The sequence below is a fragment of the uncultured Desulfovibrio sp. genome (genome assembly GCF_949282365.1).
Taxonomy (GTDB): Bacteria; Desulfobacterota; Desulfovibrionia; order Desulfovibrionales; family Desulfovibrionaceae; genus Desulfovibrio.
The window spans coordinates 1-46,838 of the sequence record NZ_CASDOY010000012.1 but is presented as its reverse complement, the minus strand read 5'-3'; the positions used below and the strand labels follow the sequence as shown (position 1 = coordinate 46,838).

The 46,838-nt window shown below is 65.7% G+C and carries 52 protein-coding genes and 1 tRNA gene; 29 read left to right on the top strand and 24 right to left on the bottom strand.

The window, feature by feature from the left end; translation table 11 throughout:
• Positions 1-516: 516 nt before the first annotated feature.
• From Q1X76_RS04675 to rpmE, 7 genes are all read right to left on the bottom strand, one after another.
• Positions 517-1,497: a hypothetical protein gene (locus tag Q1X76_RS04675; protein WP_300718365.1), complete on the bottom strand. Its 981-nt coding sequence runs from the start codon at positions 1,495-1,497 to the stop codon at positions 517-519.
• 15 nt (positions 1,498-1,512) lie between these two features.
• Positions 1,513-3,753: a polyribonucleotide nucleotidyltransferase gene (gene pnp, locus Q1X76_RS04670; protein ID WP_300718367.1), complete on the bottom strand. Its 2,241-nt coding sequence runs from the start codon at positions 3,751-3,753 to the stop codon at positions 1,513-1,515.
• Positions 3,754-3,923: 170 nt separating this feature from the next.
• Positions 3,924-4,172: a 30S ribosomal protein S15 gene (rpsO, locus tag Q1X76_RS04665; RefSeq protein ID WP_300718364.1), complete on the bottom strand. Its 249-nt coding sequence runs from the start codon at positions 4,170-4,172 to the stop codon at positions 3,924-3,926.
• A gap of 25 nt (positions 4,173-4,197) precedes the next feature.
• The gene (gene truB / locus Q1X76_RS04660; protein WP_300718363.1) at positions 4,198-5,121 is read right to left on the bottom strand and encodes a tRNA pseudouridine(55) synthase TruB; all 924 of its coding nucleotides are present in this window, start codon (positions 5,119-5,121) and stop codon (positions 4,198-4,200) included.
• 163 nt (positions 5,122-5,284) lie between these two features.
• Positions 5,285-6,358, bottom strand: coding sequence for a peptide chain release factor 1 (gene prfA, locus Q1X76_RS04655; protein WP_300718362.1), 1,074 nt, complete (start codon positions 6,356-6,358; stop codon positions 5,285-5,287).
• A gap of 38 nt (positions 6,359-6,396) precedes the next feature.
• A complete protein-coding gene (locus Q1X76_RS04650; protein WP_300718361.1) occupies positions 6,397-7,383 on the bottom strand; it encodes a DUF1385 domain-containing protein in 987 nt (328 codons plus the stop codon).
• Between the two features lie 129 nt (positions 7,384-7,512).
• Positions 7,513-7,725, bottom strand: a complete 213-nt coding sequence (rpmE, locus tag Q1X76_RS04645; protein WP_300718360.1) for a 50S ribosomal protein L31 — start codon at positions 7,723-7,725, stop codon at positions 7,513-7,515.
• Positions 7,726-8,070: 345 nt separating this feature from the next.
• Between rpmE and Q1X76_RS04640 the strand changes: the two genes are divergently transcribed.
• A complete protein-coding gene (locus tag Q1X76_RS04640) occupies positions 8,071-8,841 on the top strand; it encodes a TlyA family RNA methyltransferase (RefSeq protein WP_300718359.1) in 771 nt (256 codons plus the stop codon).
• 15 nt (positions 8,842-8,856) lie between these two features.
• Here Q1X76_RS04640 and Q1X76_RS04635 read toward each other — a convergent pair whose 3' ends face one another.
• The 12 genes from Q1X76_RS04635 to Q1X76_RS04580 form a co-directional block, all read right to left on the bottom strand.
• The gene (locus Q1X76_RS04635) at positions 8,857-10,281 is read right to left on the bottom strand and encodes an FAD:protein FMN transferase (RefSeq protein WP_300718358.1); all 1,425 of its coding nucleotides are present in this window, start codon (positions 10,279-10,281) and stop codon (positions 8,857-8,859) included.
• The gene (gene rnfB, locus Q1X76_RS04630) at positions 10,274-11,212 is read right to left on the bottom strand and encodes an RnfABCDGE type electron transport complex subunit B (protein ID WP_300718357.1); all 939 of its coding nucleotides are present in this window, start codon (positions 11,210-11,212) and stop codon (positions 10,274-10,276) included. The genes Q1X76_RS04635 and rnfB overlap by 8 nt, the downstream gene beginning before the upstream one ends.
• A gap of 49 nt (positions 11,213-11,261) precedes the next feature.
• Positions 11,262-11,837: an electron transport complex protein RnfA gene (locus Q1X76_RS04625; protein ID WP_300718356.1), complete on the bottom strand. Its 576-nt coding sequence runs from the start codon at positions 11,835-11,837 to the stop codon at positions 11,262-11,264.
• Between the two features lie 27 nt (positions 11,838-11,864).
• Complete coding sequence (locus Q1X76_RS04620) at positions 11,865-12,545, bottom strand: electron transport complex subunit E (RefSeq protein ID WP_300718355.1); 681 nt, start codon at positions 12,543-12,545, stop codon at positions 11,865-11,867.
• 10 nt (positions 12,546-12,555) lie between these two features.
• A complete protein-coding gene (gene rnfG, locus Q1X76_RS04615) occupies positions 12,556-13,134 on the bottom strand; it encodes an RnfABCDGE type electron transport complex subunit G (RefSeq protein WP_300718354.1) in 579 nt (192 codons plus the stop codon).
• Between the two features lie 2 nt (positions 13,135-13,136).
• Positions 13,137-14,096 (bottom strand): RnfABCDGE type electron transport complex subunit D, encoded by a 960-nt coding sequence (locus Q1X76_RS04610; protein ID WP_300718353.1) that lies wholly within the window; start codon positions 14,094-14,096, stop codon positions 13,137-13,139.
• Complete coding sequence (locus Q1X76_RS04605; RefSeq protein WP_300718352.1) at positions 14,096-15,370, bottom strand: electron transporter RnfC; 1,275 nt, start codon at positions 15,368-15,370, stop codon at positions 14,096-14,098. The genes Q1X76_RS04610 and Q1X76_RS04605 overlap by 1 nt, the downstream gene beginning before the upstream one ends.
• 10 nt (positions 15,371-15,380) lie before the next feature.
• On the bottom strand, positions 15,381-16,193 hold the full coding sequence (locus Q1X76_RS04600; RefSeq protein WP_300718351.1) for a cytochrome c3 family protein: 813 nt from the start codon (positions 16,191-16,193) through the stop codon (positions 15,381-15,383).
• Between the two features lie 290 nt (positions 16,194-16,483).
• Positions 16,484-17,842 carry a sodium:alanine symporter family protein gene (locus tag Q1X76_RS04595; RefSeq protein WP_300718350.1) on the bottom strand — a complete coding sequence of 453 codons (1,359 nt, stop codon included), beginning with the start codon at positions 17,840-17,842 and terminating at the stop codon, positions 16,484-16,486.
• Positions 17,843-18,515: 673 nt separating this feature from the next.
• Positions 18,516-19,076: an orotate phosphoribosyltransferase gene (pyrE, locus tag Q1X76_RS04590; RefSeq protein ID WP_300718366.1), complete on the bottom strand. Its 561-nt coding sequence runs from the start codon at positions 19,074-19,076 to the stop codon at positions 18,516-18,518.
• A 21-nt stretch (positions 19,077-19,097) separates the two neighbouring features.
• Entirely contained in the window at positions 19,098-20,393 is a 1,296-nt protein-coding gene (gene purB / locus Q1X76_RS04585; protein ID WP_300718349.1) for an adenylosuccinate lyase, read from the bottom strand.
• An 8-nt stretch (positions 20,394-20,401) separates the two neighbouring features.
• Positions 20,402-20,743 (bottom strand): zinc ribbon domain-containing protein, encoded by a 342-nt coding sequence (locus Q1X76_RS04580; RefSeq protein WP_300718348.1) that lies wholly within the window; start codon positions 20,741-20,743, stop codon positions 20,402-20,404.
• Between the two features lie 411 nt (positions 20,744-21,154).
• On the opposite strand from Q1X76_RS04580, the gene Q1X76_RS04575 reads away from it, so the two are divergent.
• The 10 genes from Q1X76_RS04575 to Q1X76_RS04530 all read left to right on the top strand — a co-directional run bounded on the left by Q1X76_RS04575 (position 21,155) and on the right by Q1X76_RS04530 (position 27,741).
• Complete coding sequence (locus tag Q1X76_RS04575) at positions 21,155-21,655, top strand: YbjN domain-containing protein (protein WP_300718347.1); 501 nt, start codon at positions 21,155-21,157, stop codon at positions 21,653-21,655.
• 129 nt (positions 21,656-21,784) lie between these two features.
• Complete coding sequence (gene rnhA / locus Q1X76_RS04570; protein ID WP_300718346.1) at positions 21,785-22,264, top strand: ribonuclease HI; 480 nt, start codon at positions 21,785-21,787, stop codon at positions 22,262-22,264.
• Positions 22,265-22,279: 15 nt separating this feature from the next.
• Positions 22,280-23,266, top strand: coding sequence for a hypothetical protein (locus Q1X76_RS04565; protein WP_300718345.1), 987 nt, complete (start codon positions 22,280-22,282; stop codon positions 23,264-23,266).
• Positions 23,267-23,552: 286 nt separating this feature from the next.
• A complete protein-coding gene (locus Q1X76_RS04560) occupies positions 23,553-23,804 on the top strand; it encodes a hypothetical protein (protein ID WP_300718344.1) in 252 nt (83 codons plus the stop codon).
• A 24-nt stretch (positions 23,805-23,828) separates the two neighbouring features.
• Positions 23,829-24,230, top strand: a complete 402-nt coding sequence (locus Q1X76_RS04555) for an MmcQ/YjbR family DNA-binding protein (protein ID WP_300718343.1) — start codon at positions 23,829-23,831, stop codon at positions 24,228-24,230.
• A gap of 90 nt (positions 24,231-24,320) precedes the next feature.
• Entirely contained in the window at positions 24,321-24,983 is a 663-nt protein-coding gene (locus Q1X76_RS04550; protein WP_300718342.1) for a site-2 protease family protein, read from the top strand.
• 28 nt (positions 24,984-25,011) lie between these two features.
• Positions 25,012-26,004 carry a tryptophan--tRNA ligase gene (trpS, locus tag Q1X76_RS04545; protein ID WP_300718341.1) on the top strand — a complete coding sequence of 331 codons (993 nt, stop codon included), beginning with the start codon at positions 25,012-25,014 and terminating at the stop codon, positions 26,002-26,004.
• A gap of 5 nt (positions 26,005-26,009) precedes the next feature.
• Complete coding sequence (gene ruvX / locus Q1X76_RS04540) at positions 26,010-26,447, top strand: Holliday junction resolvase RuvX (protein WP_300718340.1); 438 nt, start codon at positions 26,010-26,012, stop codon at positions 26,445-26,447.
• Entirely contained in the window at positions 26,444-27,490 is a 1,047-nt protein-coding gene (mltG, locus tag Q1X76_RS04535; RefSeq protein WP_300718339.1) for an endolytic transglycosylase MltG, read from the top strand. Before ruvX ends, mltG begins: the two co-directional genes overlap by 4 nt.
• 14 nt (positions 27,491-27,504) lie before the next feature.
• Complete coding sequence (locus Q1X76_RS04530; protein WP_300718338.1) at positions 27,505-27,741, top strand: hypothetical protein; 237 nt, start codon at positions 27,505-27,507, stop codon at positions 27,739-27,741.
• A gap of 509 nt (positions 27,742-28,250) precedes the next feature.
• On the opposite strand, the gene Q1X76_RS04525 is transcribed toward Q1X76_RS04530, so the two are convergent.
• From Q1X76_RS04525 to hisH, 3 genes are read right to left on the bottom strand one after another with little or no spacing between them, the layout of a single operon-like run.
• Positions 28,251-29,033 carry a PP-loop family protein gene (locus Q1X76_RS04525; protein ID WP_300718337.1) on the bottom strand — a complete coding sequence of 261 codons (783 nt, stop codon included), beginning with the start codon at positions 29,031-29,033 and terminating at the stop codon, positions 28,251-28,253.
• Positions 29,027-29,806: an imidazole glycerol phosphate synthase subunit HisF gene (gene hisF, locus Q1X76_RS04520; protein ID WP_300718336.1), complete on the bottom strand. Its 780-nt coding sequence runs from the start codon at positions 29,804-29,806 to the stop codon at positions 29,027-29,029. The genes Q1X76_RS04525 and hisF overlap by 7 nt, the downstream gene beginning before the upstream one ends.
• The gene (gene hisH, locus Q1X76_RS04515) at positions 29,799-30,437 is read right to left on the bottom strand and encodes an imidazole glycerol phosphate synthase subunit HisH (protein WP_300718335.1); all 639 of its coding nucleotides are present in this window, start codon (positions 30,435-30,437) and stop codon (positions 29,799-29,801) included. The genes hisF and hisH overlap by 8 nt, the downstream gene beginning before the upstream one ends.
• A 431-nt stretch (positions 30,438-30,868) precedes the next feature.
• Between hisH and Q1X76_RS04510 the strand changes: the two genes are divergently transcribed.
• The 18 genes from Q1X76_RS04510 to Q1X76_RS04430 all read left to right on the top strand — a co-directional run bounded on the left by Q1X76_RS04510 (position 30,869) and on the right by Q1X76_RS04430 (position 45,132).
• Positions 30,869-31,747, top strand: coding sequence for a sulfite exporter TauE/SafE family protein (locus Q1X76_RS04510; protein ID WP_300718334.1), 879 nt, complete (start codon positions 30,869-30,871; stop codon positions 31,745-31,747).
• A 149-nt stretch (positions 31,748-31,896) separates the two neighbouring features.
• Positions 31,897-32,727, top strand: coding sequence for a glutamate racemase (gene murI / locus Q1X76_RS04505; protein WP_300718333.1), 831 nt, complete (start codon positions 31,897-31,899; stop codon positions 32,725-32,727).
• Positions 32,728-32,935: 208 nt separating this feature from the next.
• On the top strand, positions 32,936-33,211 hold the full coding sequence (locus Q1X76_RS04500; RefSeq protein ID WP_006007160.1) for an HU family DNA-binding protein: 276 nt from the start codon (positions 32,936-32,938) through the stop codon (positions 33,209-33,211).
• 222 nt (positions 33,212-33,433) lie between these two features.
• Positions 33,434-33,523, top strand: a tRNA-Ser gene (locus Q1X76_RS04495).
• 174 nt (positions 33,524-33,697) lie between these two features.
• The gene (locus Q1X76_RS04490) at positions 33,698-34,894 is read left to right on the top strand and encodes an integrase arm-type DNA-binding domain-containing protein (RefSeq protein ID WP_300718332.1); all 1,197 of its coding nucleotides are present in this window, start codon (positions 33,698-33,700) and stop codon (positions 34,892-34,894) included.
• A gap of 254 nt (positions 34,895-35,148) precedes the next feature.
• Positions 35,149-35,484 (top strand): type II toxin-antitoxin system RelE/ParE family toxin, encoded by a 336-nt coding sequence (locus Q1X76_RS04485; protein ID WP_300718331.1) that lies wholly within the window; start codon positions 35,149-35,151, stop codon positions 35,482-35,484.
• The gene (locus tag Q1X76_RS04480; RefSeq protein WP_300718330.1) at positions 35,481-35,795 is read left to right on the top strand and encodes a helix-turn-helix domain-containing protein; all 315 of its coding nucleotides are present in this window, start codon (positions 35,481-35,483) and stop codon (positions 35,793-35,795) included. Before Q1X76_RS04485 ends, Q1X76_RS04480 begins: the two co-directional genes overlap by 4 nt.
• Positions 35,796-36,056: 261 nt before the next feature.
• Positions 36,057-37,019 carry a hypothetical protein gene (locus Q1X76_RS04475; protein WP_300718329.1) on the top strand — a complete coding sequence of 321 codons (963 nt, stop codon included), beginning with the start codon at positions 36,057-36,059 and terminating at the stop codon, positions 37,017-37,019.
• A gap of 133 nt (positions 37,020-37,152) precedes the next feature.
• Positions 37,153-37,389, top strand: a complete 237-nt coding sequence (locus Q1X76_RS04470; RefSeq protein ID WP_300718328.1) for an AlpA family phage regulatory protein — start codon at positions 37,153-37,155, stop codon at positions 37,387-37,389.
• A 428-nt stretch (positions 37,390-37,817) separates the two neighbouring features.
• On the top strand, positions 37,818-38,315 hold the full coding sequence (locus tag Q1X76_RS04465; RefSeq protein ID WP_300718327.1) for a hypothetical protein: 498 nt from the start codon (positions 37,818-37,820) through the stop codon (positions 38,313-38,315).
• Positions 38,308-38,844 (top strand): hypothetical protein, encoded by a 537-nt coding sequence (locus Q1X76_RS04460; RefSeq protein WP_300718326.1) that lies wholly within the window; start codon positions 38,308-38,310, stop codon positions 38,842-38,844. The genes Q1X76_RS04465 and Q1X76_RS04460 overlap by 8 nt, the downstream gene beginning before the upstream one ends.
• Positions 38,837-39,148, top strand: a complete 312-nt coding sequence (locus tag Q1X76_RS04455; protein WP_300718325.1) for a hypothetical protein — start codon at positions 38,837-38,839, stop codon at positions 39,146-39,148. The genes Q1X76_RS04460 and Q1X76_RS04455 overlap by 8 nt, the downstream gene beginning before the upstream one ends.
• Complete coding sequence (locus tag Q1X76_RS04450; RefSeq protein ID WP_300718324.1) at positions 39,141-41,768, top strand: DUF927 domain-containing protein; 2,628 nt, start codon at positions 39,141-39,143, stop codon at positions 41,766-41,768. The genes Q1X76_RS04455 and Q1X76_RS04450 overlap by 8 nt, the downstream gene beginning before the upstream one ends.
• Before the next feature lie 274 nt (positions 41,769-42,042).
• Positions 42,043-42,348: a hypothetical protein gene (locus Q1X76_RS04445; RefSeq protein ID WP_300718323.1), complete on the top strand. Its 306-nt coding sequence runs from the start codon at positions 42,043-42,045 to the stop codon at positions 42,346-42,348.
• On the top strand, positions 42,335-42,799 hold the full coding sequence (locus Q1X76_RS04440) for an ERCC4 domain-containing protein (RefSeq protein ID WP_300718322.1): 465 nt from the start codon (positions 42,335-42,337) through the stop codon (positions 42,797-42,799). Before Q1X76_RS04445 ends, Q1X76_RS04440 begins: the two co-directional genes overlap by 14 nt.
• 19 nt (positions 42,800-42,818) lie before the next feature.
• Positions 42,819-43,088, top strand: a complete 270-nt coding sequence (locus Q1X76_RS04435; protein ID WP_300718321.1) for a hypothetical protein — start codon at positions 42,819-42,821, stop codon at positions 43,086-43,088.
• Positions 43,089-43,335: 247 nt separating this feature from the next.
• The gene (locus Q1X76_RS10090; protein WP_366140981.1) at positions 43,336-43,506 is read left to right on the top strand and encodes an HGGxSTG domain-containing protein; all 171 of its coding nucleotides are present in this window, start codon (positions 43,336-43,338) and stop codon (positions 43,504-43,506) included.
• Positions 43,507-44,481: 975 nt separating this feature from the next.
• Entirely contained in the window at positions 44,482-45,132 is a 651-nt protein-coding gene (locus Q1X76_RS04430; protein ID WP_300718320.1) for a DUF4125 family protein, read from the top strand.
• Positions 45,133-45,630: 498 nt separating this feature from the next.
• Here the strand turns inward: Q1X76_RS04430 and Q1X76_RS04425 are convergent, their stop codons facing one another.
• Both Q1X76_RS04425 and Q1X76_RS04420 read right to left on the bottom strand, forming a co-directional pair.
• Positions 45,631-46,002, bottom strand: a complete 372-nt coding sequence (locus Q1X76_RS04425) for a hypothetical protein (RefSeq protein ID WP_300718319.1) — start codon at positions 46,000-46,002, stop codon at positions 45,631-45,633.
• 120 nt (positions 46,003-46,122) lie between these two features.
• A partial coding sequence (locus Q1X76_RS04420) for a DUF721 domain-containing protein (protein ID WP_300718318.1) occupies positions 46,123-46,838 on the bottom strand: 716 nt, incomplete at its 5' end.

The following is a 46,838-nucleotide window of genomic DNA, read 5'->3' as shown; positions in this document are numbered from 1 at the left end:
GTCATCTGGCCCCCGTCGCTCTCCCGCGTCGTCTCCGTGCCTTCTCCGCACCTGTCCGCGCTGCCCTCCTCCCTGTTCCGCCCTTCCTGCGCGCCCTTCCTGGCCGGCCTCCTTCACAGCCCCGCCTGCCGGCCGACGGCTGCCGCCGGACCCTTGCGCGCGGCAGCCCCCGCTGACGGCCCCGCTCGCGCCGCACGGCACCGGCCACAAGCTGACCGCTCTGCAATGGCCTATCTTCTTCCTCCGGTGCCGACACGGCGACGGAACGCCTTTCCCCTGCCATGCACATGGACGGTGGCCTGCCGCCTGTACATGCAGCCCGCCCGGCGGGACCGGCGGGGTCTGGTCAGCGCCCGGACCTTCCGCTTGCGCCTGCGGACCGCACCGGCGGGGAGGCGCGAACAGGGCGCGGGGCACAAGGGGGAGAGGCCGCGGACAAAGGAAAAGGCGCCCCGCCGCAGCGGAGCGCCTTGCAAGTACAGGAGCATGGCCCGGGCGGGCCTGCCGGAGCGCAGCCTACTGGGCCGGGCTCTCATCCATGTCGATGATCCGTCCCTGCAGCCAGATGTAGGCATCCACCTCGTCGCCCACCTGGGGCTCGTAATCGCGCAGGACCATCTTGCTGGCATAGAGCGGCAGCACCATGTCCGGGCGCTGGTCGAAGGGGAAGCGCACATAGAGGACCTTGATGTCCATCTTTTCCAGCTTCACGTCGTCCACGCGCTCCACCTTGGTGCGCACCTGGTATTCGGCGAAGCGGCGGCCGGGCATGATGAGCTGGCGGCCGGTCATGGAGAGCTTGAGCGGCGGCACGTCCAGGCGGGTCTTGCCGGGATTCTCGGCCAGCCACTGGGCGGCCCAAGCCTCGTACTGGGGCCCCTGGGTGATGTTCACATCATCCAGCAGGGCCTTGCGCAGGGCGATGGCCAGACCGGCCAGCAGGAAGGACTGGGTGACGCCGGGGGTCAGGTCGTCCTTGTCGCGCAGGTACAGGGGGTCGTAGAACCACATGGGTTTCTTGCCCTCGATCATGCTCACGGCCACATTGGCACCGCCGCCCTGGCTCCAGGGGTGGACGTCCTCCACGGTCAGGTCGTTGGGCAGCCCTTCCAGGAAGGGCACGGCGGACAGGGGCTTGAACTTTTCCCCTTCGTCGGCGTGCATGAGCACGGCGGCGCGCGAAGGCTGGTCCTTGGGCCAGGCCATGAGGACATATTCCTTGCCGCCGCGCGTCCACTGCCAGGCAGGGCGCGTGCCGCCGTCGTGCAGCACGGTGCCCACCACCTGGGGCATGACGGCCATGGGATCCTGCCCCAGCAGCACGGCCCAGGCATCGCCCAGGGCTTCATCATGCTGGCGGTTCTCGCCGCGCAGCATGGCCTTGAGCTCTTCCTCGGAGGGCTTGCGGGCAGCGTCGGCGTTGTCGGCAGCTTCCGCCACGGGGACGGTTTCCTGCACGTTTTCCTCGGCCTGTGGGGCCTTGCTCTTCTTGGTCATGGCTTGTGCCTCCGGTTAACGGCGCTCGCCCCTGCCGCCGCGATCGCCACGTTCGCCGCGATCACGACGCCCGCCGCGATCGCCGCGCTCGCCACGGCTGCCGCGGTCACGCTGGGGACGGGCGGTCTCTTCGGGGTTCCAGGGATGGCCCTGTTCTTCCAGCAGCACGGCCTTGCGGCTGGCGCGGATGCGGTCACCATTGATCTCGATGACCTTGACCACCATGTCTTCGCCCAGATGGGCCACGTCGCCGGGCTGTTCCACGCGGTTCACGTCCAGCTGGGAGACGTGCACCAGGGCTTCCACATTGGGCAGCACTTCCACGATGGCGCCGATCTCCATGATCTTCTTGACCTTGGCCGTGTAGTTCTTGCCCAGTTCGGGGCGCTGGTCATAGTAGGTGACCATCTCGCGGGCCTTTTCCAGGGCGTCGGCCGTGGGCGCGAAGATGGACACGCGGCCGGAATCCTCGATGTCCACGGAAGCGCCGGTGGCGGTGGTGATGGCCTTGATGTTCTTGCCGCCGGGGCCGATGATCAGGCGGATGATGTCGGGGTTGACGAAGATCTCGGCATGCTGGGGCGCGTAGCGCGACAGCTCCTTGCGCGGTTCGGGCAGGGCCCTGGCCATCTCGCCCAGGATGTGCAGGCGGCCTTCGCGGGCCTGCTGCATGGCCTGGCGCATGATATCGGTGGTCAGGCCGGTGATCTTGATGTCCATCTGCACGCCGGTGACGCCTTCCGCGGTGCCGGCGATCTTGAAGTCCATGTCGCCCAGGGCGTCTTCATCGCCCAGGATGTCGGTGAGCACGATGAACTTGTCGCCTTCCTTGATCAGACCCATGGCCACGCCGGCCACCGGGGCGCTGATGGGGATGCCCGCGTCCATGAGGGAGAGGCAGCCGCCGCACACGGCGGCCATGGACGAGGAACCGTTGGATTCCACGGTCTCGGAGACCACGCGCACGGTGAAGGGGAAGTCGGCGTCGGCGGGCATGACCGGACGCAGGGATTTCTCGGCCAGGGCGCCGTGGCCGATCTCGCGGCGGGAGACGCGCACGGGCTTGACTTCGCCCACGCTGAAGGGCGGGAAGTTGTAGTGCAGCATGAAGCGCTTGGTCACGTCGCCGGTGAGGCTGTCCATGCGCTGTTCGTCCGTGGAGGAGCCCAGGGTGGTCACCACCAGGGACTTGGTCTCGCCGCGGCGGAAGATGGCCGAACCGTGGGCGCGGGGCAGCACGCTGGTCTGGATCTGGATGGGGCGCACGGTCCTGGTGTCGCGGCCGTCGATGCGCGTGCCTTCGTTGACGATGCGGGCGCGCACCAGCTTCTTTTCCAGATCGCCGATGATCTCGCCCACTTCCTTGAGGGCCTCGCTCTCGGCCCAGGCGGGGTCATTGAGCAGGGCTTCCATGACCTTGTCCTTGACGGCCTTGCGGGCGTCCTTGCGGGCCAGCTTTTCCGGCACGCGCATGGCCTCTTCAAGACCGGCCTCGCGGGCCAGTTCCTGCACGCGGGCCACCAGCACCGGATCGTCCTGATGGGGGGTGAAGGGCATCTTTTCCTTGCCGGCCAGCTCGCGCAGCTTGAGCTGGGCGTCGATGAGCGGCTGGATCTCCTTGCGGCCCCATTCCAGGGCGTCGATGATCACGTCCTCGGGCACGAAGGTGGCTTCGCCTTCCACCATGGTCAGGGCATCGCGGGAAGCGGCGAAGACGATGTTCAGGTCGCTGCGCGACTGTTCCTCAAAGGTGGGGTTGAGCACGAACTGGCCGTCGATGCGGCCGATGCGGCCGCCGGCCACCGGGCCTTCGAAGGGCAGGGGCGAGAGCATGACGGCGGCGGAAGCGCCGGTCAGGGCCAGCACGTCGGATTCGTTCTCCTGGTCGGCGGAAATGACGCTGGCCAGCACCTGCACGTCTTCGTTGAGGCCCTTGGGGAACAGGGGACGGATGGGGCGGTCGATGAGGCGGGAGACCAGGGTCTCACGCTCGGAGGGACGGCCGATCTCGCGGCGGAAGAAGCTGCCGGGGATGCGCCCGGCGGCGTACATCTTTTCGGAATATTCCACGGTCAGGGGGAAGAATCCCTTGTCGAACTCCAGAGGCTGGGAGCAGACGGTCACCAGCACCACGGTGCCGCCGCACTGCACCCAGACGGCGCCGTGGGCCTGATTGGCCAGCCGGCCGGTCTCGAAGATGATTTCCTTGCCGCCCACGGTGGCCGTGACGCGGGTAGGGTTGAAGATGTCCTGGATCATGTTGACCTCGTGTCGAAGGGGATTCCGGCAAAAGCGGGCAACAGCGCCCCGGCGCGGCTGCGGCCGCAGGTGCTGCCCGGTCTTCCCGGACCCCCCTTCCTGCTTGATGGTTATGAGGTGAAAAAGGCAAAAGGGGGGCCGTGGCCCCCCTTTTCAATCCATGATGATTACTTGCGCAGGCCGAGCTTGGCGATCAGCGCACGATAACGCTGAATGTCCTTCTTCTTCAGGTAGTTCAGCAGCTTGCGGCGCTGGCCGACCAGCTTCAGCAGACCCTTGTGCACCTTGAAGTGACCGGTCAGGCCTTCGATGCGGGCGGTCAGCAGGGCCACCTGCACTTCCGGGGAGCCGGTGTCGCCTTCGTGTTTGGCGTGAGCGTCGATAACCACTTTCTTCTGTTCAGCGTCCATAGCCACAGCAGTTCTCCTTTACGGATGTAAGTTAATTCCAGAGGCCCCGCAGCACGGTCCAGCAGGGACCTTCGGGCGTTTCGGAACGACGGGCCAGGGCCAGGGGCAGGCCCCGGCGCTGCAGGAGGGCCTTCCCGCCCACATCTTCCCGGCAGGGTATGGCCATGCCGTTGCGGATGCGGGCCTCGGCAGCCTCGTCCAGCTCCAGCACCGGCCAGTGGGGCAGCGCCTCGGCAAGGGGGCGCAGGTGCTTCACCAGCAGGCCCGGATCGGCCGTCAGTTCGTCCAGTCCGCAGGCCCCTTCGAGACCGAAGGGGTGACTGTACTCCCGGGTCAGTTCCGTGAGCACGGCTCCGCATCCCAGTCGCATCCCCAAGCTGTGGGCCAGGGAGCGTATATAGGTGCCGGAACTGCAAGCGACCCGAAAGCGTACAAACGGCAGCTCCATCTGGAGCACGTCCGCTTGCGAAATCTCCATGCGTTTGACCTTGTGGGGCACGTCCTTGCCCTTGCGCGCCAGCTTGTACAGGGACTGGCCCTCGTGCTTGGCCGCGGAATAGGCGGGCACCTCCTGCTCGTGCAGGGTCAGCCAGCGGGCCACCTCGGCGCGCACCTCGGCTTCGCCCACCTGCTGCCAGGGCGCTTCTGCCAGCACCCGGCCCTGGATGTCCCAGGTATCGGTGGTGAGGCCCAGACGCAGCTGCCCGCTGTAGACCTTGCCGCCGTCGGCCAGCAGGTGCGAGGCGATCTTGGTGCCCTGCCCCAGCAGTACCAGCAGCACGCCGGACGCCATGGGATCCAGGGTGCCGGCATGGCCGATCTTGCGCTGGCCCAGGCGCTTGAGCGCCGCAAGGCAGCGGGCCGACGTGGGGCCAGAGGGTTTGTTGAGCACCAGGACGCCGTCCAGCTGGGGCAACGGCGCCGCTTTGCGTGCGGGGGGAGTCTGCTCGGTCATACGCAACAAATAATAATAACAGGCCTGCGGCATGAAGTCAAAACCGCAGGCCTATGGCGGCAGGCAATAGCCTGTTGCCGGGCAAAGGTCAAGCCCTTTGTGGCCCGAAGGGAAGGCGCCGCAGCGCTGCCGGCCCCGGAAGGAGCGGCGGCCGCGCGCCCGCCTAGGCCTTGTCGGCCTCGGCCTTGAGGGCCTCGGCCTGGGCCGCGGTGGCCAGGGCCTCGAACAGGGGCTCCACTTCGCCTTCCATGATGCGGTCCAGGGAGTACAGGGTCAGGTTGATGCGATGGTCCGTGCAGCGGCCCTGCGGGAAGTTGTAGGTGCGGATGCGCTCGGAACGGTCGCCGGAGCCCACCTGGGCCTTGCGGTCGGCCGAAAGCTCGCTGTTCTGGCGCTCGCGCTCGGCGGCCAGGATGCGCGAAGCCAGCACCTTCATGGCGCGGGCCTTGTTCTTGTGCTGCGAGCGTTCGTCCTGGCAGGTGACCACGGTGCCGGTGGGGATGTGGGTGATACGCACGGCCGATTCGGTCTTGTTGACGTGCTGGCCGCCCGCGCCGGAAGCGCGGTAGATGTCGATGCGCAGGTCTTCGGGGCGGATCTCCACGTCCACTTCCTCGGCTTCGGGCATCACGGCCACGGTGGCGGCGGAAGTGTGGATGCGGCCCTGGGTCTCGGTGGCGGGCACGCGCTGCACGCGGTGGGTACCGGCCTCGAACTTGAGGTGGCTGTACACGCGGTCACCGGAGATGAGGCAGATGATTTCCTTGTAGCCGCCGCTGTCGGAAGGGGATTCGCTCATGATCTCCACCTTCCAGCCCTTGATCTCGGCATAGCGGGTGTACATGCGGAAGAGGTCGGCGGCGAACAGGGCCGCTTCCTCGCCGCCGGTACCGGCGCGGATCTCCAGGATGGTGTTCTTTTCGTCCAGCGGGTCCTTGGGCAGCAGCAGGACCTTGATCTTGTGTTCCAGCTCGGGCAGCTCGGCCTCGGCCGCGGCGATCTCCTCCTGGGCCATGGCCTTGATGTCCGGGTCGCTGTCGTGCAGGAGCTGCTTGTTGTCTTCCATCTCCTGCCGCAGGGTACGGTGGCGGCGGAAGAGTTCCACCACGTCGCGCAGATCCGCATGCGCCTTGGTCAGCTTGCGGTACTGTTCCTGATCGTTGTAGACGTCAGGCTGGGCCAGCGCCTGTTCAAGCTCCATGTATTTTTTTTCAAGACCTTCCAGCTTGGCAAACATGCGAACTCCAGAAAAAGCTGTGCACCCGCCCGGAGCGACTAGGCGTCGCGCCGGTAGGGCGCCGTGATGATGTTGTCCCCGGCCTGCTCGCCCAGAGCTTCGCGCAGGGCCACCACGGCCACGTCGAGCTGGCGCTCGTCGGGTTCGGCGGTGGTCATGCGCTGCAGGGTCAGGCCCGGGGCCCGCAGCAGCGTGGCCAGGAGGCCGTCGGGCATGCGGGCGGCGTAACGGATCAGCTCATAGGCCAGCGCGCTGATGGGCACCATGAGCAGCAGTTTGAAAACAATGGTCAACACCTGCTTGGCCACCGCGCCTTCCGGGCAGTGGATGAACAGCAGCAGCGGCACCAGCACCGCATGCAGCAGGATGGCGATGCAGATGACGAAGAGCAGGAAGGTGGTGCCGCAGCGGGGATGCAGGCGGCTCATGCGGGCCGCCGTGGCGGCGTCCACGTCGCCCCCGGCCTCGAAGGCATGGATGACCTTGTGCTCCGCGCCGTGATACTGGAACACGCGCCGGATATCGGGCACGAAGGAGATGGCCCAGATATAGCCCATGAAGATCAGGCACTTGAACAGGCCGTCCCAGAGGTGGAAGCTGAGCCCCTCCACCCCGCCGCCCAGCTCCAGCCACTGCATGACCAGGGACAGCAGATGCGGCACGATGACGAACAGGACCACGGCCAGGGCCAGGGAAAGCACCAGGGTCAGCACCAGATGCCAGCCCTTGAGCTCTTCTTCCTGGCTGTCGGCCTGATGTTCCGCAGAGCGGTTGAGCGCCTTGATGCCGTTGACCAGGGTCTCGATGAGCACGGGGAAGCCGCGCACGAAAGGCTTTTTCAGCCAGGGATGCCGTGTCAGCGAGAACCAGGGCATGCGCCGGGCCACGATCTCGCCGTCGGCACGGCGCAGGGCCAGGGCATAGGCGTCACCATTGCGCATCATGACGCCTTCCAGAACGGCCTGCCCGCCCACCGTGGGGCAGGAGGACGTGAGCATCAGGGAAACAAGACGGGACAGGCGCATAAACTCCCTCAAAAAAACGCCAAGCCTCCGGCGGGAGCGTGAAACCGAAGATTCCATCGCCTCCGCCAGAGGTGGGATAACGTGCGCGTTCAGAAAACGCGGGGCAGCACACCGCTTGCGCGGCAGCGCCTACTTCTTTTCAAATTTGGCGTACTTCTTGCGGAAGCGGTCGATGCGGCCGGCCGTATCCAGGAAGCGCTGCTTGCCGGTGAAGAAGGGATGGCAAGCGGAGCAGACTTCCACATGCACCTGTTCGCCCTTCGTGGAGAGCACCTGTTCCTGATTACCGCAAGCGCAGGTAATGGTGGCGTTGAACACCTTGGGATGGATATCTTTCTTCATGTCCTTACCTCGTATGGCAACGGCATACGCCGTCAATGATCGTCTTCTGCGCGGCTTTTGCGCATCAGGGCCAAAACCAATAGCCCATAAATGCAGCTTTGGCAAGCCCCCTGCCCCGCAGGGCGGCCTGTTTTCCCGACTTTTTTTGCGCCCTGGCCCCCAAAAGCCGCGGGGAGCGTCGCCCTCCTTCCGGCAGGCGGCCGCGCATCATACCCCGGCACGGCGGGCACGGCGAGGGGACGGCAGGCAGGACGCGGGAAGACCTGCCGCGGTCCGGCAGACGCCCCGATGCCGCAGGCCCGCGCGCCGGTTGCCAGCGCCGGGCCGACAGGCTACAGTGCGGCCATGTGTGCAAAAATCGCCCGCCAGCGCGCGGATCAACTGGTCTTCATGCAGGGCCTGGCCGAAAGCCGCGAACAGGCCCGCCGTCTCATCATGGCCGGCAAGGTGGCGCTCTCGTCCGCGGGGCTGCCCCCCGGCGCGCCGCCGCAAAAGGTGGACAAGCCCGGCCACCCCTACCCAGAGGGCACGCTCTTCGAGCTGCTGGGGCAGGAGCGCTTCGTCAGCCGCGGGGCCTACAAGCTGCTGACCATCCTGGACAATTTCAGGCTCGACGTGAGCGGCATGGTCTGCCTGGACGCGGGCGCCTCCACCGGCGGCTTCACGGACTGCCTGCTCCAGCACGGCGCGGCCCGCGTCTATGCCGTGGACGTGGGCAGGAACCAGCTGCACGAGAAGCTGCGCGCCGACACGCGCGTGGTCAATCTGGAGGGCGTCAACCTGCGCGCCGCCGCCCCCGGCCTCATCCCCGAGCCCGTGGATCTGGTGGTGGCGGACGTCTCCTTCATCTCCCTGACCCTCATCCTGCCGCCCTGCATGACCTGGCTCAAGCCCGGCGGACTGGCCGCCGTGCTCATCAAGCCGCAGTTCGAGCTGGGCCCCGGCGAGACCGTCAAGGGCGTGGTGCGCGACGAGGCCGCCCGCCAGCGCGCCGTGGACAAGATCGTGCGTTTCTGCACGGAAACCCTGCATCTGGAGAGCCGGGGCGTGCTGCCCGCGGCCATCAAGGGCCCCAAGGGCAATCAGGAATACATGGCCCTGTTCGCACGGCCCTGAGCCGTCACAGGCTTTTCAGCGCGGGCGGATGCATGGCGCCGCCCGTGAGGCCCGGCAACGTGGCCGCCAGCGGCGCCCCGCAGCAGTCCGCGTGCACCGTCGCGCAGCCACGCGACCGGCCGTCTGCCGGCGCCCGCCCGCCGCAGCAAAGGCCATGCGGCATGGGCTGCCCCCTTCGCCCGCATGCGCCGCAGCCTGTTCGACAAGCTGGCGCAGCCCGTGTGCGCAGCGGCCGGGAAGGGCCCCGGTCTGCCGCGGATGTCGTGAGCACGCTGCCGGCGATGTCCTGCCACAGCGGCCGGCCAGCCCGGCCATGCGCCTGTCCGTCTGCCCTGCGGCATCCCCACGATCATGGAAAAAGCCCGCTCCCTCGAGGGAGCGGGATTTTTTGCGATCAGGGTCCCTGCGGCGTCCGGCCCGCGCGGGCCAGCGGCGGGAGACCTGCAGACGGCCGTCCCGGCGCAGCAGGCCGCAGGCGCAGCCCGAAAGGCTGTCGGCCAGCGGCAGGGATTCCTGCGCGGGCAGGACAGCCAGGGCCGTGGCCAGGGCGTCGGCCTGCATGCAGGTGGGCGCCAGCACGCTCATGCTGCCCAGTTCCGGGCTCTTGCCGGTGCCGGGATCCAGCAGGTGGTGATGCCGCCCCCGGGCGTCATAGGTCATCTCATAGCCGCCGGAGGTGGCGATGGCCTGATTGTAGAGCTCCAGCACCTGCGGATAATGGCCGCGCTTCTGCGGGTCTTCCACGGCCACGCGCCAGGCCAGGCCCGGGGCCTTGTGGCCGCGCGCCAGGATGTCGCCGCCGGCATTGATGAGATGGTTCTCGCAGCCCGCGCGCAGCAGCACGGCGGACATGGCGTCCACGATATGGCCCTTGGCGATGCCGTCCAGGGTCAGGCCCATGCCCTGTTTGCCCAGGCGCAGGCCGCTGCCGTCCAGATGCACGGCACGGGCGTCCACCAGGGACAGCGCGTCGCGCAGCTCGCCGGCGGAAAGGACCAGCTCGCCCTGGGGATCGCTGCGGCTTTCCAGCAGGCGCACCAGGGGCAGCACCGTGGCGTCGAAGGCCCCGCCGGTCAGGCGGCTGACGCCGCCGGCCCGCTGGAGCACGGCGCGCAGTTCGGGCGGCACGTCGCGCAGGCTGCCCTGGCTGTTGAGCACGCCCAAGGGGGCCGCGCCGTCGTGACGGGTCAGCAGGCCTTCCAGACGGCGGCCCTCGGCAAAGGCCAGGTCCATGGCGTCATGGGCCTGGGTGGCCGGTGCGCCGGCCACGGTGATGCTCACCATGGTGCCCATGAACAGGGCCGTCTGCTGCACGGGAGCGGCGGCGCGCGTCATGGCGCGGGCGGGGACGGAGGGCAGGACGGAAGCGGCGCCCGTCAGCAGCAGACCGCTGCCGGCCAGCGTCCAACGCAGGAAATCTCGGCGGGAAGTCTTAGGCATTGCAGTTCTCCTGTGCAGGGGTACGGGCGTTCTTGGCGGACGCGGCCACCACATCGCCGCCGGAAGCGCCGCCGTCACCGTCGGCATCGTCCTTCACCTTGGCCACGCTGGCGGCTTCGATGCCCGTGGGGCAGGTACGCCGCAGGATATGGCGCGCACAGGCTTCCACGCAGGCCTCGCCGCAGTCGGGACCGTAGGAAAGGCACTTGATCTGGTCCACCACCATGCGGCCGTCCACGTTGCTCACGGCCTTGGCCGGACAGGCCTTGACGCAGCGGCCGCAGTTGATGCAGCCCGCGTCGCAGACTTCGGTCACGGCGCGCAGCTTTTCGCGCGTGTTGCAGAACACGGCCACACGATGGCGGCGCGGGGCCAGTTCCAGCACGCCGCGCGGACAGGCCGTCACGCACATGCCGCAGCCCGTGCAGCGGGTCATGTCCACGCGCACCACGCCGTCCCTGACCTGCATGGCGTCGAAGGGACAGACCTGGACGCAGTCGCCAAAGCCCATGCAGGACCAGTGGCAGGTATCGGTGCCGCCGCGCAGCATGGCCGCCGCCGCGCAGGAGGGCATGCCCTGGTACTGGTAACGCAGGGCCACATTGCCGGCCAGCTTGTCGCAGCGGCGCAGCGAGAACAGGGGCTCCGCCTCGGCCACGGTCTTGCCGGTCAGCTCGCCCACGGCGATGGCCGTATCGGCGCCGCCGGCGCAGCATTTGTTGGCCGGGATGTCAGGGTCGGAGACCACGGCCGCGGCATAACCCTCACAACCGGCGAAACCGCAGCCACCGCAGTTGGCGCCGGGCAGGACCTCCAGCACGGCCTCCACCCGGGGGTCTTCCTTGACGTAGAAGACCCGCGAGGCGATGGACAGCAGGATGGCGGCCACGAGCCCCAATCCGAACAGGGTGATGATGGAAACAAAAACCATATATGCCTCTCCTTGCCGCCCAGCGGCAGTCAAAAGCCCGTAGTCCGCGCTACTGCGCCATACCCTTGAAGCCCATGAAGGCCAGCGACATCAGGCCGGCCATGATCAGGGCGATGGGCGTGCCGACCATGGCCTTGGGCAGGCGGCAGGTATCCAGCCGCTCGCGGATGCCCGCCATGAGCAGGAGGGCCAGGGTGAAGCCCACGGCCGAAGCCGCGCCGTAGAGCACGGAGGTCAGCAGATCGTATTCCTCGCGCTGCACCAGGATGGTCACGCCCATGACGGCGCAGTTGGTGGTGATCAGCGGCAGGAAGATGCCCAGGGCCGAATACAGCGGCGGCACCATCTTCTTGAGGAACATTTCCACGAACTGCACCAGCGAGGCGATGACCACGATGAAGACGATGGTCTGCAGGTAGCCCAGGTCGAAGGGCTCCAGCACATAGCGCTGCATGAGCCAGGTACAGGCCGTGGCCACGATGATGACGAAGATCACCGCACCGCCCATGCCCAGGGCCACGCCTTTTTCCTTGGAGCAGCCGAGGTAGGGGCAGTTGCCCAGGTACTGGGCCAGCACGATGTTGTTGACGAAGATGGCCGAGATGAAAAGCTGGAAGATATCCATACGCGCATCCTTGCGAAAGCCCGGGGGCTACTGTTCCTGACGCTGCTGGAGCATGCTGCACGCCTTGCAGCCGCCGCAGCTGGAAGTTTCCACCATCTGGCCGCCCTTGCGGCGGGACTGCCAGACATTGATGACGTTCATGGTGGCCAGGATGAGACCCAGACAGACGAACGCGCCGGGGGCCTGCACCATGATGGTGAACGGCTGGAAGCCGTCCCACATGACCGGATGGCCGAACCAGGTGCCGTTGCCCAGGATCTCGCGCAGCGAGCCCAGGAAGGTCAGCGACATGGTGAAGCCCAGGCCGATGCCCAGGCCGTCGGCCACCGAGGCGGCCACGCCGTTCTTGGCGGCGAAGGCCTCGGCGCGGGCCAGGATGATGCAGTTCACCACGATGAGCGGTACGAAGATGCCCAGCTGCTGGTAGAGCGGATAGGCATAGGCCTGCATGAGCAGTTCCACGGCCACCACCAGCGAGGCCGCGATGACGATGAAGCAGGCGATGCGCACTTTCTTGGGGATGATGCCGCGCACCATGGAAATGATCATGTTGGAAAGCACGAGCACGAAGATGACCGCCGCACCCATGCCCAGACCGTTGTTGGCGGAGTTGGTGACCGCCAGCGTGGGACACAGGCCAAGGACCAGCCGGAAGGGCGGCAGGTCCTTCCACAGCCCCTTGGTGAATTCTTGCATGACGCTGCTCATGGCTGGCTCCTTATTTGCTGCCCCAGGTCTTGAGGATTTCCGGCTTGAGGGCCGTGTAGGTCTGCGCGGCCGAGTTCACGGCCGTCACCGCCCCCGTGGAGGAGATGGTGGCGCCGGAGATGCCGTCGATGCTGCCGCCCTGGCTCTTGAGGCCCACAGGCGCGGCGATGCCCCTGAACTGTCCGGTGAAGCCGGGTTCCGCGATGCGCATGCCCAGACCGGGCGTTTCCTTGAGGGTGGTGGTGCCGATGCCGGCCAGCGTGTCGTTGGCCACATTGAAGCCCACCATCACGCCCACGTCGCCGCCGTAGCCCTTGCCCTTGGCTTCCAGGGCCACGCCCACCAGCTGCCCGCCGCGCATGGCGGGGAAGACCAGCACGCGCCCCTTGTCCGTCTCAAAGGCTTTGCGGTCGGCAATGGGCTGGTTGTCGATACCAGTGAACACCCCGGCGATGGCCGGTCCCTGCACATAGGTCAGCACCTGTTCCTCGATGACGGGCGCGGTGACCATCTTGAGGTAGGAAAGGGCGAAGCCCGAAAGTCCGCACAGGGCTGACAGAACGACGATCATTCGCAGAATATCGGCCATGGCTAGCGCACTCCAAAGGGTTTGGGCCGGATGGTATCCAGCAGCGGGGCCACCAGATTGGCCAGCAGGATGGCAAAGGGCACCCCGTCAAGGTAGATGCCGTACTTGCGGATGGCCATGACCAGCGCGCCGCCCAGCAGACCGTAGAGGAACATGGGCAGGGGACGCGAGGGCGCGTTGGCCGGATCGGTGATGAGGAAGAAACCGCCCAGCATGACCGAGCCCGTGCAGAGGTGGAACAGGGGCGAGGCGTCGGTGGTGGGGCTGCTCATGTAGAAGACGGCCGCCAGACCGGCCACGCCGGCGAAGAAGCCCAGGGCCGGCTGCCAGCGGATGAAGCCGCGGGCCGCCAGCAGGGAACCGCCCACGAAGAGCGCGCCCACCTGACCGGCGCCCAGGCCGCTGATCTGCTGGCCCAGCAAGAGGTTCTGCAGGGGGATGTGGTCGGCATCGGCCCAGCCGAAGAACTTGAGCCGCACCAGCGGATCCACCAGATTGGCGGCGTTGAGCTGCACGGCGTTGGGTTCCATGAACAGCGGGAAAGAGACGAAGAGCACGGCCCAGCCCACCAGGCTGGTATTGACCGGGTTGGCGCCCAGGCCGCCGAAAGCCATCTTGCCCAGGCTGATGGCCACCAGCGGCGCCATGACGGCGATCCACCAGGGCGCGTCGGCCGGCAGCAGGAAGGCCAGCAGCAGGCCGGAACACACGGCGGTGTAGTCGTCGATGGACAGCTCGCGGCCCATGAGTTTCTGGCAGGCGGCCTCGGTGAGCACGGCCACGGCCACGCACAGGGACATGACGCGCACGGCGGGCAGTCCCCAGGTCCAGACGGCCCCGATGACGGCGGGCAGCAGGGCCACGAGGGTCATCAGGCTCTGGCGGCGCACGGTGCGCCCGCAGTGCCAGTACGGCGGGGCGCTCATGGCCAGCAAGACGGAAGATTGAGCGGCAGCGGGCATCAGTTTTCTCCTTCCTTGGCTTCGTCGGCGGACTGCGCGCCTACGGGACGCAGCTCGCGTTCTTTCAGACGGCGGGCCTCATCGGCCTGGGCCAGCTTGTGCTTGGCCAGACGGATGTATTGCAGCACCGGACGGCGGGCGATGCAGACATAGCCGCACAGGCCGCATTCCAGACAGCAGTCCACATGTTCGTCGCGGCAGCGCTCGTGCAGGGCGAATTCCGCGTTGCGGCTCAGCATGCTGGGGCTCAGGCGCGCGGGGCAGATGAGCACGCAGGCCCCGCAGTTGATGCAGGGGCTGTGGCCTTCCATGGGCGGCACGGTGCCCGCCTCCACCACGAAGACGCCCGTGGCGCCCTTGGTGATGCTGCGGTCCAGACGGTCGATGCTCTCGCCGCGCAGCGGGCCGCCGCGCACCAGGGTGTCGCCGCTGTTGAGCTTGATGTGGGCGAATTCCAGCAGCTCGCCCAGCATGCTGCCTTCCTTGACGATGTAGTTGCCGGAGTGGGTGTAGCTGCCCAGGGTGATGACCGACTCGATGAGGGGCAGCCCCGTGCGCGCCACGCGCCCCAGGCTCCAGACATTGTGCAGGCCCACGATGCCCACGCCCTCGGGATTTTCCTTGCCGGTCACGGTCTTGACCAGCAGGGCGTTGACGCTGGCGGGGTAGCGGGCCGTCACCCGCACCACTTCCACGTCGTCGAAGTGCAGGTGCAGCTCGCGCGGCACGGCCAGCAGGATGCGCTTGGCCGGGGTCAGGCGGCGCAGCACGGCCAGACCGGCGCGCAGCGTGCTCTGATGGGTCAGGAGCATGGGTTCGGCCCAGGTGACCCCGGGGTCGGGGTTCAGGCCGTTGATGATCAGGGTCTCGCACTGCTGGCCCAGGGATTTGGTGTTCAGGCCCAGGCTCTTGAGCAGCACGGCCAGTTCCTGGCCCGTGCGTTCGTCATTGAGCAGGTCCACCTTCTCCACGCTGTCGGCCTGGGCGCGCAGGGCCTCGTCGGGCTCGATGGCCTCCACGAACAGGCTGCGCTCGGTGACGTCGGTGATGCGGCCGAAAATGGGCGAAAAGGCGTCCCCCTTGAGCGGCGAGGGATGCACCGCCAGGCGCATGCGCGGATAGACCAGCGCCTTCTTGGTCACGCCCTCGACGAGCTTGTAGCCCTCGCGGTTGAGGCGCACGCGGCGCGGTTCCGGGCCGTCGCTGTAGCGTTGCGTCACCCCGTACACCAGGTGGAAACGCGGGTCCTGCAACATCTGGAATACTTCTTTCATACCCGCCTCGCTACTTGGTATGGCACTGGGCGCACTTGTCCTTGCCGAAGGGGCCCTTGCCGAGCTTTTCATGGCATCCCATGCACTGGCCGTGGAAGGCGTCCATGCGACCGGGGATCAGCTTGTCCGCGCTCTTCTGCACATGGCAGACCGTGCAATCAGCGTACAGGGGATCGACCTTGCCCTTCACCGCTTCGGCGTCCTTGCGGGTGGGCTTCAGTTCATGACAGTTGGCGCAGCCCTTGGCCTTGCCGAACATGTCCTGGTGGCAGGTGGCGCAGCGCGCGTGCACGGCATCGGCCAGGACGGGCGGCGTGCCGGGCTCCGCGGCCTTCCAGGCGGGGCGGGCGCCGGCGTCATGGCAGTTGGCGCAGTTCTGCGGTTCGGGCTCGATGCCCGTGTCCGCGTGGTGGCAGGAGGTGCAGTCCACGCCGAAGTCCTCGGCATGCTGCCTGTGGCCCCACTGCCTGGCCGCCAGCGTGTAGTGATGACAGGTGACGCAGCTTTCCTGGGGATAGCTCTTGGCGTGCCCTGCCTTGAAGGCATCGTCCAGAGCCACGCCATGACAGCTGGCACAGGCCAGGGCCTTGTCCGGCGTCTTCTGCAGGCTCTCGTGATGGCAGGTGGCGCAATCTTCCTTGAGCAGCTGGCTGTGCTTCTGATGGTCGAAGACCACGGGACCGCCTGCGTTGTCGAACAGGATGCGGCGCGTGGCAGGTTCCTTGTCCCCCGCGACCGGGCCCGACGGCAGCAGATAGCCGACGATCCCCGCCACGGCCAGGACGACCGTCAGGATGGCGATGGAAAGATAACGTTTTTGCAATGCCTTGCCCCTCTTCCAAAAGGTGAACGGGATGGGAGCTCCGGCGTCCTGCCCGGCAGGAGCATGGCGCCGTTCGGGCCCCGGCAGGGACGTTTCCATCCCGCTGCGCCCTTGCGAACTCCGCAGCCTTCTTCGCGGCGGGCCCTCCCCCCACGGGAAAAGCCGCTTTCGGGCAGGCGGCGGGAGGTCCCCCGCAGCGGGGAACACCGGCCCCGGGCTGCCTGCCTCAGGCTATGTCACGATCATATCAGAGGGCGCGCCGGGGCGCGCCCCTTGATGCTTGTTGATGCCTACACGACGAAACGGTCGTCCTTGGCCACCTCTTCCCGCACGATCTTGAACAGCACGGGGCTCAGCAGCAGGACGCCGGTCAGGTTGGGCAGCGCCATCAGGGCGTTGCAGGTATCGGCCAGCAGCCACACGGCGTCCAGGGCCAGCACGGAGCCCACGCCCACCGCCAGGCAGTAGACCACGCGGAAGATCATCTGGGCGCGGTCGCCGAAGAGGTAGATGGCGCAGCGCTCGCCGTACACGCACCAGCCGAGGATGGTGGTGAAGGCGAAGAAGCTCAGGCAGACCGTCACCGCGAACTGGCCCACGCCGGGCAGGGCCTGCTCGAAGGCCATGGAGGTCATCATGCCCGCGGAGGCGGAACCGGCCGTCCAGGTGCCCGTCACCAGGATGACGAAGCCCGTCATGCTGCAGACGATGATGGTATCGATGAAGACGTCGAGCATGCCGATGGAGGCCTGCACCAGCGGGGTCTCGGCCGTGGAGGCCGCATGGGCCATGGGCGCGGTGCCCAGGCCGGCTTCATTGGAGAAGATGCCGCGGGCCATGCCCTGGCGGATGGCCATCATCACCGTGGCGCCCACGAAACCTCCCGTGGCCGCCGTGGGCTGGAAGGCGTCGGAGATGACCCACCAGAAGACGGAGGGCACCTTTTCGATGTTCATGCCGATGATGAGCAGGCACATGAAGACGTACATGATGGCCATGAAGGGCACGATCTTGCCGGCCACGGCGCCGATGCGCCGCACGCCGCCCAGCAGCACGGCCACGCACAGGGCCACCAGCAGCAGGCCGCAGAACCAGGCGGGCAGGCCGAAGGTGCCGGAGATGTTGTCCGTGATGGCCTTGGCCTGCACCATGCCGCCCGTGCCGATGCAGGCGCAGATGCCGAACACGGCGAAGCAGGTGCCCAGCCAGACCCACTTGGGTCCCAGGCCGTTCTTGATGAAGTACATGGCCCCGCCCACCCAGTTGCCGGCGGGGGTCTTTTCACGGAAATGCACGGAGAGCAGGACTTCGCTGAACTTGGTCATCATGCCCACCAGGGCCGTGACCCACATCCAGAACAGGGCGCCGGGGCCGCCGATGGCGATGGCCAGGGCCACGCCCACCACGTTGCCGGTGCCGATATCGGCGGCCAGGGCGGTCATGAGGGCGTTCCAGGGCGAGATCTCGCCCTGTTCGGACTGGTGGGAGCGCCCCTGCCACAGACACTTGTAGGCCCGTATCCAGTTACGGAAAGAGAAGCAGCGCAGAGCAATGTTCAGATAGACGCCCGTGCCCACCAGCAGGATCAGCATGACCGGGCACCACAAAAAGCCGTTAAAGGTTTCCAAAAGCTTGTAAAGCTGCTCCACAGCCACATCCTCCCGGGGCTCGCCCCTGTCCTCTCGTTGCTGTCTTCCACCGGCAGGCTCCCGCCGGATGGAATGTCCGCACCACAGCGAATGGCGCAATCACACATTAGCACGCTTTGTGCGTCGCTGCAAAGGGGCGGACTCTGCTTCATGCCGGTTTTGTACGGAAAAATGCGCACTTTGTTATGTAATGCACATAGTTCCGCTATGACTGTTTACACAAACAGCCAAAATTTTTTCGCATTGTTTAAGAAATAATGAACAAGCCTCACAAAAGAACATGATAAAACTGTAGATGAAAAAAATGATACTTTATTTTTTTGTGTTATTGCGTCAAAGACATATCCGGCACACAAGTCCATATGCGTACAGTTTTTTTATTTTGCAGTAGCATGACGGCTCCACGGCCGCACTTTTCCGGCGGCTTTCGGCTGTCACATTTTGCAATGAAGCCGGACAAATTTTTTGCAAAATTTTTGAAAATTTTTCTCTTGTCCCCTGTTTCCCTTCCCTTTTTTCCCTGGCCCACGGGCCTGCGGCCGGAGACCGGCAGCAAAAAAGGCAGCCCGAAAGCTGCCTTTTGTCATTCACGGTCCCCCGCGACGTCTGCTGACGGGACAACCTTCATCCGGCCGTGCCGGGAGCAGGCCGGTCGCGCTGTCAGGCCGCCGGACTAGGCTTTGGCCATTTCCACCAGTTCCTTGCGGGTGAAGAGGGAGTGCAGTTCGTAACCGGCTTCCTGCAGCTTCTCGCGGCCGCCTTCCTCGCGGTCCAGGATGCAGCAGACGGCCACGATCTCCAGACCGGCGGCGCGCACGCGGTCGCAGGCCTTGAGCAGGGAACCGCCGGTGGTCACCACGTCTTCCAGCATGGCCACCTTGTCGCCGGGCTTGAAATTGCCCAGACCTTCCACGAACTGGCCGGTGCCGTGGTCCTTGGCCTCCTTGCGCACCAGCAGGCCGTTGAGCGGGCGGCCCGCTTCGTGCGAGATGGCGGTGGTGGCCGATACCAGCGGGTCCGCGCCCATGGTCATGCCGCCCACGCCCACCACGGGCACGTCCTTGAGCAGGTCGTTGAACAGGGTGCCGATGAGCCAGGAGCCTTCGGCATGGAGGGCGGTCACGCGGCAATCGAAGTAATAGTCGCTACGGCGGCCGGAAGCCAGGACGAAGTCGCCTTCGCGGTAGGACTTTTCCACCAGCAGGCGGGCAAGACGACGCTTGATCTCCAGAATGGACTGCTGCACGGGAGCCTCCTAGTTGCCGAAGACGCGCTTGTAGATGACGTCTTCGTATTTGAGATAGTAGGTGGGATCGAAAAGTTCGGCCAGCCGGGCGTCGCCCAGGCGCTCATGCATGTCGGCATCGGACTTCACCAGTTCGGGGAAGGGCTTGCGGGTCTCCCAGCTCTGCATGGCCAGACGCTGCACGGCCTCATAGGCCTTCTGGCGCGGCAGGCCGGTGGCGATGAGGGCCGTCAGCACGCGCTGGGAGAAGTACAGGCCGTAGGAGCGTTCCATGTTTTCCTTCATGCGCTCGGGCTTGACCACCAGACCGTCCAGCAGGCGGCAAAGGCGGTTGAGCACATAGTCGGCCAGGATGGTGGAGTCGGGCATGATGACGCGCTCCACGGAGGAGTGGCTGATGTCGCGCTCGTGCCAGAGGGCCTGGTTCTCCATGGCGGCCACGGCGTTGCTGCGGATCAGGCGGGAAAGGCCGGCCATGTTCTCGGCCGAGATGGGGTTCTTCTTGTGCGGCATGGCCGAGGAGCCCTTCTGGCCCTTGGCGAAGCCTTCTTCCACTTCCAGCACCTCGGTGCGCTGCAGGTGGCGCAGTTCCACGCACAGGCGCTCGATGCCGCCGGCCAGGATGGCCAGGGAGGTGAAGAAATGGGCGTAGCGGTCGCGCTGCACGATCTGGGTGGAATGCGGGTCCACGGCCAGGCCCAGACGGGCCAGGGCCTTTTCCTCCAGCTCGGGCGAAAGGAAGGCGTAGGTGCCCACGGCGCCGGAGATCTTGCCCACGCGCACGCTCTCGATACCGGCCTTGACGCGCTCCAGATGGCGCTGGAACTCGGCATGGAAGCCGGTCATCTTGAGGCCGAAGCTGGTGGGCTCGGCGTGGATGCCGTGGGTGCGGCCCATGCAGAGCACGCCCTTGTGCTTGCGGGCCAGGGCCTCGAGGGAGGCCAGCACCTTCTCGATGTCTTCCACGATGAGCTTGCCGGCCTGCACGAACAGATAGCCGTTGGCGGTGTCCACGATGTCGGAGGAGGTGCAGCCCAGATGGATGTAGCGGGCGTCGGGGCCCACCTTCTCTTCCAGGGAGGTCAGGAAGGCGATGACGTCATGACGGGTGGTCTGCTCGATCTCGAGGATGCGTTCCACGTCGATGTCGGCTTTCTCGCGGATGGTCTTCACGGCCTCGGCGGGGATGCGTCCCAGTTCGGCCCAGGCCTCGCACACGGCCACCTCCACCGCCAGCCAGGCGCGGTAGCGGTTCTCCAGGGTCCAGATGCGGCCCATGGCGGGCCGGGTGTAGCGGTCGATCATAAACTACCTCACGCGGAAGGGGTCGACGAAGAAGCGGCGGAAGAGCCCGTGCCGCCTGACGTGCTACCGGAAGAGCTGCCGGCATCGCCGCCGGACGGGGAGGCCTTCGCCGGCGCGGAGGCGGGAGAGGAAGGGGCGGACGTGCTGTTCTCGTCCTTGATGCCCTTGCGGTAGCCGTAATCGCTGACATACCAGCCGCCGCCCTTGAGCACGAAGGACGTGTGCGACATGACCCGCGGCGAGGACGTGCCGCACTCGGGACAGGGCTCCTGGGCGTGCATGTCGGTCACATGGGTCCATTCTTCAAAGACTTTCTGACAGTTGGGACACTTGTATTCGTAAATGGGCATAGCAATAACGCCAAGAACGGCCACGACAGCCCCTTTGCCCGGGGCCATCGGCCGTTAGCTGAAATTCGCGGCTCCCCGCAGGGAACCGGCATGGACTGTCCGCGGGGACTAGGCCTTGGCGGCCTTGGCTTCGCGCACGCGCTGCTTCAGACGTTCAGCGCGACGATGACGGCGGCGGTCCAGTTCCTTCTTACGCTCGATCTTCTTGTGAGCCATGGTTTCCTCCACGGGGGGAATGCCCCCATTGAATTTTGGTAGAAAAGCATAGCCCAAAGGTTTTTCAAAGTCCAGCATGGAGAACGATACGACGGACAGGCCCGTCCGCACGGCAGGAGCCCCGCCTTGCCGGGATCGTCCCGGCCCTGTATCGTGGACAGGTGCCTGCAGGCACACGGATACCGCGGAGGAAACATGAAAAAACTGCTCGTCCTTGCCGTCTTCTCCTTGCTGCTGTGTGCCGCCTTTCCGGCACAGGCGGATGATATCCTGGCCTCAAAAAAGCCGTCCCCTCCACGGCAGGTCTCCGCGCCGCTTTACAGCAGCCTGACCGTGCCGCAATTGTGCGACCTGCTCAAGCAGTGGGACAGCTCGTGCCGGGCCGAACCCGTGGACGATGTCGTGAAGATCCGCCTGGACGGCATCAATGCCCTGTTCCTGCTCAATGACGAGCGCGACTCGCTCCAGTATTTCGTACGCTTCGAAAGCGATGTCCCCCTGGATCACGTCAATCTGTGGAACACGGAATACCGTTACGCACGGCATTATGTGCAAACGCTCGACGACGGCACCAGGGTCATCAATATGGAACTCGACCATACCCTGTGCGGCGGCGTCAGCAAGAAAAACATCTTCGAGTTCTTCGAACTGGCACGGCTGCTCACGGCCACCCTCAAGCAGAACCTCGAGAAGTGAGGCCCTTCCCTGCCGGGGCCTGCCGTGTCAGGCGTCTCCGGCGCGCCGGTCCCGGCGTCATGCCCTTCCGCGCACGGGGCCTCCGGGCCCCGTTGCCAGCGGCCCGCTTCTTGCCTACACTGCGCGGTCATGAAACATGTCATCATCTATACCGACGGCTCCTGCCTGGGCAATCCCGGCCGGGGCGGCTGGGCCGCCATCCTTTGCCTGGCGGGCAGCACGGCCCGCCGCGAACTGGTGGGCGGCGCGCGCCTGACCACCAACAACCGCATGGAACTGGGCGGCGTCATCGCGGCCCTCTCCGCCCTGCGCGAAGCCTGCCGGGTGGACCTCTACACCGATTCCAAATACGTCTGCGACGCGGTGGAAAAAGGCTGGCTGGCCGGCTGGCAGAAGCGCAACTGGGTCAAGAGCGACAGGAAGCCCGTGCTCAACGTGGACCTCTGGCAGCAGCTCCTGCCCCTGCTGCGCACCCATCAGGTCAGCTTCCACTGGCTGCGCGGCCATGCCGGACACCGCGAAAACGAACGCTGCGACGAACTGGCCCGCGCCTTCGCCGCCGGTCCCGACCTGCCCGAGGACACGGGCTTCACGGCCGCCCAGGCATGATCCCGCGCCCCGCCCATGAGCGACATCCTGTCCCCTGATCTCCTGTCTTCCCTGGCCCAGCTCCGGCACGGCCTGCTCTGGCCCCTGCTGCGCCTGCTGCTGGGCCTGTGCGCGGGCCTGCTGCTGGCCAACCTGCTGGAAGCCCTGCGCTGGACCCGCCACCTGGCCCGCCTGGCCACGCCCCTGGCCCGGGCCGCCCACCTGCGCGAAGTGGCGGGCGCGGCCTTCTCCCTGGCCTTCGTCTCCCCGGCGGCCGCCAACGGCCTGCTCTCCGAGAGCCACCGGAACGGCGAGCTCGACGGCCGGGAACTCATGCTGGCCAACCTCTTCAACAGCTTCCCGGCCTATCTGGTGCATACGCCCACCATCTTCCTGCTCACCTGGCCCGTGCTGGGCTGGCCCGCCGTGGTCTATGTGGGCCTGACCCTGCTGGCCGCCGTGGGCCGCACCGGCCTGACCATCGTCGTCTCCCGCCGCCTGCTGCCCCCGCCGCCGCCCGGCTGCGCGGCCTGCGCCGCCGCCACGGACACGGAGACCGGCTGGCGCGCCGCCGCCCGCAAGGCCTGGAAACGCTTTCGCCGCCGGGTGCCCAAGCTGGTCTGCTTCACGGTGCCCGTCTACATCATCATGTATCTGTTGCAGCGCTACGGCCTGTTCGCCGCCGCCGAAAGCTGGCTGGCCGCCCATATGGGATGGCTGGCCTTCCTCAAGCCGCAGGCCGTGGGCATCATCGTCCTGCACCTGGCCGCCGAGCTGGGCGCGGCCCTGGGCGCGGCGGGCAGCGTGCTGCAGACCGGCGGCCTTGAGCCCCGCGACGTGGTGCTGGCCCTGATGGTGGGCAACATCCTGTCCACGCCCATGCGCGCCATCCGCCACCAGCTGCCCGCCTACGCCGGTTTCTACCGGCCGGCCCTGGCCCTGCGCCTGATCCTGGCCAACCAGGGCCTGCGCGCCGCCAGCATGGCCGTGGTCACCCTGCTGTACTGGTGGGCCGCATTTTAGTAAGGAACAGCCGGGAGGGCGGGGAAAACTTTGGGGCAACGGTCCTCCTTCTCCCCCTCGCGCGCCCCTCCCCTGTCCCAAACCGTCATCAGGGGGACAGACGGGGACGGGGCGTGTACGGGCAACGTACGGCCTGTCCGCAGGCAGGGCGGTCGTGCCCGCACGGACGCCATCCGGGACCGCAGGCCGGCCCCTGTCCGCCGGGCGGGGATGCCTGACGGCGAACGCCCCGCTATCCCCGAAGCCCCGGCAGCCGCACTGCCCGGCCAAACATGAGGAAACGAGCATGAACGAGACTCCCCGCCAGATCCACTGCGTCAAACCCGAATACAGCGGCGCGCGCGTCACCGTGCGCCTGCAGCCCGAAGACCACTGGCTCTCCATCCCCCGGCCCAAGACCTCCCGCCAGCTGCTGACGGCCCTGGGTCTGGCCGAGGAATGCGCCCTGGTGGCCCGCGACGGCGAACTGCTCACCCCGGACCGCCAGATCTGGCCCAATGACGAACTGTTGGTGCGCAAGGTGGCCAGCGTGGGCTAGACCCGTCCCTGACGGGGAGGGAACATGATCAGCCGCGAAGAGATCTTTGCCCATGTGAAGACCGCCTTTTGCACGGAGCCGGACTATCCCTGGCCGCAGTATCCCCGCTATGCGGTGCTGCGCCATCGCCGGGGACGGAAGTGGTACGGCCTGATCCTGGACGTGCCCAGGAGCAGGCTGGGCCTGGACGGGGACGGACAGGCGGAGATCATCAACCTGCGCTCCGACTGCGTGCTGGACCTGCTCATCGACGGCACGCCGGGCATCCTGCCCGCCTACCACATGAACAAAAAGAACTGGATCTCCGTCATCCTGGACGGAGGCATCACGCACGAGGCCCTTTACCGGCTCATCGACGAAAGCCACGCCCTGACCAGGAGCAGGAGCGCCCGGCCCCGCCGCGACGGGACGTCCCGCGCGCAATGAGCATCCGGGATGGGACGAGGCCGGGAAAGCGCAGCCCTCCGCCCCGTCCCTCATATCGACATTTGGCCCATTGCATGGTACTTGCGGCAGATGTTCGATTTTGCATTCAACGCGCAGCGTTTCGCTGTCTACCTGATCCCCACCCTGCTCGGCATCATCCTGCACGAAGTGGCCCACGGCTGGATGGCCTCCCGCAGGGGCGACCAGACCGCCCGTTTCCTGGGCCGCCTGACGCTCAATCCCGTTTCGCACTTCGATCCGCTGGGCGCGGCGGTCTTCCTGCTCACCAGCCTGGGCACGGGCTTCATCTTCGGCTGGGCCAAGCCCGTGCCGGTCAATGTGCGCAACCTGCGCGACCCGGCGCGCGACATGATGTGGGTGGCCCTGGCCGGCCCTGTGGCCAACTTCGCGCTGGCCGTGCTCTTCGCCCTGATCCTGGGGGGCGTGGTGGCCCTGCTGCCCGGGCACGAGATATCGGACACCACGCGCTACTTCCTGCTGGTGCTGGTGGCCGGGGTCAACATCAACCTCTGTCTGGCCTGGATCAACCTGCTGCCCATCCCGCCGCTGGACGGCAGCAAGATCGTGGCCTATTTCCTGCCGCCGCGCGCCGCCTGGGCCTATATGGACGCCGGGCGCTACGGCTTCATCATCCTCATCCTCCTGCTGGCCACGGGCCTGCTGGGCAGGATACTCGGACCTCTCATCGGCGGCGGCAGCGACCTGCTGCTCTCGCTTGTCGGTATCAAGTAAGTAACGGAACTTCTAAAGGAATCTTGCAATGAGCACTGTTCGTCCGCGTACGGTTTCGGGCATGCGTCCCACCGGGCCGCTCCATCTGGGTCACTATTTCGGCGTCCTCAAGAACTGGGTTGAGCTCCAGAACAGCGAGGAAGCCTACTTCTTCGTGGCCGACTGGCACGCCCTGACCAGCGATTACGCCGATCCCTCCAACATCGCCACCAACGTGGAAGAAATGGTCAAGGACTGGGTGGCCGCCGGTCTGGACCCCGAAAAGTGCGTCATCTTCCGCCAGAGCTCCGTCAAGGAACATGCCGAACTGAGCCTGCTGCTCTCCATGATCACGCCTGTTTCCTGGCTGGAACGCAACCCCACCTACAAGGAACAGCAGCAGCAGATCACCAACAAGGACCTGGGCAACGCGGGCTTCCTCTGCTACCCCGTGCTCATGGCCGCGGACATCCTCATGTACCGGCCCCACGGCGTGCCCGTAGGGGAGGACCAGCTGCCCCACATGGAGCTGACCCGCGAGATCGCCCGCCGCTTCAACTACCTCTACGGCGGCGATTTCTTCCCCGAACCGCAGGCCATGCTCACCCCGGCGGCCAAGTGCCCCGGCCTTGACGGCCGCAAGATGTCCAAGAGCTACAACAACGGCATCTTCCTGCGCGACACCATGGCCGACATCGAACCCAAGGTGCGCGGCATGTTCACCGACCCGGCCCGCCTGCGCAAGAGCGACCCCGGCAACCCGGACGTCTGCAACCTCTTCCCCTACCATGTGCTGCTGGCCAGCCCCGAGGAACAGGCCGAGATCCGCAGCGGCTGTACGGCCGCCGGCATCGGCTGCGTGGAATGCAAGAAGCGCTTCCTCAAGAATCTGGAAGCCTTCCTGGCGCCCCTGCAGGAACGCCGCGCCGCCCTGGCCGCCCGGCCCGGCGCCGTGGCCGAGATCCTGGCCGCCGGCAACGAACGCGCCCGCGCCTTCGCCTCCGTCACGCTGGCCGAAGTGCGCGCCAGGATGGGGCTGTAAGCGCCTTGAAGTGGGTCGGCATCGACTACGGCCTGGCCCGCACGGGCCTGGCCGCCACGGACCCGGAAGGCATCATGGCCTATCCGCTGACCACCATCCGCCTGGCCGACTACGCCAACCGCAAGGAGTTCCTGGCGGCGCTGGCCGGGCGGATCCTTGAGGAGCGCCCCGACGCCGTGGTCATGGGCCTGCCCCTGCTCGCCGACGGCGGCGAAAGCATGACCACGCGGCAGGTGCGCAACGTCACCGAACGCCTCAAGCGCCGCGTGCCCCTGCCCTTTTATTTCATGTCCGAGCTGCTCAGTTCCGAGGCCGCCGAACGCGAACTGCGCGAGGCCGGCCGCACGGGCCGCCGCTGCAAGGCCGTGCTGGACCAGCAGGCCGCGGTGCGCATCCTGGAGTCCTTCCTTTCCCTCAGCCCCGACCAGCGGAGACCGGCATGAAGACCGCACTGCGCATCCTGGCTGTCCTCTTCCTGCTGGCGGCGGCCGCCGCCGGCTGGCTGGGATACGAGGCCTGGACCTTCCTCAAGACGCCCCCGGCCACACCCGGGCAGGAGGCCTTCTTCGACGTGGAGCCCGGCGCCAGCGTGCGCCGCGTGGCCGACCGCCTGCAGGAGCGCGGGATCATCACCGACGCGCGCAAGTTCCTGCTCCTGGCCCGCTACAAGCAGTGGGACAGCCGCCTGCAGGCCGGGCGCTTCGCCCTCAACACGGGCTGGCTGCCCGAACAGGTGCTGGATACCCTGGTCAACGGCCGGCCGGTGCTCTTCCGCGTCACCGTGCCCGAGGGCCTGACCTGGTGGCAGACCGGCAAGCTGCTGGAGGAGGCCGGGCTGGTGCGCTTCGAGGACTTCCGCGCCGTCATCACGGACCCGGACTTCCTGCGCCACTACGGCATCCCCTTCGAGACGGCCGAAGGCTTCCTCATGCCCGACACCTATCTGCTCAAGAAGGCCGATACGCCCGACAGGGCCCAGGCCCGCAGCGTGGCGGGCCGCATGGTGGACAATTTCTGGCGCAAGGGCGACGCCCTCTGGCCCGGCGGCAAACGGCCGTCCCGCGCCGAGCTGCGCCGCCTGGTCATCCTGGCCTCCATCGTGGAGAAGGAGACCGCCTTTGCCGACGAGCGGCCGCGCGTGGCCGGCGTCTACGCCAACCGCCTGCGCATCAACATGCTGCTCCAGGCCGATCCCACGGTCATCTACGGCCTGGGTCCCGGCTTTGACGGCAATCTGCGCCGCACGCATCTGGACGACGCCGGCAACATCTACAACACCTACCAGCGTCCCGGACTGCCGCCCGGCCCCATCTGTTCCTTCGGCGCCAGCGCCCTGGCCGCGGCCATCGCCCCCGAGGAACACAAGTTCCTCTACTTCGTGGCCATCACCGACGGCGGCCGCCACGCCTTTTCCACCAACCTCAACGACCACAACCGCGCCGTGCGCCAGTATCTCAGGAACCGCCGCGCCCAGCGCCAGCCATAACAGGAAGGCACGTCATGAAGTATTTGATCATGGAAGATTTTTCCGGCCAGCCCGTGCCCTTTATCTTTCCCCGCCGCGTGGACCATGCCGACATGCGCGACCAGCTCCCCTACGGGCAGGTCATCTCCGCCGGTGTGGTGGAACACGGCCCCGAGGGCTTCTCCTGCCACGGCGGCAACGCCGAGCTCAACGTCAAGGCCCGGCCCGAACAGGACGCGGCCATCATCGCCGAGGCCCTGCGGGTACGGTAAGGGCCCCGTCAGGAAAAGGCCGCTTGCGGGAAGGCTCCCTTTTTGCCGAACGCCCAAAAGAGCTTCCTCTCCCCTGAGCCCCCCATCCTCCCCCCAAGGCGTCCCCTCTGCGACAGGCCCGGAACTGGGCAGTCCCGGGCGGCAGCCTAGGGACGTGCTCTCTGCATGTCGCGCATGCCAAACCGGAGCATCCCCTGCCCAAACCCGCCACAAGTGCTTTCTCCCGTTGGAAGCAAGCCCCAGCCCATGGGACATGGCCCCTGTAAAAAGGACGCGCCCGCGAGAATGCTGTCTCGCGGGCGCGTTTCGTATTTTTCCGGGGAAAATGCCGCCCCCCACCCAAAAACCTCCCCTTTCATCAAAGCGCGCCGGGGAGGGGGCGTTTGAGGGGGGGACCGCCTCTCGCGCCAGCAGCGACCGGATGGCGGCCGCAGGCCGTGCCCGTTGGCGACGCAGGAACATTACGGGCATCGACAGCAATGATGAAGGGATCCCCCCTCAAAAAAACATCACCCCCGGCGGTCAAAAAAGCCGCTGACCGCCCCTTCCACCATCCCGGCCCCGCCGAAGCCGTGGGCCTCCAGCACCTGCCGCAGCCGCGGCAACAGGGCGGCGGGCAGGGTGGCGGCCTGCAGGAGCGGCGCCGGCGTCAGGCGCAGACGGAAATCCCCCAAGCCGGGCAAGGCGGCCAGGTCGGCTTCGGCAGCGGCCAGACGGGCCAGCAGGGCCGGTTCAGGATGCATGCCGTAGGCCAGCCGGGTCAGCAGGCAGGGCCGGGCGGCCTGTTGCGGGTCGTCCAGGCCCCAGGCCGCGCCCAGGCGGCGCAGATCCTGTTTATTGAGCCCGGCCAGGGCCAGGGGCGAGAGCACCCCCGCCTCGCGCACGGCGCGCTGTCCGGGCCGGAAGGCGATCAGATCGTCGGCATTGCTGCCGTCGCAGAGGATGCGGCAGCCGCCCGCAACGGCCAGGGCTTCGCGCAGACGGCGCATGAGGGCCCGTTTGCAGGCATGGCAGCGCTCGCGGCTGTTCGCCGCCACTTCGGGCAGGGAAAGGGGATCGTGCCGCACTTCCAGCAGGGGCAGCCCCTGCGTCCGGGCCCAGCGGCGCGCCGCCACGCTCTCGCCCTGCGGCACATGCGGCCCCGCGGCGTGCAGGGCCAGCACGTCGCAGCCCGCGCGCCGCAGGGCGAAACAGAGGAAACGGCTGTCCAGCCCGCCGGAAAAGGCCACGGCCAGCGGCCAGCCCCGCAACGCGGGCAGCAGGGCCTGCCAGCGGGCCTCGGGACCTACCACGTCAGACGGACCTTGGCGCCCTTCGCGGCCATGACTTCCTTGCACTGACGGATGCTGTACTGCCCGTAATGGACGATGGAGGCGATGAGCGCCGCCGAGGCGCCGCCCCTGCTCACGGCGTCGTACATGTGTTCGGGCGCGCCCGCGCCGCCGGAGGCGATGACCGGGATGCTCACGGCGTCCACGATGGCCCGGGTCAGGGTCAGCTCGTAGCCGTCGCGGGTGCCGTCGGCGTCGATGGAATTGACGCAGAGCTCGCCCGCGCCCAGCTGCTGGCAGGTGCGCGCCCATTCGATGGCGTCGATGCCCATGCGCCGGCGGCCGCCCTGGATGACGATCTCGTAGCCGGAGGGGATGCCCTCGCTCACGGGCACGCGCAGCACGTCCATGCCCACCACGATGGCCTGCGAGCCGAAGGCCGCCGCGCCGTCGGCCACCAGATCGGGATTGCGCACGGCCGCGGAATTGACCGAGACCTTTTCGGCTCCGGCATTGAGTACGGCGCGCATGTCGGCCACGGAGGAGATGCCGCCGCCCACGCTGAAGGGGATGAAGATCTGCGAGGCCACGCGCTCCACCACATCCAGGAAGATGCCGCGTTCCTCGGCCGAGGCCGTGATGTCGTAGAAGACGATCTCGTCCGCGCCTTCCTCATAGTAGCGGCGGGCGCTCTCCACGGGGTCGCCGATATCCACGTTGCCCTGGAACTTGATGCCCTTGGTCAGACGGCCCGCACGCACATCCAGGCAGGGGATGACTCGTTTGCTAAGCATGGCGCACCTCGTTGCAGTACTCGTAGAAATTGCGCAGGACGGTCAGGCCGGGGCGGCCGCTCTTTTCCAGATGGCACTGCACGGCCCAGAGGCCGTCGCGGCCGTAGACGGAGCAGAATTCCCGGCCGTAGACCGTGGTGGCCATGACCAGCTCGGGCGCGGGCTCCACATAGTAACTGTGCACGAAGTAGAATTCCGCACCGGCTTCGAGGCCACGCAGCAGGCGGCCCGGGCGCACGATCTCCAGGCTGTTCCAGCCCATGTGCGGCACCGGCGCGGGGCTGCCGTCCTCTTCCTTCATGTGGTCGGGGAAGCGCACGCAGCGGCCGGGCACGATACCCAGGGTGCGCATGTCGTTCTCCTCGCTGTATTCCAGCAGGATCTGGCAGCCCAGGCAGATGCCCAGCAGGGGCTGGCCCTGGTCCACGGCGCGGCGCAGGGCGCTGTCCAGACCGGCGGAGGCCAGGGCCTCCATGGCCTGCCCGGCGGCGCCCACGCCGGGGAAGATGATGCCCTGGGCCTGTTCCAGTTCCGCAGGGTCGGCTGTGATATGGCAGGGGATGCCCAGATGCTCCAGCGCGCGGCGCACGCTGGTCTGGTTGCCTGCTTTGTATTCGAGAATGGCGAGCATGAAAGGATCCTTTGCTGCACGGTGACGGGAAGATATGAATATACGCCTTTCGCCCGGCGCAGGCAATGCGGGCCCGCGCCGCCCGTCCGCTCCCGGCATGGCCCCGGTTGGGCCCCGGCTGTCATCCGCCCCCTGTTCCGGCAGCGCCGATGCATGACCGGGCACCCGGGCACCGACCATCCCGCCGCAGGAAAAACGCTGCGGGCAGCGTGAACGGGGCCGGCCCGGGCCATCTGCGGCTTCAGGCCGCTCCCAGGCCAAATTCATCACTATTTTTTGTGAGAACGTGATTCAAATTAGCCGTAAAATCACGTTTATTTTATTTTTTCATTAACATTCCCTGCATATTAGCAAAAAAATAAAACGTGACAAACATATCCATATCGGTTTACTGTGGTTTCACCCCGTCGCACAACCCACGGAGGTGGTCCATGTACTTCCCCGTTTCCGGTATCGAATGTCACCCCCTGCTGCCCGTGCTGGCGGCCATGGGCATCTCCTTCGTCACGTCCATGGGCGGCCTGTCCGGCGCCTTCCTGCTCCTGCCCTTCCAGATGAGCTTCCTGGGCTACACAAGCCCCGGCGTCAGCGCCACCAACCATCTTTTCAACGTGCTGGCCTGCCCCGGCGGCATCCTGCGCTACGCCCGCGAAGGCCGCCTGCTCTGGCCCCTGGCCCTGACCGTGGCCGTGGGCACCCTGCCCGGCATCGTGCTGGGCTCGCTGGTGCGCGTCTACTGGCTGCCGGACCCCATCCGCTTCAAGGTCTTTGCCGGCTGCCTGCTGCTCTGGATCTTCTGGCGCATGCTGCGCGACCTGCGCGCGCCCTCCGCCCCCGCCCGCAAGGGCGGCCATATGGGCAGGGTCCTGGTCAGCCGCTGGGACCGCTCCCGTCTGGTCTTCAGCTTCGGCGAACAGCGCTACGACATCAGCTGCCCGCGCCTGGCGGCCCTGAGCCTGGGCATCGGTCTGGCCGGCGGCATCTACGGCATCGGCGGCGGCGCCATCCTCTCCCCCTTCCTGGTCAGCATCTTCGGCCTGCCCGTGCATGCCATCGCCGGGGCCCTGCTGCTGGGCACCTTCATGGCTTCCCTGGCCGGTGTGCTGGGCTACGGCTTCCTGGGCCTGTTCACCTCCCTGGACGGCATCGGCGCCGATCCCGTGCTGGGCCTGCTGCTGGGTCTGGGCGGGCTGGCGGGCAGCTATCTGGGGGCCCGCTGCCAGCGCTTCGTGCCCGCCCGCCGCATCAAGTGGGGACTGGCGCTCATTTTGCTCTTTACAGCACTGCGCTATCTGGGCCAAGCTCTCTAGGCGCCAGCCGCCGTCAGGGGCCGGCGCGGGCTCCGGCCGGGGCGCTCTCCCGGCCCGCCATGCCCGCGGGAGGGACTGTGGCCCCCTCCTGCCTTTGCCAACGCACCAGCCCGGGGGACCCCAGCCTGCCCCCCACCCAGAGGAAGACCATGAATCCCCCAGCTTCCCTGCCCATCGGCATCTTTGATTCCGGCATGGGCGGCCTGACCGTGCTCAAAGCCATCTCCGGCCGCCTGCCCGGAGAGAACCTGCTCTATCTGGGCGACACCGCCCGCCTGCCCTACGGCACCAAGAGCCGCGACACCATCATCCGCTACACCCTCAAGGCCGCGGGCCGACTGGTGGACGAGGGCGTCAAGATGCTGGTGGTGGCCTGCAATACCGCCACCTCCGCCGCCCTGCCGGAGCTGCGCGAGCATTTCGCGCCCCTGCCCGTGCTCGGTGTGGTCCGCCCCGGGGCCGAGGCCGCCGTGGCCGCCAGCCGCAACAAGCGCATCGTGGTCATCGCCACCGAGGCCACCATCGCCGGCGGCGCCTACCAGCAGGCCATCGCCTCCCTCTGCCCCGAGGCCCGCGTCCAAGGCCGGGCCTGCACCCTCTTCGTGCCCCTGGCCGAGGAGGGCTGGATGGACGGCCCCATCGTCGAAGGCATCGCCGGCCGCTATCTGGGCGACCTTTTCGCCCCGGACCGGCCCGACCGGCCGGACACCCTGGTGCTGGGCTGCACGCATTTCCCCCTCTTCCGGGAGACCCTGCGCCGTGTGGTGGGCGGGGATGTGCGCATCGTGGACTCCGCCGAGACCGCCGCGGTGGCGGTGGAAGCCCGCCTGCGGGAGCTGGACCTGCTGCGGCAGGACGGCGGCCCCGTCTCCTGCCGCTTCATGACCACGGACAACGTACTGCGCTTCATCCGCACCGGCAGCCTTTTTCTGGGGCATCCCCTCAAGAGCGCCGAGGTCAGTCTGGTGGACCTATCCTGAGCTGCGGCCGCCACGGGACGCCGTGACGGGCCGCCCGCCTGCCCGACGCGCCCTTCCCGGACCGCCCTTGTGCAAAAAGAGACGATCCATGCCCGGAAAACTTTGATATCCGGGCATTTTTCATTGACACGGGCCAAGGCCATAACGTATGCAAGCCCTGTCTGGCCTACATACTTGAAACCCGAAACTCTTTTTTTGGAGTGTACCTATGACCAAAGCTGAGCTTGTTGAAAAGATCCATGCCAAGGCCGGCCTGCCCACCAAGGCCAAGGCCGAAGAAGCCCTCGACGCCGTTGTGGCTGCCCTGCGGGAAGCCCTCGCTTCCGGCGAATCCGTGACCTTCACCGGTTTCGGCAGCTTCAAGGTCGTGGAACGCGCCGCCCGCAAGGGCCGCAATCCCCGCACCGGCAAGGAGATCACCATCCCCGCCAGCAAGGTTGCCAAGTTCACCCCCGGCAAGGGCCTGAAGGACGCCATCAAGTAAGATTTCGCTCAGCGATGCGGCGGCGTTCCCCCTGGGGGGCGCCGCTTTTTTTGTGCCCGCGGGCTGCCGCCGCCCCCTTTGCGCTTCGGACACAAACCTGCTATGCTGCACTGGCCGTTTCGGGCGGACAGCCGCAAGGCAGGCCCCGGCGGCAGACAGGCAGACGAAGCGCATGCCCCGGCCAGCGTGGCCGCGCGGCATGGAACGCGACCTGCCCCGGACGGAGGGGTGGCAGAGTGGTTGATTGCGGCGGTCTTGAAAACCGCTGAAGGTCCACGCCTTCCGGGGGTTCAAATCCCTCCCCCTCCGCCAAACCAGAGTCCACCAAAGTTCGTAGAAGTCCGCAAAGCCTTGAGCTGAGCGGGCTTTCTTCGTTTTTGAGGTTCGTTGAAATCCGCCAAGGTTCATAGACAGCCGCGAAATATGGGGGTACTTTTGTGGGGTACTGAGAAAAACATACCCCTTTGAAAGTCAGGAGTACCCCCAATGGCCAAGAAACTGACGGATACCGCTGTGAGGACGGCGAAGCCCAGGGAAAAACCCTACAAGGTGGCGGATGGTGACGGGCTGTATGTGCTGGTCAACCCAGGCGGCGGCAAGCTCTGGCGCCTCAAGTACCGCTTTGAGGGGAAGGAACGTCTCTTTGCCATCGGCACCTATCCTGCCGTTTCCCTCAAGGAGGCGCGGGCCCGGGCGGTCACGGCAAAGGAAATGATCGCCCGCGGCGTGGACCCTTGCGCCGCACGCAAGGCCGCCAAGGCGGAAGCCATCGCCAGGAGCCTTACCTTTGAAGTGGTGGCGCGGGAATGGCACAAGAAGAAGCTGGCGGGCTGGACGCCCAACCATGCCCGGCAGATCATCCGGCGGCTGGAGACCCTGGCCTTTCCTGATCTTGGCAGCAGACCCATTGCCGAACTGGGGGCGCCGGACTTTCTGGCTGTGCTAAGCAAGGTGGAGCGGCAAGGCCACCTGGAGACAGCCCGCCGCCTTGCCCAGATATGCGGACAGGTGACGCGCTACGCACGCCTTGCCGGGATGATCGTCGCCGATCCGGCAAGCCACCTGACCGAAGCCCTGACCACAAAGCCGGTGCGCCACCATGCCGCCATCACCGAGCCGCAGGATATCGGCGCTCTGCTCCGGGCCATAGACGACTATCCGGGGGACGTGTCCGTCTCCTTTGCCTTGAAGATCATGCCGTATGTCTTTGTCCGCTCCAGCGAGCTGCGGCGGGCCACCTGGGCGGAAATCGACCTGGACAAGGCGGAATGGCTGATACCTGCCGAACGCATGAAGATGCGGCGGCCCCACCTTGTCCCGCTTGCCCGGCAGGTGGTGAAGATGTTCCGCGCCCTGCACGCCATCACCGGCAACAGGGAGCTTGTCTTCCCCGGTACGGCTTCCGCCACGCGCTGCATATCGGATGTTGGTCTGCTCAATGCCCTGCGCCGTCTGGGCTATGGCCGGGATGAAATGACCGTCCACGGCTTCCGCAGCATGGCTTCTACCCGGCTGAACGAGATGGGCTACCGTCCTGACGTGATCGAGGCCCAGCTTGCCCATGCCGAAAAGAACAGCGTGCGGGATGCCTACAACCGCGCCCAGTATGTGGAGGAGCGCCGCCGCATGATGCAGGAGTGGGCGGACTACCTGGACAGCCTGCGGGCCGGAGAAGGGGCATAGACAGATCATGCTCCCTGCCCTGCCGGCACCTCCCCTTAGTTTATCCGTTTTTGGTGTTCCTGGTGTTCTTCGTGTTCCCGCCTTACAGCCACAAGGGTTTGCGGGCGGAACACCTTTAAGAATGCTTCGTGTTCCTTCGTGTTCTCGTGTTCCCTGCGGCCTGCGGCAAAGGCTGAGGCCACCTCCCTTGCCGGAGGCTTGCCTCTTGACGTTATAAGCCAATGACTTACAATAGAACCATGCACACACCACCTATGACCGTCGTTGAAACGCCTTCCTTTTTGCGCAGGGCCAAGGGCCTGCTTTCTGAAACGGAACGCGCCGACCTGGTGGCCTACCTTGCCGAACATCCCGACAGCGGAAAGGTCATGGAAGGCACGGGCGGCGTTCGCAAGCTGCGGTGGGCAAGAGAAGGAGAAGGCAAGAGCGGCGGCTACAGGGTGATCTACTACTTTCATTCCGAGCGCATTCCCCTGTTTGCCCTGCTGATATACGGGAAGAACGAAAAAGCGAATCTGACGCAAGACGAGAAGAACGATATGCGCCGCCTGACGGCGCTGCTTGCGGCATATGGGAGGCAAAAGCCATGAGCACGATAGGACAAGAAATCATCACCGGTCTGACCGAAGCTGTGGGCTACATGGACGGGACGGCGGACAGGGCGCAATACGGCGTGCATGACTTCCCCCCGGCCAGTGCTCCCGAACGGGTGGACGTGAAGGCCATCCGGCAAAAGCTGGGCCTCTCCCAGACCGTATTCGCGGCGGCCTTTGGCCTGTCCCTCTATACCCTTCGCAACTGGGAACAGGGCAGGAGACAGCCCGATCCGGCAGCACGGGCTTATCTGCGTGTCATCGAAGTCGCCCCTGACGTGGTGCGGCGGGCCCTGTGCGAGGCATGACCGCACGGCCCGGAGGCGCAATCTCCGGCATATGTGGCTGGCCTGTCCTGGATGGGAAGCAGCGGGGTGCCAGGACGGCCTGCTCCTCTCCCTGCCGGAAGCCATAGCCCACTATGCTTCACCAGGTGAAGCCGTGGGCCACGAGGTGGGAGCCAATGGCTTTTCCCCGGCTAGGCATGGACTAGCTACCCATGCCGAAAAGGCGGAACCCTTGCCGCCCTGCCTGGGGGATCAAAAGAGAGTGCCCAGCAAGGTACGAATATGGACAAGACTGTAGTACTTGAACAGATCGTTGCAGTGGATGACATCCTTCATCGTTGGCACAAGAGCGCCGGATTCCTGAACGGAGTTGCCGAAAGGAATGGTATATCCTTTTTTGCTCGTATTGACAGTAGAATACGCCCCACAGACGGAAAGGAAGTTCACTTTTGTTCGCTGCTCTCCAGCATATGGTGTATCGATTTTTCTAAAGAATGGTATGATACGGAAAATGTCTTTATGCGCCCTGAGGATGTGGCGGCCTATGAAAAGGAGCATCCTGAAGTTCTCTGGGAGCCTGCCCACCCAGAGGCGGAGATCATGAAGGAATATGGGGAGAATATCCCCGCCGATATCGTGCGCCGGTGGCTGAAAATGAGTCCGATGCACTTCATTGACTTCATGAACAGCGGCCAGGGTCCTGTCTGCTCATGGGAAGAAGGATTCAGGAAACATAGCGAAGAGCTTTACCCTGATGGCCCATTTTTTACTACAAAAGACTTGCAAGATGAAAATTTTACCTTTCACGTTCTTGACTGGCTAAACTGGCAGAAAGCGATGGGCGGCAGAGGCAAGGCAGCTGGTGGAGAGGAGGGCGACACGGCAACCGCCCTGCGGGGAAAAGCCTCTCCCATTGCCGAACGGGAAGCCGTCCTAAAAGCTGAGCTGGAACAGGCCCGGCAAGAGAAGGCCGCCTTGCAAGCTGAGCTGGAGAAGACCAGAGCAGAGCTGGAACAGGCCCGGCAGGGTGAAGGCCAAGGCTTGAAGTGGTACGGCCTGATTGCCGTAATAGAGCAGTGCTGGAAGGAGGGCAAGACTCCCCAGGAGACGGCGGCCTGCTTGAAGGGTGCCGGGGCCTCTTGGGCTATGATTGGCGGCCTGATGCATCCTCAAGGAAACATTACAGACTGGCAGCAGTACGGCAAGAACCTGTTCAACGGCAGCACTAAAACCTTACCGTGGTAGACCTTACCCCACCTTCCCGGGAAAAATACCACACCTCACAGACGAAAATACCACGCCTTACCCCGCTTGCTTACCACACCGCACGGTGCGCTAACCTCCTTGCAAATGCATCAAGCTGCAAGGAGGTTTTTTCATGTCCGCTACCGTTCAAAGCTCCCCCAGACCTACCCTGCCGGAAACTGGATTCCTGCGCCTGGCCGACGTGCTGCGGTTCGTGCCTGTCTGCCGGACTGCCTGGTACGACGGTGTAAAGTCCGGGCTGTTCCCCCGGCCCGTGGCTCTGGGCAAGCGTGCCCGCGGCTATCGTGTGGAAGATGTGCGCGCCCTGATCGACCGTCTCAATGCCGGTGAGGGGGCCGCCAATGCGTAATAAAAAAGCCCCCAGCTTGGCGGCGGTGGGGGCAAATCAAAAAGGCGGCAAGGTGAGGGATCTTGCTTGTCCCCATCATGCCACACCGCCCCGCCCCTCGCAACCTGAAAGCTGCGACCGCTGCCAGTTTTTCCGCCGCGTGGCCCTGGCTTCCGGCCGTGACCGTTTGTTGTGCATGCTGTCCGGCGAAAAGCTCCGCACCGCCGCCGGGGGGTGTGACCTGTTCGCGCCCGGCAAGTGGGGAGAGGCCTGGGGCGATCCGAACCCGTCCCCCCGTCAAAGCTGGCTCTGCCGTGTCCGCACGCATGGCATCGTGCCGTCCTTCCGGGCCGCCATCATCGGCCTTGTGGGATGCCGCTCCCATTATCTGCCGGACGGGCGCGGCTGGCCTGTCCTCTGCCCCGGCTTCAAGGTGAAGGATGGCTGCCATGCTGCATAGCAACACCGCTGAACGTCTGCGCCCCTTGACGCGCGCCCGCTGTCTGGGGCAGACTGAACTTCCCCAAACAGTCAGAGGCGTAACCGACGCCTTCCGCATGCCCCACATGCAGGAAAAGAGCGGTCTTTTTTGTTTCGTCAGCATTCCCGCTACAGGTGTATCCTGTGAGCGGTGCTCCATATTGACGGGACACCTCCAGTATCCGCGAGGACTGGCGGCCTCTGACTGGCCGGGGAGGGTGTCCCGTCTTTTTTTTCGCCTTCAAAACCCCAAACAAGTCAGGTGCTTCATACATTCCATCCCCCTTTTCCGCGCCGCGTCCTGCGGTGGCCGTGCGTCCCTGTCCTTCCTTCTTCGCAAGCTGGCCCGTGCCGGTGAAACTGCCGCCCTTGTGGCCCTGCTGGGCACGTCGTTGTCCACGTCGGCCCGTGTGCGCTGGGCCATGCTCGGCCATGTCCTGACCGTGGTGGAGGTGCGCCATGCGTAGTCCCCTCCCTGCCCTGATGACCGAAGACCAGCTGTCCGCCGTCAAGGCGGCCCTGACCGCCGCCGCTGCCGGCAATCCTTGCGGCGAAGGACAGGCGGCCCGCCATGAGATGCTTCTTGATGAACTGCTGGAGGAATGGGGGGCCGCCTCCCTGCGCCAGTTGCCCGCCTCCAGCTTCCGGCATGTGCTGAACTGGTGCGCCCGGCGCTCCTTGCCGGATGCACGCGGCAAACTTGAGCGGCAGGCACAGGCCGCCCTGGATGACCTGCAAGCGGCGGCCCATGCCCTGCACGAATACCGGGAGGCCCTGCGCGGTGTGCGGGCCGTGGCCGGGGAGCTGTTGCCCCTGATCCGGGAGCGTCTTTCCCTGCCGGGCAATGCGGACGGCCTGCTGGTAGATGCTCTGACCGGTGAACTGGCCGCCCTGGACCGCGAGCTGGTGGCGACCAAAGACCGGGGAACCGGCATGGCCCTGGGCCTGCTGCGGCTGGCTCGTGGTCTGGATCAGCAGGAGGTGCGCCATGCGTAACTACTGCGCCCGCTCTTCCAGCATCCCCCGGAGCCTGCGGCACGTTTCCCCCAACAGTGCTCTTGAAGACGCTGCCCACCTTGCCAGCTTCCTGCGCAACGTCGTGGGCGACATGCTTTCTCAGGATGCCGGTAGCCTGCCCTCTGATGATAGCAATGTGGGCCTTGCCCTCTGCTTCGACCTGCTCCTGGACAAGATCGCCATTGCCGGCGGGGAGCTCTCCTTCCCCCTTGCCGGGCTGCCGCATGAGCGCGACCTGCCCCCGCTGTGGGATCCCGAGCGGGAAGGAGGCGACCATGAATAGTGACATCCTGAGCGCCTTTGAAGAGAGCCTGCGGGCTGCCGGGCTGCTGGTGGAACACGTCCAGGCGGACGGCGGGCTGCACCGCTGCGGCACCACGGACAAGCCCCGCGGCAAGGACGGGGCCTACCGTATCCACCTGGATGATCCGGCCTGCTGCTGGTGGAAGAACTGGATCACCGGTGATGAAGGATCGCGGTCTACCAGACCGGCCAAAGACCTGTCCCCTGCCGAGCGCAAGGCCCTGCGGGAACGCATCGCCGCTGCCCGGAAAGCTGCCGAAGAAGAACAGGCCACACGCTGGGCCGCGTCTGCCAAGCTGGCCCGGGCCATCTGGAAAAGAGCGGGAAGCGCATCGGATGCACACCCTTACTTGCAACGGAAAGGTGTCCCTGCTCTTGGTGGCATCCGGCAGCGGGAATGTCAGGGCATTGTAGAACTGTTGCTGCCTGTGCTGGATGCTTCCGGCACGCTGGTGAGCCTGCAAAGCATCCTGCCGGAAAAGCCCGCTGACGGGCCGGACAAGCTCTTTCTAAAGGGCGGCAAAACGGCGGGCGGCTACTTCCCCATTCCGGCAAAGGACGGAACCAAGGACGGCCCCCTGCTCATAGCGGAAGGATACGCCACCGCCGCAAGCCTGCACCTTGCCACGGGCCACGCCTGCCTTGTGGCCTTCAATGCGGGAAACCTTGAGGCCGTGGCCCGCATGGCCCGGGACAAGTATCCCGACAGGGAGATCATCCTCTGCGCTGACAATGATTGCGAGACCATGAAGGAGGGCAAGGCATGGAACCCCGGCGTGGAGGCGGCTACCAAAGCCGCACAGGCCATTGGTGCCAAGCTGGCCGTCTGCCCTGCCCTGGATGGCGCAAAGGCGGACTTCAATGACCTGCACACGGCCCGCAGCCTTGAGGCCGTGCGCAGGGTGGTAGAGAAGACCCGCCAGCAGGACGACGCCTGCCCCATGCCGGAAGGTTTCTTTATGGTGGCCGAGGGGAAGCGTGCCGGGCTGTACAAGCAGGAGCTCAAGGCGGACGGGGAAAGCAATGACATCCGCCTGGGCCCACCGCTCTTTGTACGAGGCATGACCCGCGACGCCGACGGCAACGAGTGGGGCCTGATGCTGGAGTGGAACGATCCGGACGGACGGCTCCACCGTTGGGCCATGCCTGTGGAACTGCTCAACCGGCAGGGTGGAGAGTGGTTCGGCACGCTGGCGTCTGGGGGCTGGTTCGGCGTGCCCGGCACTCGCGCCAGACTGGCTGCCTTCCTTGCCAGTGTGCGGCCTGTACGCCGCATCCGCTGCGTGCCCCGCGTGGGCTGGCATGAATCGGTCTACGTCCTGCCGGATGCCGTCTTCGGCGCCACGCAGGGGGAAAGCGTGGTGCTGCAATCCGCCTACCACACCGGCCTCTACGGCACTGCCGGCACGCTGGAAGGCTGGCAGGAGATCGCGAAGCTGTGTGCCGGGAACGTGCGTCTTTCCTTTGCCCTCTGCATCGCTTTTGCCGGGCCACTGCTGCGTCTGGCAGGGATGGAGGGCGGCGGCTTCTCCTTTGAGGGCGGCAGCTCTTCCGGCAAGACGACGGCCCTGCAGGTGGCGGCATCCGTCTGGGGCGGCCCTGCCCATGTCAAAAGCTGGCGCGTCACGGACAACGCCCTGGAAGGCGTGGCGGCGCTGCACAATGACGGTCTGCTCATCCTGGACGAAGTGGGCCAGGTCAATGCCCGCGTGCTGAGTGAGGCGGCCTATATGCTGGCCAACGGTTCCGGCAAGTCCCGCTCCGGACGCGACGGCAATTTGCGCCGCTCACACATCTGGCAACTGCTCTTCCTGTCATCCGGCGAGCTGGGCCTTGCGGACAAGCTGGCTGAAAACGGCATGAAGTCCCGGGGCGGGCAGGAAGTGCGCTTCGTGGGCCTGCCTGTGGACAAAGCCATGCTGACAGACCTTCACGGCCTCCCCTCTGCCGGGGCCGTAGTGAACCGCCTCAAGGAATTGTCAGGACAGCACTACGGCCATGCCGGACGGGCCTTCCTGCACTACCTGATCCGGGAGATGCCCACACTGATGGAACAGCTCCGCCCTACGCTGGATTCCCTGGTGGATCGCTTTTGCCCTGCCGAGGCCGACGGGCAGGTGCGGCGCGTGGCCCAGCGATTCGCCCTCTGTGCCGTGGCAGGAGAGGTGGCACGACAAGCCGCTATTCTGCCGGACTATTTCCAGGCTGTGACCTACGCCGAACAGTGCTTCACGGACTGGCTGGCCGCCCGCGGCGGGGCCGGGGCTTCGGAAGATGCGGCCATCCTTGCCGCGGTACGCCTGTTCATCGAGCAGCACGGGGCAAGCCGCTTCCAGGACATGGACAGCAACGCCACCACCTGCATAGGGCGTGTGGGCTTCCGGCAAAAGGACGCGGACGGGCGGACGGAATATCTGATCCTGCCGGAATCCTTCGGGGCCGAAGTGGCCAAAGGATATTCCGTGCGCAGGGCTGCTCGTGTGCTGGCGGATGCCGGATGGCTGCGCCGTTCCGATGACAAGTCGTCTGCCGTAAGAACGCTTCCCGAATTGGGCAAGAAGCGTGTCTATGTCGTGGTGCTCCCTGATGAATGCCTCTAGCCCTGTATGCCCATATCAAAAAAACGTGTTCTTCGTGTTCTTTGTGTTCCCGCCTTACAGCCACAAGGGTTTACGGAGAACACGAAGAAAAACGTCTTCGTGTTCCGGAACACGAAGGTGTTCCCGTCGCAGCACGAGGAACACCAGGAACACGAAGAACACAAACGTGTTTTGTTCGTGTTCCGCCCGCAAAGCCTTGTCTGCCAACGCTCGGAACACGAGGAACACGAAGAACACCACGAAACGGATAGCCAGGTGACGGCAAGGGGGAACCATGCTTGATCTTCGCCACCTTCAACAGGCTGCCACGGCGGGACATCCCCACCCCTGGCCGGTGCTGCACGAGCTGAACGAAGTCCACAAGGTGGACGCCCTGCCTGTCGAAGACGGGAGCGGTCTTGTCCTCTATCCGGCAGCGGGGCTGCTGCGCTCCGAAAAAGAGGCCGCACTGCGCTTTGCCCGGGAGAACCTGGAAGCCCTGCTGCATGATCTGGCTTTGGAGCATCTGCCCCGGCAGGTGTGGCTGGCCAATTGGAGAGAAGTAGCAAAGGAGGGCAGCGGTGCGCGTGATAGTGGATAGCCGGGAGCAGGCTCCCTTTCCCTTCCGGGGGCCGCGCTATGAAGGCGTGACGGTGGAAGTGGGCACCCTGAGCGTGGGCGACTATTCCCTTGCCGGACTGGCGGACAAGGTGGCGGTGGAACGCAAGGAGCTTTCCGATCTGGTGGCCTGTCTGGGACGGGAGCGGGAACGCTTTGAACGGGAGCTGGCCCGCAGCGCCGCCCTGGACGCTTTCTGTGTGGTGGTGGAGGCGAGCTGGGCCGATCTGGCAGGCGGGCAGTACCGCAGCAGGCTGAACCCGCATGCGGCCTGCCAGAGCGTGCTGGCCTTCGCCGGGCGGTACCGCCTGCCCTTCTTCTTTTCCGGGAGCCGGGCCGCGGCGGAGTACACGGCCTGGGGCTTCCTGCGGCAATACCTGGAAGGGGCCCGGAAACGCTGGGCCGCCATCGTGAAGGCCCATGACGCGGCCTGACATCCAAAGGAGTCTCCATATGGAAAAGGACAAGACAGCGCTTGCGGCATCGATCAAGGACGCCGCCCATGCCGGTTATGCCCAAGGCTTTCAGGAGGGCTACCAAGCAGCCTGCATGGTGGTTGAAATGGTGGCCGAAGCATGGCGGAAAGAGCCCTATGCTTATGACCTGGATGGCGCTGTGAAGGCGCTGGAGATGAGCCGGGAAAAGGCCGTTGGGATGATGGGCACCCCCAACTTTGAAGTCGTGCCCGTACATGTCCCACCTATGCCGGACACGGTGAACTAGACAGCCGGGACGAAGCCCAGAGCATCCGGCAAGCGTGGAGGCGACCCGGGCCTGAGGTCAACGACAAGTCAACGGTGTTGACCTCAAAAAAGAAGGGGGCAAGATGCACGGCAAGGCGGTACGAAGCAAGACGGAAGCAAGAAGCATTGATGATCTGTGGGCCGGTATCCGGTGTGCGGCACAGGACGAAAGCGAGGCCCCGCTGCCTCCACCTCGTACCTTGCCGGGCCAGACATGAGGCGCCAGGATCAGGGCCGGGACGCCATGCAAAAGGAAAGACCTGTACGGCAATGGCCGGTGCCGCCTGCATGGCGGATTGTCCACAGGGCCGAGGACAGAGGAAGGCAAGCGGCGTTCCGCAGCTAATGGGCGGCGGCCAAAACGGAAGCGTAGGACGGAGAAAAAGCCAAGCCCATGAGAGGGTGAGAAAAGTTGTGGTCAACGGCCAGAGAACAGCCTGTGCGGCGGGGAGCAAACGCAACGCCTGCCGGAAGAGAAAACCTTGCTGGGGGCTGTGATCCGGGAAGGTGCAACGCAAACGCAAGACCTGGATGCAAGGGGGAAGGGTGTTCACAATATGGACGCCGTGGGGCGGTCGTGAGAAGCGATAACGGCCCAGATGCATGTGCGTCCGGCTTTTTGTTTTTCTTGGCTCTTGGGGGCCATTGCGGGCCATGATGGACAGGGCGGGGCATTCCGGGATCAGTCGGGATATTTCAGGACAGGCAGGGGACATGACGGACAGCCAGGCTAGGGGGAGAGGATACCCTATGCATACGGTATCCGTACCCATCTATGCCCTTCAATCGTGCTACGGCACTGTTACACTTTCCGGCAAAATGGGATTCAAAAACAAGGCTTCCACAATTTCTTACTAAAATACTATGTATAATAATTTCAATGAGTTATGTGAAAATTTCCCCCTTGCCGGTCTCTTCTTTTGGGCTGCTGCTTCCTATCATATGCCGGGCAGGAAAGGTAGCCATCGGAGTGCTTCCCCTCTGCCAGCCGACGCCGGTACGTTGACGCCCTCAAATTTGGGGGGGAGACCTGCAATGGATTCCGGCCAGCCAGGTAATCCGGCACGTTGGTTGCTGGCTGCGGTGATGGTGCAGGGTGCGACCTCAAAAAAGCCCTTTCTCCTTGCCGGGAATCCCCCTAGATGGTATGCATGGCCCATGCCACAAGCAGGGCAAAAATGGGCAGCAAAATTTTTTGGGGGTACATTTGGGGGTACGAGCTATTTTACTGAACGACACAAACAAGCGTTTTCAGTATGTTATGATTCAAGCTAGTATCCCTCCCCCTCCGCCAAACCAGAGTCCACCAAAGTTCGTAGAAGTCCGCAAAGCCTTGAGCTGAGCGGGCTTTTGCCGTTTTCAAGGAGACGCTTATGGACCACAAGACCCTTGTGGACGCTATCGTCAGCGCGGAATGGGACATGTTCAGCAAGGTGCGGAACGTGGGCGGCACGGCCTCCTGCCAGATGGATCCCAAGACCTTCCGCATCATGCGTTCCAGCCAGATGGACAACTGGGACGACGAGCTGCTGGGCAGCTATCTGGAAGACCTGCTCTCCGCCCGGCTGGAAGGGCGGAACCTGGTCACGGAAAAGTATGCCCGCATGATGGAATCCACCTTCCCCGAAGAATACGCCCGCCTGGCCGACAGCCTGCCGCCGCTGGACCCCGCGGCCGTGGCGCAGGTGGAAGAGATCGTGGCCGCGCATGTGGCCTGGAAGGAAGCCCTCGATGCGCGTTATCCGTCCCTGGCCGACCGGGGCCGCCCCCTGCGCAGCCGTGACGACCGGCCCGGCCAGGTCTCCATGGAGAGCTATCTGCGCGCGGAACTGCGCAGCTATTCGCCCAGGACCATCGCCCTCTACCATCAGGCCACCCGGGAGCGCCTGCGCCGGGGCGAGAGCGAAGCCGAGCAGAACCTGCTGCATCAGGTGCGGCAGTACGGCTTTGAGGATATCGAGAGCGCGGAAAAGCATTTCAGCGCCCGCCGCGCGGCGCAGGGGCAGGGCGGCGGCCCGCAGTGAGCAAGACCACGGACCGGAAGCGGCCCGCGTGTGGCAGCCGTCCCGGGAACATGCAAAGCCCCGGACCCTCGGCGGCATGGATCGCGACCGGTGCAAAGCCCGGGCCGCGCGCCCCGGCGCAGGGCAATGCCGCCCGGCAGGCGCACGGATGTGAGTCCGCCCTGGCCGTCCCGCATGGCGGCGCAGCGGACACGGCGTCCCTGTTCCCGCCTGCCCGGAAGGGACCGCCGGACGCACAGCCGCAGAGGCCCCGGGGCACTGTCCCGCAGCCGCCAGTATGCCTCCCGTACCGGTCCCGCGTGCGGCAGGCCCGTCCGGCGGCCGGAAGCGGCCGCATGCGACGCGCAACACCTCCATACATAAGACCACCCGCATGGCGGGTGGTCTTTCGTTGCGCGCCTGCCGGGCGCGCAACAGGCTCAAGCCCATAAAACGAAAAGGGATGCTCCCGAAGAAGCATCCCTTTTCCTCTCTTTTCGGGGAAAAAACGGATGGCGGCTAAGCGTTGGCGGCCTTGAGCATTTCTTCCACCATGGCAAGGCTGTCGGCGCTCCGGGCATCCATGCCGCACAGGGCGCGCACAGCCAGCAGCAGCAAGGAAACAGGCATGCGCATCTCGCCCTTGCCGTTGTCGATGGTGCAGACATCGTCCTGCACCCTGAGACGGTAGGCGTGGCGGCTGCGTTCTTCCGCCCCGGTGCGCATGATGTAATAGATCTGGTCCCTGTCCTCCGTCACATACAGCTTCTGGCGGCAGAGCATGCCGTGCTCTTCATCATACCAGGAACACTCGGAAAAAAGACGCCCGCGAAAACGCATGTCCTCGCCGTTGTCGTGCCTGAGGCTGATATCTTCCAGCGGACCCTGCATGGCATCCTCCCCTTCGAGCTGCAGCGCGACGGCAGCCACAGCAAAACAGGGCCGACGCGACACCATTCCAACCTAGCATCACGCTGAAAGATTTGTCAATCCTGTTCCCGCACAGGACGACTAGCGGCGCGGATCCGGCAGTTCCAGTCCCAGGAAGCGGGCATAACAGCGCGCCACGGCGGATTCGGGATCCATGAGCCCCAGACTGGCCCCCGAAGGCGCGGGCAGGGGCTCCGGCGCAGGCGCGGCGGCCCGCGCCGCCACCGGACCGGGCGCGTCCAGATCCTGATGGTCCAGCATCAGGGAGACCTTCACGGCCGTGAAGAAGTCTTCCCGCAGGAAAGCATTGACCCGGCGCACGATCTCCGGCCCCATATAATAGAGTTCCTGCAGCAGCAGGGCATCCTCGGCGCCGATGAGCAGCCTGTCGCCGTGATGGCCCAGTGGACGGGCCAGCGGCGCCAGATCCGGCCCCAGCACGGCGGCCCACTCGCGCCACAGGCGGTTCAGTTTGGCCTGCTCCGGCGCAGCGCCCAGCGAGATGAAGACCCTTTCCAGGATCGTTCCCGTGCGGGCCGGGCCATGCCAGTCGCCGAAACGGGCCTCATGACCGGGTTCCGTGCTGCGACGCCGCGTCTTCCAGGCACGCGGCCGGGGACCCTGCCCGCTTTCCCGCGCAGCGCCCGCCGCGCTCCCGTCCTGTCCGCGCCGGCTCCGGCCGTCCTTCTCCCGCCCCTTGCCGCACGGCCCCGCAGCGCTCTCCAGCGGCGGCGGCAGGACCACCATCGAGGCCTGCCCGGCGTCCCGCTCCCCGGCCTCCAGTCCGGCCTCGAAGC

What these genes read in the sequence shown, in the direction of transcription:
- Q1X76_RS04675 (WP_300718365.1), bottom strand. Translation starts at nt 1,497, where the DNA reads ATGACCAAGAAGAGCAAGGCCCCACAGGCCGAGGAAAACGTGCAGGAA.
- truB (WP_300718363.1), bottom strand. Translation starts at nt 5,121, where the DNA reads ATGACCGAGCAGACTCCCCCCGCACGCAAAGCGGCGCCGTTGCCCCAG.
- prfA (WP_300718362.1), bottom strand. Translation starts at nt 6,358, where the DNA reads ATGTTTGCCAAGCTGGAAGGTCTTGAAAAAAAATACATGGAGCTTGAA.
- Q1X76_RS04650 (WP_300718361.1), bottom strand. Translation starts at nt 7,383, where the DNA reads ATGCGCCTGTCCCGTCTTGTTTCCCTGATGCTCACGTCCTCCTGCCCC.
- rpmE (WP_300718360.1), bottom strand. Translation starts at nt 7,725, where the DNA reads ATGAAGAAAGATATCCATCCCAAGGTGTTCAACGCCACCATTACCTGC.
- Q1X76_RS04640 (WP_300718359.1), top strand. Translation starts at nt 8,071, where the DNA reads ATGTGTGCAAAAATCGCCCGCCAGCGCGCGGATCAACTGGTCTTCATG.
- Q1X76_RS04635 (WP_300718358.1), bottom strand. Translation starts at nt 10,281, where the DNA reads ATGCCTAAGACTTCCCGCCGAGATTTCCTGCGTTGGACGCTGGCCGGC.
- rnfB (WP_300718357.1), bottom strand. Translation starts at nt 11,212, where the DNA reads ATGGTTTTTGTTTCCATCATCACCCTGTTCGGATTGGGGCTCGTGGCC.
- Q1X76_RS04625 (WP_300718356.1), bottom strand. Translation starts at nt 11,837, where the DNA reads ATGGATATCTTCCAGCTTTTCATCTCGGCCATCTTCGTCAACAACATC.
- Q1X76_RS04620 (WP_300718355.1), bottom strand. Translation starts at nt 12,545, where the DNA reads ATGAGCAGCGTCATGCAAGAATTCACCAAGGGGCTGTGGAAGGACCTG.
- rnfG (WP_300718354.1), bottom strand. Translation starts at nt 13,134, where the DNA reads ATGGCCGATATTCTGCGAATGATCGTCGTTCTGTCAGCCCTGTGCGGA.
- Q1X76_RS04610 (WP_300718353.1), bottom strand. Translation starts at nt 14,096, where the DNA reads ATGCCCGCTGCCGCTCAATCTTCCGTCTTGCTGGCCATGAGCGCCCCG.
- Q1X76_RS04605 (WP_300718352.1), bottom strand. Translation starts at nt 15,370, where the DNA reads ATGAAAGAAGTATTCCAGATGTTGCAGGACCCGCGTTTCCACCTGGTG.
- purB (WP_300718349.1), bottom strand. Translation starts at nt 20,393, where the DNA reads ATGATCGACCGCTACACCCGGCCCGCCATGGGCCGCATCTGGACCCTG.
- Q1X76_RS04580 (WP_300718348.1), bottom strand. Translation starts at nt 20,743, where the DNA reads ATGCCCATTTACGAATACAAGTGTCCCAACTGTCAGAAAGTCTTTGAA.
- Q1X76_RS04575 (WP_300718347.1), top strand. Translation starts at nt 21,155, where the DNA reads ATGAAAAAACTGCTCGTCCTTGCCGTCTTCTCCTTGCTGCTGTGTGCC.
- rnhA (WP_300718346.1), top strand. Translation starts at nt 21,785, where the DNA reads ATGAAACATGTCATCATCTATACCGACGGCTCCTGCCTGGGCAATCCC.
- Q1X76_RS04565 (WP_300718345.1), top strand. Translation starts at nt 22,280, where the DNA reads ATGAGCGACATCCTGTCCCCTGATCTCCTGTCTTCCCTGGCCCAGCTC.
- Q1X76_RS04560 (WP_300718344.1), top strand. Translation starts at nt 23,553, where the DNA reads ATGAACGAGACTCCCCGCCAGATCCACTGCGTCAAACCCGAATACAGC.
- Q1X76_RS04555 (WP_300718343.1), top strand. Translation starts at nt 23,829, where the DNA reads ATGATCAGCCGCGAAGAGATCTTTGCCCATGTGAAGACCGCCTTTTGC.
- Q1X76_RS04550 (WP_300718342.1), top strand. Translation starts at nt 24,321, where the DNA reads ATGTTCGATTTTGCATTCAACGCGCAGCGTTTCGCTGTCTACCTGATC.
- trpS (WP_300718341.1), top strand. Translation starts at nt 25,012, where the DNA reads ATGAGCACTGTTCGTCCGCGTACGGTTTCGGGCATGCGTCCCACCGGG.
- mltG (WP_300718339.1), top strand. Translation starts at nt 26,444, where the DNA reads ATGAAGACCGCACTGCGCATCCTGGCTGTCCTCTTCCTGCTGGCGGCG.
- Q1X76_RS04530 (WP_300718338.1), top strand. Translation starts at nt 27,505, where the DNA reads ATGAAGTATTTGATCATGGAAGATTTTTCCGGCCAGCCCGTGCCCTTT.
- hisF (WP_300718336.1), bottom strand. Translation starts at nt 29,806, where the DNA reads ATGCTTAGCAAACGAGTCATCCCCTGCCTGGATGTGCGTGCGGGCCGT.
- hisH (WP_300718335.1), bottom strand. Translation starts at nt 30,437, where the DNA reads ATGCTCGCCATTCTCGAATACAAAGCAGGCAACCAGACCAGCGTGCGC.
- Q1X76_RS04510 (WP_300718334.1), top strand. Translation starts at nt 30,869, where the DNA reads ATGTACTTCCCCGTTTCCGGTATCGAATGTCACCCCCTGCTGCCCGTG.
- murI (WP_300718333.1), top strand. Translation starts at nt 31,897, where the DNA reads ATGAATCCCCCAGCTTCCCTGCCCATCGGCATCTTTGATTCCGGCATG.
- Q1X76_RS04500 (WP_006007160.1), top strand. Translation starts at nt 32,936, where the DNA reads ATGACCAAAGCTGAGCTTGTTGAAAAGATCCATGCCAAGGCCGGCCTG.
- Q1X76_RS04490 (WP_300718332.1), top strand. Translation starts at nt 33,698, where the DNA reads ATGGCCAAGAAACTGACGGATACCGCTGTGAGGACGGCGAAGCCCAGG.
- Q1X76_RS04485 (WP_300718331.1), top strand. Translation starts at nt 35,149, where the DNA reads ATGACCGTCGTTGAAACGCCTTCCTTTTTGCGCAGGGCCAAGGGCCTG.
- Q1X76_RS04480 (WP_300718330.1), top strand. Translation starts at nt 35,481, where the DNA reads ATGAGCACGATAGGACAAGAAATCATCACCGGTCTGACCGAAGCTGTG.
- Q1X76_RS04475 (WP_300718329.1), top strand. Translation starts at nt 36,057, where the DNA reads ATGGACAAGACTGTAGTACTTGAACAGATCGTTGCAGTGGATGACATC.
- Q1X76_RS04470 (WP_300718328.1), top strand. Translation starts at nt 37,153, where the DNA reads ATGTCCGCTACCGTTCAAAGCTCCCCCAGACCTACCCTGCCGGAAACT.
- Q1X76_RS04465 (WP_300718327.1), top strand. Translation starts at nt 37,818, where the DNA reads ATGCTGCATAGCAACACCGCTGAACGTCTGCGCCCCTTGACGCGCGCC.
- Q1X76_RS04460 (WP_300718326.1), top strand. Translation starts at nt 38,308, where the DNA reads ATGCGTAGTCCCCTCCCTGCCCTGATGACCGAAGACCAGCTGTCCGCC.
- Q1X76_RS04455 (WP_300718325.1), top strand. Translation starts at nt 38,837, where the DNA reads ATGCGTAACTACTGCGCCCGCTCTTCCAGCATCCCCCGGAGCCTGCGG.
- Q1X76_RS04450 (WP_300718324.1), top strand. Translation starts at nt 39,141, where the DNA reads ATGAATAGTGACATCCTGAGCGCCTTTGAAGAGAGCCTGCGGGCTGCC.
- Q1X76_RS04445 (WP_300718323.1), top strand. Translation starts at nt 42,043, where the DNA reads ATGCTTGATCTTCGCCACCTTCAACAGGCTGCCACGGCGGGACATCCC.
- Q1X76_RS04435 (WP_300718321.1), top strand. Translation starts at nt 42,819, where the DNA reads ATGGAAAAGGACAAGACAGCGCTTGCGGCATCGATCAAGGACGCCGCC.
- Q1X76_RS04430 (WP_300718320.1), top strand. Translation starts at nt 44,482, where the DNA reads ATGGACCACAAGACCCTTGTGGACGCTATCGTCAGCGCGGAATGGGAC.
- Q1X76_RS04425 (WP_300718319.1), bottom strand. Translation starts at nt 46,002, where the DNA reads ATGCAGGGTCCGCTGGAAGATATCAGCCTCAGGCACGACAACGGCGAG.